The organism is Marinobacter sp. L-13 (assembly GCF_056857715.1).
This window is the reverse complement of record NZ_JBSXNQ010000063.1, coordinates 1-57,671: the sequence shown is the minus strand read 5'-3', so window position 1 is coordinate 57,671 and position 57,671 is coordinate 1. Positions and strand designations below refer to the sequence as shown.

Below are 57,671 nucleotides of genomic sequence, written 5' to 3'. Positions count from 1 at the left end.
TAAGCATGGCGTTACTCAGGCGATTTTTGAAAACTGGCGCTTTGACTTTTCTGGCAGTTTACGGTTGGCTGCGAATCAGGCTTTTAAGCCAGCCGACACTTCTTATCCTGACCTATCACAGAGTCCTTCCCGCCGGCTCAGCGGAGAGGGCTTCGGAACAACCAGGGATGATAATCACGCCTGAGGCGCTAGAAAAACATATCCAACTAGTTCGAAAGCTAGGAGCAAAGCCAGTTCATCTGACGGATTGGATTGAAAATGACAAACAGGGCCAACGGCTCCCCAAGCTATGCGTTGCATTCACATTTGACGATGGCTGGCGAGACAACTATCAACACGCCTTCCCTGTGCTTAAAGAACAGAAGATACCGGCTACGATTTTTCTGGTAACAAAGATGATTGGTTCTCAGGGAATCTTCTGGCCCGAGCAAGTGCTCAGGCTACTCACCTCAATGGCGATCCCCGCTGAAAGCTCCTCATTTGACTGGCTTCGGCCGCACCTTCCTGCCTCCTGTCGCACTGGAGATCGTCCCTTATCAGTTCTTGAAGCAGATGCGGTAATCGTTAGTCTCAAAAAGCTCGATGATGAGACGATCATCACTGCGCTGAATAATCTCTACTTAAACCATCCCGAATTTGCACCGGCCAAAAATAGCAGATCCATTTTGAATCAGAAGGAACTATCAGAGATGTCAAAGGATGGCTTGGTCGCGTACGGCGCGCACACCCGCCGCCACTTCCGTCTTAACCGGCTAAAAAGTAAAGAGGATCTTCACGAGGAAATCGTCGTCTGCCTCGAAGATCTTCAATCGCTTACCTCCGCTTGCGTTCCTGTGTTCTGTTACCCAAATGGTGACATCACAAACAATGGAGAATCGCTGGTTTCAGATCATTACGACGCTGCATGCACTACGAAAACTGGCTGGAACACCCGCGGTTGCAACCCTCTTGACCTACACCGGTTCAATTTGCACGACGGTAACAGCGGGAGCAACCTGGCGTTACTGGCAACCATTGGGCGCGGGCTGTTATGAACTCCAAGAATTCAAAACTGGTCGTCACTCATGTGGTGTCTGGTGATTTATGGGCCGGCGCTGAAAGCCAGGTTTATAACCTATGCCGGGCACTAGCGACGTCAAAAGAAATCTTTGTCACAGCTATCGTGTTCAATCCTGGGATTCTATACGACAAGTTGCGAGAACTTGGCATTCCGGTGACACTCGCGGACGAGAGCAAACTAGGCCCCATCGCCATTTGCCGCACAATTGCAGCACACTGCAAAGTGCATGGGAGCAAGATCGTCCACACCCACGGCTTCAAAGAGAACGTACTTGGTATTCTTGGAAAAGAACTCGCGCAGGTCCCATTCTCTGTGCGCACGGTCCATGGCAACCCAGAAACTCAATTCAAATTCACGCACCCCCAAAAGTGGTTAGTACATAAACTAGATGTCCTACTGGGGCGCTTCCGCCAACAGGCAGTGATTGCCGTTTCTAGTCAACTCGAAGAAAAGCTACACAGCATGTTTCCGGGCAAGGTGTACAAAATTTTCAATTTTATTGATGTAGAGAGTGTTCGACACCAATGGCCAAAATCCCCAGGAAAAGACAGGATCGAGCCTCAAATCGGCATTGTTGGCAGGCTCGTTCCAGTTAAACGTGTGGATCTATTTATAAAAACCGTTGCATTGCTGCGGGAACAAGACATCCCCTGTAGAGGGCTGATAATTGGCGATGGTCCGTTGTTGGGAGATCTAAGGCGACTTTCAGACTCTCTAGAAGTATCACATAGTGTTGAATTCAAGGGTTTTATAAATCCAGCTGTCTCAGAAATCAGGAATCTGGATCTCCTTGTAATGCCATCTGATCATGAAGGCCTCCCTATGACTCTTTTAGAATCTATGACCATTGGAGTGCCAATCGTGGCACACAATACCGGTGGGATACCGGATATTCTCAACGGTAACAGTTGCGGCTGGCTTGTTGATAACCATTCACCTGAGGGTTACGCAGCGGCTATAAAAAATGCACTTGAGTTGAGGGACCATAGCGTACGAAAAGCGGAGACGGCATATATTAAGGTCAAGCAAGACTTCGACACTGTGGTGAATAAGCGGCATTACCAAAATCTCTATTTTAAGTTGGCTGCACGCCGCCCCCAGATTATCGCCAACCATAATTGACTGCGACTTGACAAGATGCAGTACTCGTCTAGAAGTTGCTCGACCAAAGCCCGAAAATCACTGCAGAAAATAAGAGTCCGACCTCCAAATTCATTTTACAACTAAGTCTTATGTGGTACATACTCGACAGCAGGTCAACCCGAAGGCCTTTGAAATGGACTCAGTTGGAGGCGGGCCACCGATCTGAGTGTGTCGGGGCCAGCACCTGATTTGGTGTTCGAGTTCAGGGAATAATCCTTAATTGACTGTTATTTTTTGAGGGGGACTGGGTTGCGCCTTTGACTCCGAGCCTTCATCAGTATTTAAGAGTGTGGACTCAGAAATTGTGAAATCATCTAACAACCAATCCGTTCTACTTGAGTATTCACCGTTCGCCCACCCCATCAAATATCCGTGAGCCCAGCCGTTAGGGCCACCACTCGGGATTGGCAGATTTGCACTGCGATCTTCATGGTACTTGGTAAATTCCCTTTCATCTTCCCACCTACGCCAGAGCTCGATTACACCATCGGATGTTTCCTGTTGGGAAGAGGCCTTAACATGAATCACAATCTTCATCCACCTGCCCTGGTCCTCCGGCACTTCAATAAATTGCTTATCGTCCCACTGGGGACCTGCAATTTGATATGATCCTTCACTGTAACTGTAGGCTATTACACTTCCACCTTTGCCGTTTGAAAGGATGTTCCAGAAAACTGATGGGCCATCACCTTTAGACGAATACGCGTCCATCCACAAGGCAAAAAACTTGTTATTAGTTGGAAGGGACGTGGGGTGGTTAAAGTTTTTTGGTACTCTCAGCCAGTAACTAAACCATAGCTCAGGGTAACTATCCCCGAGAGAGAATCTCTGTTCCGACCACGGTTCGCCTGCCGGATAATAAAACAGAAGGCTGTGCGCACCCGTTTTTGCGGTCCACTGAGAATCATCGGGGGCGGGGGTAAATGTCTCGCCATTGTTAAAGACTTCGCGATCTTGGGTAACAACTGCAGTCCGGTTGTTCCCTAACCATTGGAACCCAAGCCCATTAGTAGTAGACATGTCGCCGCTTTCGAACGAGTCGTGCAAAAGTGGCTCTGCGTGCACGGCGGCAGGCCCCATACTAATGGTTACGATTGCTAGAATTTTGGCCGCGCAGAACGAAAATTTAACCATAACCCTGACCTCAAGTAACGTCGTCTACAGAGAGCATAACGTATTTCACAAAAACTTTCATTCCCCAAGGCGGCCGATTTTTTCAATCCAGTCGTCCCCGGTATGACGATTACCTGGCACGGACATTCCTTGTTCTCGACACTGTTTTAACCAACTATACAGAGTCACATCGGAGATGCCTTCCTCTGCGGCCACCGACACCACACTTCGGTTCTGCGGAGGCAACAGCTTTTTCAACACTGCGGCTTTACGTTCTTCGGAATACCGTGGCATGAATGCTCCCATGCCGCCCCCGATTGGTTAAATTCAGGCGCATTCGCAAACTGGACAGCTACGCTGACACATAGGCGGGCTATCGTTCGTAGTATAGTCTAAATATCGATGCAAACCTTCCAAAAAGGTAAAAGTAGGATGCAACCAACTTATAAAAAAAGTCTTTAGCACCCAAAAACCCAAACTTCTTCAGAACAACCGCAGCAAGAAAAGAAAATAAAAACAAAAAAGAAAAAAACAAAAAACAAAAACTATAAGTAAAAAAGAAGTAAATAATAAAAATATGAAAAATAATAAAAACAAAAGACGAAATTGCAACCTTAGATTTAAAAAACCTATCAAGTCCCTCAACGTCCGAGATTCCATGCCAAGATTCTCGTCGAACAAAATCGAGTACACTGTCCGGGTATCCAAGATGATATACTTTCAGCTTAGGGTCTGACTTTAATGTTGCACCGTGCGCCATAGCGCGTTGGCAAAAATCATAATCCTCACCCGAGATTAACTCCTCGTCAAAGCCTCCGACTTTATTAAAAAGCATCCTAGTCAGTATCATATGCCCCGAACCGAGATGGGTGTTCCTAGTATCACCTTCAATCCCCTTATACCAAGACAGAAAGGGTTGCGGCAAATCCGGAGGCACGCAGCAATGTGATCCTGTAATCAAGATCTTTTCCTCGAGCAAAAATTTAATTCTTGTTGCTAGCTGCTCACCCCAATCATCACCCAAAATAACGTCTGCATCTATAAATACTAATAGTTTTCCTTCAGAATAGAACGCACCCTCATTACGAACACCACCAACAGTATTCGCACTGCTTTGATGCAATCGAACATCTAATTTTTTCAGAATTTCGAAACTAGAGTCCGTCGACATGTTGTCGACTACAATTATCTCATAGGAAAAACAACCAATTACAGCCTGTTCTTTTATTTTTTCGATTACAATAGATATAAACTTTTCCTCATTAAAACAAGGAACAACAAACGATACCAAAACGTCACCATTCATACCTCACCCATAAATACGAAATTATCCAAAAATCAAAAACAAGTAAAATAAAAATAAACCATAAAATAAATTTAAATAACGATTATTTTTTTGCAGCATTAAATAAAGCTACAACCATAGCAACATGGATCCATAGAAATGGGTAGTATCCAACCGTTACAAACTGCCCAGCCACTATAAAACCAATCAAGGAATAATTGAACCCCGACGCAAGCGAAACCTCCGTTGACAGCTTCTCGTCTTTTTCTTTTGACAAGGCTCTCATTATGGAAAAAGCGTATATCATTATGGCAACATAGAGACCCAGCCCCATAAATCCTGAGTCAGTTCCAACCTGTATAAAAATGTTGTGCGGAAGCTGTGCACTTCCATAGAGCATGTCACCTGGATAATGCAGCTCATAATATGGAATAAAATTAAAATACCCCACACCCAGAACTGGATGATCAAGCATCATCTGCCAACCATTTTTCCAGTATAAAAGCCGCTGCTCGGATGTTTTGTCCTCTCCTGCCACAGCGAACCGCAGTTTTTGCTCTTCGGGAAGAAAGGTCCAAAAAAGCCACACAAAGAGAGCAATAGTGATAATAGTTTTAGGTCGAAATATCTTTTTGGAGTATCTAATTGTGAGTTGAATAGCAAGTGCAAGCTGACTGCCCCGGGAGCTCGCACCCAAGATTACAGCCCAAGCTGTTACAGGCATCGCCAGACACACTAAGTAGATCCATTTGGAAAGATATGGCTTCAGAAATAGTGATAGCGCCATGGCAATAGGCCAATACACCACCATCTGGATGGCCAGTTCGCCAGAATTTTGAAAGAAGCCGGGCGGCCCCATCAATCCCCAATCAGTGAAGCTGAACCCCCTCTTGGCCCACGTAATGGCTAACGAAAGGGATATCTTGAAAGACGCGACAAGAAATATACCTAAAAATATTAAGAACCGCTCCCTGGTATTTACAATAAAAATAATTAAGAAATATATTATAACCCATGTATAAATATTACTGAGCTTTCCATATGACACAGAAGGCCAGTATGCGGATACCGAAGAGATAACAGTAACCAAAAGAAATAGGACTATTAACTTATTAGCCGGTGAGCGTACCCACTTTACACTTTTATCAAAAAAAGCCCCAACCATCGCACCCAAAATACTAAGCTGTGTCCATGGCAGTATATCCAACTCAGGCATGATGGATTGGGGTCGCACATACTCAAAAAACAGGTACGCACAGATCATCCAAAAGGCAAAGCTCTCGGATTTAAAGTATCCCCACAATTTACTGGGTTTTAGAGAAAAAAGGTCTTCATCGGTGAACTGTTTAGTTTTTGGCACACAACCCCCGCACCGACGAAATCACAAACGCTTCACACCGCTCAAAGTACTGAGGACTGCAATTGTAAGGGTCGTGAAGATATGGAAAAGGTTCCGGGCAACAAAGACCGGCCAACACAATCTTATGTTCCGCCCCAATCTGCTGTTGAAACTTCTTTACATGCTTGGGCTCCATAACCACGATGAGATCGTCAGGCCTGAAGGGGAATTCATCCACTCGCTTCGTCTGGTGAGAATCCAGATCAAGATTCATTTGCCTGCCATACTGAACCGCTCTTGGATCAGCCGGGAACCCAACGCCGCAATCAAGACCGCAGGAATCCGCGTCTAAGCCTAGCCTTCGGGCATAATATTCGGCAAGCGGACTGCGACAGATATTGCCACTGCAAATAAACACTACTCGCTGGCCCACCCCCGGTGTCACGCCCTGGTAACGCCGGTAGGCTCCCAGTGTTGCGAGAAGCCAATACCAAAGATACCGCAGCAACCCCTTTTTGGATCCGTAACGGTCATATATTATGCTTTTCAGTTTTAACTTACTGTTTTTTAGCACGCGAAAGCTACCAGAGCGAATCGTTCCTTAATGCCCCACACCCGTTACAATGAACTACGGCAAGTGGCCAACAACTTATAAGGCATAGATATCATGGAAGAAAGGGTTCTAGTTCTCGACGGAAACCAGCGTGCCGCGCTTGCAGCGGTCCGGTCATTGGGATCTCGAGGACTCTGGGTTAGTGTGGGCGAAAGCACCGATACCTCCTTGTCTGGCTGTTCCAGATACTGCCGGGCTAATGAATACTACCATGACCCCTACGACTCACCCAGGCAGTTTTTCGACGACGTTTGCCGCCTGATACTCAAAAACAAAATAACATTTCTACTTCCGATAACCGAGGCGACGACCTATGCCGTGCTCCGTTACAAATCGGAGTTGCCGGAATCGGTCACGTTACCTTTTCCTGAATCAGATCAGGTTGAGATGATCGCCAACAAAAACCGACTCTTTGAGCTTGCCCTCAGAAAAGGGGTTCCGGTGCCCGAGAGTGTTTTCTGCAAAACTCGCGAGGCAGGGATAGAAGCGCTTGAGTCCGTTGCCCGCTATCCAGTCGTGCTGAAACCATCCAAGTCACGCATTTTACATGATAATTGCATCGAACCAACCAGTGTGATGGTCGTCTACTCTCAGGATGAGGCATTGAGCGCCCTGGAGAGCCATTCATTCTTCGAGCACCCGTTTACGATACAAAGTTTCGTCGAAGGCAAAGGACGGGGAATATTTGCCCTATACGACCGAGGCAAGCCGATCTGCTTTTTTGCCCACCGACGACTACGAGAGAAGCCCCCGGAGGGTGGGGTCAGCGTACTATGCGAGTCCGCTCCCGTCCCTGACAACCTGAAGGAATATGCCCAAATCCTCCTTGATGCGGCCTGCTGGCACGGAGTTGCCATGGTAGAGTTCCGTGTTACACCCGATGGTACGCCTTACCTGATGGAGATCAACCCGAGATTCTGGGGCTCTCTACAGCTAGCCATCGACTCTGGTGTCGATTTCCCCTACTGGCTCTATCAGGTTACCACTGGTAAAGTGCTAAACCACCTCCCCCCCCAAAGGCTCCGGCGTGTACGCTGGGTGCTTGGTGATCTGGATAGACTATATCTAGTGCTCAAATCTCCCCTAAATAATTACTCCTTGTGGAGAAAGCTCATAGAAATCATTAGGTTCATTAAACCAAATACAAAAACCAGACACGAGGTAAATCGAGTGAATGATTTTCGCCCATTCATCCACGAGATAAAACAATACATAAAATCCCTTGGCTCCGGGGGTTAACTACTGATCTACTAAAAAATTCAGTTCGACTCACCTGATTCACATTGAGTGCGTGAAAAGCCCAATGCGAAGGGGTTTTAATATTTCTTTAAAAACCCTTAGATATTACATTTAACCAATCTTAGTTTTCCTGATTTCTCTCTCGTGATTTCGTTCACAACCTTAACGTCAAATATTATGTCACCCGAGATATCCCTCTTGAGGTTAGCTATCAATAACTCCCTAACCTCGTCATTCCATTTAGAATTCGGGATAATGCGAACGATAATTCTATTCTGAGCTTCCTGGACTACTTGAAACTGACTAAATGCATTTGTCTTCGATTGGATACCCTCAAAAACGTAAATTACTGCTTCCGGATGCACCCTTTTTCCAGAAGGCAACTCGATAACGTCGTAGGCACGACCATGAATTGAGTCAATAACCGGGAAGCATCGGCCACACACACAGGCATCATTAGATAATGTTGCATAGTCGCCGAGCCGATAACGAATTAAAGGCGTTGAATAATTGAAGAAATCAGTGACCAGGATCTCACCCGCGCCCGACCCATCGTCTTCAATCTCGAGATAGAGATTATCTGACATGACATGCATGGCACCATGCTCACACTCGTGAGCAATAGAACCAACCTCGCCACAACCGTATTCATTGAATACCGGCACCCCAAATGCCCGAGAGATTACTTCCCTTGAACCAGGTGTCAATATCTCTGAAGTTGTTATAACAGATTTCAATGATCGAATAGCTGGAAGATTATTTTCAATTAAAAATCGCGCAAAAATTTCAATTACACTAACATATCCATAAATATACCCCGGCTTAAATTCATTTGCTTGGTTGTAGTATTCCAGCAATGAATCATCCGTTAGATCAAATGCAGACACTCGTTTTCGGTTCGCAACCAGGTCAGTCAGCCCAGCCTTAAATTTACCTAGCCTCGAGTGTGGAACACCCCAAAACCGCAGCTGCGGTTCGCCAATTTTTATATTAGCCCATTCATACGCTCTGGCTGTAGCACAACGTTCACGGGCTAAAGCCAATGGATTCTTATAGAGCTTTACGGGTTGACCGGTCGAGCCACCAGTAGTTTTACTGGATCTGAAGTACTTACCCCGACTGCCTGACATATCCTGAAGGCTATTTATTAAATCAGACTTAGTTACGGTAGGGAGTTTCTCAAACGCCTCAAAGCTTCGCACTTCCTCTGGATCTATTCCTGCTTTTGAGTAAAGCTCTCTGTAAAATTTTGAGGATCTGAATGCATAATTCACCAATGCCGTAAGCTTTTCGAGCTGATAGCTTCGTAAGCTCTCGACACTCATCCACTGGTTGACCCTGTACCGCCCCACCATCAAAGCTATGGGCTCTCCCTTCATCAACGTGACTGGATAAAAAATCAGATTTTTTGAGAGGTTCCTATCCACGACGTTTCCCTTCCCGCAACGTAAAGCCTTTAAGGATGCTCGATATTAAAGCTAATAGTGTTCGAAGTTCGCCAAGTGTCCACCTGTGGATCACGGCTGATCTCCGAGAATCATACTCGAAGAGCCTTTATTCCCTGAATCTACCCTTCAGGTATTCGACCCAGGAGCAGTACTGGTAGACATCCGCTCTTTTATCTGGAAACGTAAAGCGCGGTAACGAATATCGCATCTTCACGAGCATCAAAGGTGTAACATACCCAGGAACAGCAGAAACAGCAGCCCTGAAGCCCGCCTCCGAAGCCACTTTGGCATCACGCTCACTGAAATCACCGGCTCGCCCCACCGGATAACAAAATACATCACTGGGATTACTCAGTTCATGACGAATCTTTTCCCTGGACATAACAATCTCTTCCCTCGCCTCCTCTGCGCCAAGCTGGGACAGAATGTGATGGGTAAGGCCATGGGCACCAAAACTCACACCCTTCCGTTCAAGCTCTCTTGCCCGTTCCCACCCCAGTGCGAGGTATGGCGAAGGCGGTGCAACAGGTAGTTCAAGCCCGAGTTTTTCTGCAAGGTCGCTCAGGAAGGCGCTGGTTTCGGCCTTGTGTCGCGATGAACTGGACTTCATCAGCTCGCGGATGTCGTGGCCGGCGCGTTGTTTCTCTGCGGAGGACCTCAGAGGCAGATGGCCCGTGCCGTTCTGGGTATCCAGAACCAGAGTCTCATTATCGGATTGTTCCAGCAGGTAGGATACCTGCGCATCCCAGGGCCAGCTTTTGCCGTCCATGAAGTCTGTAATCAGAAAACAGGTAAACGGGCACTGGTGAGCAGAGAAAACCTCATGGGCGGTTTCTACCTGGTGCAGGAAACCATCATCCAGGGTGAACGAGACTACCTTGTGCCGTTTCACTGAGGACTGATTGAACTGGTCCAGGGCCTCATCCAGATCCACAAAGGCGTAGCCCTGCTTCCTCAGCCGGGCCAGGCAATCACTGACCATCTGCGGATCATGCCCGGGCCTGGCATTCCCGGGGTTTTTGAACTGGTGCAGCATAAAAACCGGCAACAGGGGCGGAAGAAATGGGCGCACCATTCCTTCGACCAGACGGCTGGTCATTGTTCTTACCAGCAGGTCCTTGAGTACCGGGGTACCGGAGCGACTACTCATACTAACTCCTGGTAAAGCGTTTGATAGCCATGCAGCATGGCCTTCACGGAAAACGTTTGCTCGGCTTTGTTTCTTGCCTTGGTGGTCATATCCGCTTGAAGTTCTCCCTGCATCACATGGAGCACGGCATCACCGATTGCCTCGCTATCGGCGGTTGGGATCAGGATGCCGGTTTCCTCATGATCCAGGATTTCCTCCGGCCCACCACTTCGGGTGGCGATGACCGGCACGCCGGCCATCATGGCTTCAACCGTAGAGATGGAGAATCCTTCGGATGTGGACGGCAGAAGGAACGCATCCGCCTGGCACAACAGGTCCTGCACGTCGCTGCGAAAGCCCAGAAAATGAATATTGGATCCTGCTCCTCCGTCCTTAACCCTGGCTTCCAGCTCCGCGAACAGGTCCTTGCGCTGATGACCTACCACGATGAAGTGGACCTGCGGATTACGGGCGACCACACCGGGAACGGCATCGACCAGGTAGGGGTATCCTTTCGCCGGGCGAATGTTGCCAATAGAGATCACCAGTTTGGAATCGGCTGGCAATCCCAGCTCAGCTTTCAGGGCGTCGCTCTTTTGAGGGCGGAATTTATCGGGGTCGACACCATTGTAGATCAGCCTTAGCTTTTTAGTTGCCAGCGGGCTGCGGGATCCAAGTTCTTCCTGTAACCGGCGAGACACACACACTATGGCTTTGGCCCCTAGGTTAATGAGTCGGAACTTGGTGGCCAGGAAACGCTCGTTGGACGCTACGTCCACACCGCCGTGGAAGGTGGCAATCATGGGCACGCGGCAAACCAACGCGGCCAGGGCACCGTACACGTTGGAACCCAGGAGATGGGCGTGAACCAGGGAGATGCGATGCCTGCGGATCAGTCGCACGAGGGTGGCAATATAACCGAGATTGAAGCTTCCCTTGGAGTCGATTATCAATGGCTCGATGCCAATGCTTCTTACCGTATCCGCAACCCAGCCTTCTCCTCGCAACACCACGGTATGCTGGTAACGGTCTGAATCCAGACTTCGCAACAGCGTTGTGAATACCGTCTCTGCCCCGCCTGGTCCGGTGGTGTCAATCAGGTGGAGGATGTGGATGGGCGCGGCTGGCATTGGTTGTGTCACTTTCCCTGGTTAACCTTTGAAACGATAGATCAGCCGGAATAACCAGCTGCGCACGATCATAACGGTGGCCATTGGTTCTTCGTCTGTGGCTATGCGGGCCTTGTAGTTTTCGTTCTTGCCTGTGCCCGCCAGCATATCAAATACCTGAATATTGCTGTCCTCAAAGCACTGCTCAATGACATAGCCGAAGTGCAGTGTGCCAGGTGCCAGTTTTTTATGGACATTGTCCTCAAAGCCGCCCTGGATATTGTATATGCGCCCCTGGTACTCAACGTTGTATAAAACAGAGATCAGCCGATCGTCGATCCTGAGCTCGGAAAGACGGGCACGGCCTCCCTCCGCTGGCAGGCGCTCCAGGAACTTGCGCTGGAATAACATGCCCTTGTCACCCCCGAAACAGGGAGAGCCCCAACGCTGTTGGTGGAACTGGTCGAGATTGTCAAAGAAGCTGTCCTGTTCTTCGGCTGGCACATCCCGAACGGTCACGGCTCCGAGCGAGTTCAATACCTTGCGCCGGTTATAGAGCCTCAGCCGGGTATTGCTCCCCAGGGAAGCGAGGTATGCCTCGAACGACCCTGTGGTGTTGACGCTATAGGCGGTATCTTCCTCCAGCAGGCGCCATAGCCAGCGCTTGTCCCGGCATAGCTTCTGCAACAGCTGGTACTCCGTGCTGTTGACGCGGAAATCGCTGAATACGGCTTCGGTCCACTTTGTGGAGGACAGCAGTTCCAGAAGGCGGTCATAGGCATCGGAGCCCGGGGTGTCGCCAAGCAACGTATTGTACTCGGTCCTGGGGGTAGCGATGCAGCGATGGCTAGTGCCAACGCATTCCAGAGCGTGGATTGCGAAACCCTTAAAGCGGTAATGGGAAAGGTACACGCCGTTGGCACCGACAGCGCCCTCGGTGACCGATTCGAAACCTGGAGTATCACCCCAGGTCTCCCACCAGCTTTTTTGCCACGCGTCGGTCTGAAATACACTCACGGCAGGTTCCTCACAATCATCGGGCCCATGATACGGGTAAGCCAAACCGGCAACCGCTTCCAAACTGCAATCAGAAGGCGGAATTTCGGGTTATCCGGGTTCAGGCCCGGCAGCTCGCCTCCCTCTGGAAGGCAGTAATGCCAGTACAGGGGCACCGGAAAGGCACCCCACTGCTGTTTGAACCTGGCGGTACCAGCATCCCGGCTGCAGCGGCCGAAATCGAACAGTTCAAAGCCCTGCTCTACTGCCAGCTGCAGCGTTTTCCAATACATGGCCATGTTGATCCCAGTATGGTTATGCTCCCGCAGCGTCGATGCCCAAGGGATTTCCATGCGTTTACCAAAACCGGTTAAAAAGGCGCAGCCTGCGGGCTTTCCGTGAATCCGTGCCACAACCAGGGTTGCGTTGTTGCCCAGTTTTTTAAGCAGGTTGGCAAAGAAGCCCTTCCCGTACACGGGCGTACCAAGATCGCGCATGTTTCTGGCAAATACCCTGTAAAAATCGTCCAGCAATTCCACGCCGCCCACATCAATGCCGGAAACTTCCCGCTCTCCCCTACGCACTTGGGCACGGACTTTGGGTTGAAAGCTGTTCCACAAGTCGGTTGCGTCTTTCGGCAGAGGCAGCCACCAGGTTATTTTCTCCGTGCGCTTGGGCAATTCGCTGAATTCATCAGAGGTGTGGCGCAGTTCGATGTGAGCCGCGCCGCACTCCTTACGCCACTGCTCGGCCCTGTCTATTAACGCCTGTGCAAATGCCCGGTTGTCCGCCAGAACTCCGCCATAGTTGAAGTAAGGTAACGACACCATGAAATTGCCGAAGAGCCGGCTTTTTTGCTGCACCACTGGCAATGCGCCGCGGATCTGCCCTTCATGATCCAGGGCATAGAAATACTGGCAGCGATGGCGGCAGGTTTCGGTAATAAACTCCGGAATTTCCGGCGTATGCCACAGGGAGGCTGCTGGATGTCTGTGCACGTATTCCTGCACAATCCCTCGGGCATTCGGATGCTCGGATAATACCGCGATCTGGAACGGGCTTTCAGGCCGGTCCAGAACAGCCCCGGGAATAAAAGGTTGTTCCGGTTGCCAGGTTTGCGAAATAGCCGCTGTTTCGTTGAGCTGCTTTTTCAGGGCCTTCTGGAGATTCTTTAGCTCGGCGGAAATGACCTGGAGTTCGGAAATCAGTGGAGCGCAGTCCTCATCGATTTTTCTGGCTTCGCCAACCCTGCGACTCAATCGGCCTTTGGCGGCCTTGAGGGCATCGACACGATCCCTGAGCTCCGTCTGTGTTGGAGTTGCTTCCTGCATTTCCATTATCCCGCCTCTCAGACTGCAACAGCTTCAGACGGCACATCCACGTCGGAGAACACATCCGATACCGTACCGAACCGGAAGTCTCCCAACAGCCGTTCGAGCCGGCCCTTGCATTTGTCGAGGTTATTGTAGTGCCGAAATCGTGAGAAAGCGCTAACGTCGACTCGAGGCTGCCCCGGATCGATTTCCCAGGGGTGCAGATAGAATATAAAAGGCTGCCCTGCCTGATTGATCCGGCCCAGCCCCCACCGGCTTAACCAGTAAGGGTAGAGCCGGAAATAACCGCCGCCCGCAACCGGCATCCGATAGTTGCCCACCGGGCAGGTTGAGAGCGGAAACTCAAGCAAAGTGCCGCCGTTGGGGGCCTGTAACCGGTATGGCTCGTGAGGCGTACCCGGCATGCCGTAGCGATCGTGGTGCACCGGGAATATGGATGAGTCCCAGGTGAAGCCTTCCTCGCAGAGAATATCCAGTGCCCAGCGAGACTTCGCGGTTATCGAATAGCTCGCCGCGCGATAGCCAAAGACCCGCTCACCCGTTATGTCTTCCAGTATCGCTTTTGATTTTCTGGTTTCTTCACGAAAAACGTCGGGGCTCTGGTTGTAAACCAACTGATGACTGTATCCATGGCTTGCGATTTCGTGCCCCCCTTGCTGAATACGGCGGACAAGTTCCGGGGATCGCTCCGCAATCCAGCCGAGGGTGAAAAACGTGGCCCGAAGGTCTTTCTGTTCAAGTAACTCCAGAAGCTCATCCGTATTTTTCTCGGCGCGGTATTCCATCGATGGCCAGTCCTTGCGATCAATAGATTCCGCAAGTGCCGCTACCTGGAAATAATCTTCTACATCTATGGTCAGGGCGTTTCTGATCACGTCCATGTAACTCCGGAGTGTTCGAATGTGTGAATCGTCGGCTAATTTCGGGAGCGCTATTTCATCTCTACAGGAATCGATAACTCAGGCCAACCTGGATCCAATTCTCTTCGTATTCCGCAGATGGAAGATCGCTGTCACGCCTGGAATGCCCGAGGCTTGCCGTGCAGTCGAGATCCGGTGACAGGTTGTAGGTAAGCCCGACACTGGCGGACAGTAACTGGTCATCCCGCGAGTCTTCCTCGTAGCGGAGGTACTCAAAAAACCCATTGCCATTGATACTAAGCCTTGGGCGAATACTCCGGCTCACGTTAAACCTCAGCCCCAGTGCATCCTCCTGCTCAATTGTCTGAAGGTAATCGGACCGGTTGGCAAACGCTTGTAAACTCATCTGAGTGCCATCACTGAATACCTTGTTCAACCCGGCATCAATTGCCGTCACCTCAACCCCACTCTCTTCCGTTAAATCAAACGCGACATCTTCAAAACGAACCGTGAAATCCGAGGCCTGGTCCGTCAATTCTCTGGACGCCGCAATAAAAAATGATGCTGTAGGGTTAATTTCTCTGGTAAAACGCAAATTACCAATCACAGCGTCGTTGGTTTGGTCAACGCTGCCAAACGAAACCGCCTGCTCGCTGAGCCCGATGCTGCCGTTCAGTGAGGAAGTGGCCCAGATTTTGTTAAAGTTCAGATTAATGGAATCAGAGTCGGTTTCTGCTCCATTGTCCAACTCCTGTCGGTTGGATGTGGCTGACAAGCCTCCGGACAGCGTTCGGTCGAATTGGTGATTCCAGCCAAGACTGCCAATGTAACGTTCGCTGTCTTGGGTTTCCGGGTCTTCATACTCCGTGTTTTCATATTGCAAAGATGTGCTGAGCTGATCAACAGGGCCAAGGGGTAAGGTAAGAACGGGCCCGGTGCGAAAGATGTTTTTTCTGGTGCGGTTATCGGGCGTGTCATTCTCCCGGGAACTCTGTAACACTTCGCTCAGATTATCGCTTAGCTGCCAGTTCAGCCCGGGCGTAATTTCACAGTTCCCGTTAAAACCCGCTTTGGCCCTCGTTTCCGGGTCGTAAAAATCGTTCAGCCAGTAGGAATATCCGAGAGACCCGTCCAGATCAGACCGGCATCGCCCGCTTTCCCGGCTGTAGGTTACCCGAACCCGGGTTGTGGCTTCGGTTCCAGACTCTTCACGCTGGTCTTTCCCGGCGTTATCCGTCGAACGCGCAGATAGGGTGCCGGTTACACCCAGTGGTTCCGAATAAACAGAAGGGGGAAGTGCCACCAGCAGAGCTGCTGCACAAAAACCAAGCTTTTTACGCATCGTCCATGACACCGCCGAGTTATCCATTCAGAACCGCCCCCACGTATTTTTCCGAACTGAATGCCTGTGCCGCGTTTTCAACACCGGCCGCGGTCAGCTTGCCATGAGGAACAACCAGCATGGCGTAATCACAGAGATCCGTCAGTATTCGCGCGTCCGGCGACTGAGAAACAGGCGCTGTATCGATAATGATGAACCGGTCCGGATACCGCCGCCTTACTGCCTGCAGAAACTGCTTCATTCTGAAAGATGTGAAAAACTCCGATGGCGTTTCCCGGCGACTCCCGGCAGGAATCAGTCTCAACCGGGGAATACCGGTGGGGTAGAGAATCCTGCCAATTTCGTAATCAGGATCATCCAGAAAATCGGTCAAACCGGCATCTGGCATAATGTCCAATGCTGTATGCAGTGCCGGCTCGCGCAGATTGCAGTCGATTACAACCGCGGTTTTGGCCTGATCAAATGCAAATGCTGCGGCGAGATTCAGGGCAATAAACGAGGAACCAGCCCCTTCGCATGCTCCGGTGACCACCAGCGTGAAGTTGTTGCCACCTGATTTTTCAAGGAGTTTGGTCCGCAAGTTTCGAAAGTGGTTGATGAGTTTTCTGTTAGGCGATTCCGGGTAGATGATACGGCGCTCGTCCATATCATCCGTGGTCAACCTTCGGGGCTCCTGCATTCGGGAGATCTGTTTGCTGATGACGTACTTGTCGACAGCCCCTGCGCCCAATTCAAGAGAACTGGGAACCAGCATTTGGGAGTCCGAATAGTCATCAGACCAGGAGCGCCCCTGAACTGACGTTTCTGAAACCGACGTATTTGCTTCGTCGTTCTCGGGTGATCTGGATCTGCGACTACGCTCGGTATCATTCATCAGATAACTCCAAGATATCTGGCCACTGCAACACCGATATATGCACCAGCAACAATAACCGCCAATACGATCAGGGTTATGGTCGAACGCCTGTCTCTGCGCTTTTCATAGGGCGTACGTACTTGAGGAATCTGTTCAAGAACAAGCATATCAAGCTCTTCTTCGAGCTGTTCCCGGCAACGTATTCTTGGATCAACCTGCGCCCATCCAACGGCCGCGCCGAACGGAGCGGCAATACCAAGTAGCAGTCCTGCCAAAGCAAACATCTCAAATTTGGGCCCGGTAGGCGCACGAGGGTATTGCGCCGCCTCATTAATGTGGTAATTGAGCCCCTGCCCTTCGATGTCCAGATGCATGGAGACCCGGGCTTTTTCTCGACGTTTGAGCAGATCGTTGTATATTTCTTTGTTCACCGCCATGTCGCGAGTGAGGTCAGAATACTCCGCTTTGTTGGCCTGAATGCGCTCCATTCGTTTTTCTTGCTCTGCCATCAAACGGTTCAACGAACGAATCCGTGTCTCGACGCTTTCAATATCAGTGCGAGTTTGGACGAGTTGGGAACGGACATCTTGATAGATCGGGTTAGAAATGGTTTCGCCGGTATTGTTTCCGCGAACCGGCTCTTCCTGGCTTTGCGCTCTGTCTCGCTGGTTACGGAGCTCTGCCAGTTGTTCCTTGAGAATGACGATATCCGGATAGCTGTCATGATACTGGAGCCTCAGCGAGTCCAGCCGCTCTTCAAGCGCCATAATACGTTGCTGATATACGTCTTCCCCCCTGCCTTGAAGCGTGGGGCTGATACCTGCCAGCTGCTCTTCAAGAGAACCGGCTCTTGATTGCAACTCTTCAAGCTCCAGCTCAGCCAGTTCAATCTCGCTTCTTAGCCTCGCCATGCGCGAGTTGGCTTCTTCTTCGGTACCGTCGACATTCTGCGAGAGAAAGTTTTGGAGACGCTGCTCAACCTGAGCGATCTGCTGCTCATAGCTTTTTACTTGTTTATCAATGAAATCGTAGGCCGAACGGCTTTCACTACGCCGACGCTGATTGTTTTCTTCGATGAAAGCCTGGCCTAATCGCTGCGCCAACTTGAAGGACCTGAGGGGAGACTGTGACGAAAACCCAATGCTGAAGAAGTTATCCCGCCTGGGACGAACCTCCATGTTCGAGCGCAACATGGCAATCCGGCTTTCCATCTGCTCTTCCGAGAGGCTGCTAGCCTCTTGGCCAAATATGCTCGTATCTTCAGCTACTTGGACAAGAACTCGTCTGGTGCTAAGCAGTTCCTGAGCCGCGGAAGCTCGATCGCTGATTCGTGTGGCAACGGCACTTCCTTCCATTAATGGCCGGATGATATTGCTGTCGTCTACAAATATTACAACTTCCGAGTAGTATTTATAGGGCCACAGAAAGCCAGCAGCCAGGACAACGGCGCTCACGCCCAAAAACAGGAGAAAAGCGAGGCCTTTCCTGGACCTGACTTCCCTTACAGCTTCTCTTGGTAGTTGACTAAGCGGCAACGCCATAACAAGTACTCAATTAATCCATGTATCGTTGTTCTGACTTCAGCGTTTTTCCACTTCTGATCAGAAATTTCGTTCCGGAATAGTCAGTATGTCTCCTGGGCGGAGTGCGTAGTTTGTGGAGATATCCCCCCGCTCGAGGATGTCATCCAGTCTTACGGGAATAGCCACCACTTCACCATTGAGTGACCGATAAAGCATGGCGTTGTTGCCTGAAGCAAACGGTGTCAGCCCGCCCGAACCCAGAACAATATCGAGAACGGTCATGCCATCGCGGTGGGGTGTGGATGTTGGCTGCCCCACAGCGCCAGTCACTCGAACCCGGTCTGTAAATTCATGACTTCCCATCGAAGTGACAACCACGCTGACCTGAGGTTCCCGGATATACGAGGCCAGCCGCCGCTCTACCGAATCTGCCAAATGCTCAGGTGTTTCCCCACTTGCCTGAACATCACCAATGAGTGGAACTGAAATCTTTCCATCAGGCCTTACGGGGACAGAGACACTGAGATCCTGATTCCGCCAAACGGATACGTTCACAACGTCTGTTGCTCCGATTATGTACTCCTGAACACTTTGCTCCTGGGAGAGCGCAAGCGCTTCACGGATTTTTTCAGGTGAAGACGGAGACTGGGTAGCACAACCGCTAAGCAAAACAGCGGCAAGGAGGGCAGCAATCCAACTGACAGGCATATACTTCCGTGACATTTTAATTCCTCTTCTTACTGGGAGCCTTTCTTGAACAATACCACTTCTACTGTCTGAATTATTACCAAGAGATCAAGCAATAGACTCTGATTCTTTATATAGTAGAGGTCGTACCGCAGTTTCTCCCGGGTGTCCTCTTCGTTGTCTGCATAAGCAAAGCATAGTTGCGCCCAGCCAGTAAGACCGGGTTTTACCCGGTGCCGTTCGCTATAGAACGGAATCTTGGCAGATAACTGCTCCACAAACACCGGGCGCTCTGGTCTGGGGCCTACGAATGCCATGGACCCATTTAGTACGTTGAAGATCTGTGGCAATTCATCAATTCTGACTTTCCTGATGAATGCACCAACTTTGGTAACCCGGGCATCGTTTTTCGTCGCCCAGACAGCGCCGTTTTTCTCGGCATCGGTAATCATGGACCGGAATTTGTGAACTTTGAAAATACTATTGTTCAGGCCGACCCGTTCCTGGCTGTAGAGAACAGGTGCTTTCCAGCCGTCCTCAATTTTAATCGCAATAGCTGTGAAAATCATGAAAGGCAAACTGACGATCAACAGCGTTATTGCGGCTAAAAGATCGAGGGAACGCTTACCCACTCCGTAAACGGAGGAAACAGTAAAGCCATCGGAAAACACCAACCAGCCCCGGGTAATCATCTCCAGAGCCACCTTCCGGGATTCGCGCTCATAAAAGTTGGCACCGTCAATAATTTTGACGCCTTCAATTTTGCATTCCAGCAGGTCATCCATCGGAAGGCCTTTGCGACGATCGTCCACGGCAACCACTATTTCCCGTACAGGATGCTTCAGGATGTACTGTTGCATTGTTCCCGATAATTGGATCAGATGCTCGTCGTTCACCTCGACAGGTTCATCCGGCAACGGAACGAATCCATCAAACACGAACCCCTTCCGATTCAAGGGGCTTTCCAGATCCTCTAGTAATTGCCGGGCTCGATAGCCGGCACCCAGAACCAACACGCGGCGCCGGAAAGTATCCTTTCCAACCAGGGCGAAAAACACCACTCGAGCAATACCAAGAAGAAAGAATCCGAAAACTGAAGCCGTGCTCAAGACATTGAATGTCCCGAGATACCAGAACCAGTCGCTGACAAGAAAATACGCAAATCCACACAAAGGAATGCTGATGATAAGCCCCATTATGGTCCGCAACATCATGCCGGACATTCCTTCTTCCAGGCGTGACTGGTGAACCCCCAAAGACAGCATGACGATGAGATTGATCAGTGCAAATGCAACAGCGGACGGAAGAACAAATAAAAAGCTATCGAGGAAAAACTGCAAGTCGCCGTAAAAACGGAAAAATACGGTAGATGACAGAGCGAAACCCAGAACAATAAAGTCGATCAGGCCAAGAATGACGAAGGGAAGATGAAGGTAATGCCTAAACAATCTGACGTGGGCCACGTCGACTCCTTTTGCTGCTCACAACCATAAAACCGCATCCTTTGCGTTCTATACAGCGATTTCAGAGCAACAGTGTACTTCAATTTGGGTTTACTTCAATCGAGGGGACGTAACCTTTTCGATGCATTTCGTAATTTGTAAACAAAACTGACAGGCCGGACTTCTCCGACCTGTCAGTTGGATAACCCCTGTTTACGATTTCGCCTGCTTTCGCCTCCGCGACAGCGCGAGCCCGGTAATACCAAGGCCGAGGAGCGCCAGGGTGCCAGGCTCAGGGACAGCCACACTGCCAACGGTAACATTGTCTATACCGATGCCATCACTGGTGTTATTCATATTGAAGGAAAGCTTTTCAATAGAGCCGCTCAGCGAGAAAAAGCTCAGGTAATAAGCGTTTTCGGACAATATGTTGCCATCGGTTCCAAGAATATTTTGAATGGATTCGGTAAAAACGTCATCAATCCCGCTAACTTTGATGTCCAGGGTGCCCCACTGGTCGTTAGGGTCCGTCAGGAAAAAGCCAATGGCATTCACGCCTTCTATTGGCTTGAAGTCGAAGACTTGATGGTCAAGGCTATCCAGATATTGTTTGTTGTCAGTGTCAGTTGGCATCGGAAAGCGCCCGTAAAGGTTACCTTCCACAACCCCCAACCCTCCACCGCACGTAAAGCCTCCTTGGCTACAGGATTGGCCATACTTATCGAGGTCATTTTTGATGGTCGAGAAGTCGCCCACACTGGTATTGACTACCAGGTTTTGATAGCCGCTTTCGAGCTCCTCAAAACCTTCCGTTTGTCGACTGGAGAGCTGGTCCCAAAAGGCCTGCTCGTCACTCTGAGTGGCTCCGGGCCCGCTAACGTAATGGATGACATTGGCTTGTGCGATGGATGAAAAAGCAAATGCTGACGCAACCGAGATTCCGGCTGCCAATCGAAGGAATGAAGACATAACCATGATACTGCTCCCTGGTACTTCTTTTTTAGCGTCTTCTCCCTTTAAGCAAATTCGGGGCCGAAATTTTTAGCCCCGTAATTTCAACTAGTTAAAACACAAACAAGCCAATGAGCTTAACGTTGTGTAAAAACTCCTGACAGTTGGCCTGTCCACCCTCACTAAATTGTAAAAAGTGAAACAAAATTCTGTACTGCAGTTGCTTCCAGGCCTTGCTGATCCTTGCATAGGGCACTTATCTGGTCGCATCGCTGAGACGGGAAACGGGTAGTGAGGTTGTGGCGAAATTTATCTAACAGCAATGGCATTCCCTCGTTTCTGCGCCTGCGATGGCCAATCGGATACTCAACGGCCACTTTTTCGGTGCTGCTGCCATCGCTAAAAAATACCTGAACCGCATTGGCTATCGAACGCTTATCATCCTCCAGGTATTCCCGGGTATAGCGCTCATCTTCCACGATCTCCATTTTGTCCCGTAGGGTATCGATGATCGGGTGCGCCTCGTGAAAAGAGTCTTCATAGTGTTCTGCGATGAGAGTACCGAAAATCAGAGGAATGGCTGTCATGTACTGGAGGCAATGATCCCGGTCAGCCGCGTTTGCCAGTTTTCCGACCTTGGAGATTATGCGGATCGCGGATTCGTGGGTAGTGATGACAATTTTGTCGATTTCATCGAGCCGTTCTTTCACCTCGGGGTGAAGCGTTACTGCAGCCTCAGCAGCCGTCTGTGCGTGGAATTCGGCGGGGAAGGAAATCTTGAACAGGATGTTTTCCATGACGTAGGAGCCAAATTCCTGTGGTAAAGAAAACTGACGCTTGCCCTCAGGCTTCAGCTTTTGATCCTTGTTGGTCTTGCTGAACAGTACGTCATAGAAGCCCCACTGCGGCGCCGTTAACGCGCTGGGGATACCCATCTCTCCACGCATAGCGATATCAGCAAGCCTCACCGCCCGCGATGTGGCGTCGCCGGCAGCCCAGGATTTTCTGGAGCCTGCGTTGGGGGCATGGCGGTATGTCCTGAGCGACTGTCCGTCCACCCAGGCGTGGGACAATGCAGAGAGCATCTGCTCGCGGTTGGCCCCCATCAGTTTTGCCGAAACCGCCGCAGACGCGACTTTTACCAGTACCACGTGATCAAGCCCTACCCGGTTGAACGAGTTCTCGAGTGCCACAACGCCCTGGATTTCGTGGGCCATGATCATGGCTTCCAGAACGCTACGCATGGTTAGAGGCTCTTTGCCTTCGGCAACCTGTTTTTGCGAGAGATGGTCTGCAACGGCCAGTATGGCGCCAAGGTTGTCTGATGGGTGTCCCCACTCAGCCGCTAGCCAGGTATCGTTGTAGTCCAGCCAGCGGACGATACAGCCAATATCCCAAGCTGCCTTTACCGGATCCAGCCGGAAGGAAGTCCCTGGTACGCGGGCGCCATGGGGGACGGTTGTTCCCTCAACAATTGGGCCGAGATGTTTTATACACTCGGGGAAACGCAGCGCCAGAAGGCCGCACCCGAGAGTATCCATCAAGCAGTAGCGGGCTGTGTTCCAGGCTTCCTCGCTGGTGATCTGGTAGTTCAGAGTGTAATCCGCAATCTGCTGGATGACATTGTCGTATTCGGGGCGCTGATTCTGGTCGACATTGGTGCTCATGGTTCTGCTCCTGAAATGCTTTCCTATAAGACTAGTCTATTGTGCAAAGCCGCAATTCTTTAGAGCGTTTACAAAACAAAATCCAAACCAGGAGAATAAACCCCTAAATATTGGAGATTTAAATTCACAATTCATGTGGATGTTCAGACGCACACGGTTAGATAGTTAAGGAATGATGCACGGACACGCAAACTGTCCAAATAATTTACAGAACCCTCTCCAAACCCTAACCTCTTCTCCCTAACACACTGAAATAGCGGCACCGTCTATTTCTGGCACGAAACTCGCGTTATTTCTTTTGGAAGTGCGAATCGATCACTTCGTGCAATTCACATGGAGAATTCGAATGAACAAAACAACAGGTATTTTTGCACTACTCATAGGTATGGGATTTTCCGCTTCGACCCTTGCCTTGCCAATTCTTTCCGGTGGTGGCACCGCAAGTTGCGCTCTGGGCGATGCCTTTGGTGCTAACGCTGGCGACTCCTGCTCGCTTCAGGAAGTCGACCCCCATCCGCAATGGGCTCCAGAAAACTCACCTTATGAAGGCTCGGTTTGGGTATCTTATGCGGACACTGGATATGGTGGAGATGTTCTTGCTCCCAGAGCAGGCAGCGCCGAGAATCCCGATGGTAAACAATCAATCATGACCGTCACTGAAACATTTACCCTTGGGACCAGCGGACTTCTGGATTTCTGGATCTGGACTGACGACACTTCTGATCTGTTGCTGAATGGCGAAATGGTGAAAGCTGCCAACTTCACCCAGTCCACTTGCGCCGATGGACCCATTGGATGCGAAGTTGACGAGGGCTTTAATTTCGCTACTTCTTTGGCCGCCGGAACTTACACTCTGTCAATGGTTTCCTACCAGGTAGGCTCGGGTACCGACACAAAGTCGAACCCATTCGGCCTTTTGTATTCAGGTGAGGTCACCGAAGTGCCAGAGCCAAGCACACTCGCACTGCTAGGTTTGGGTTTGCTCGGACTTGGCGTGAAACGCCGCAAGGCCTGAATTCTCGGGTAGTTATAGAGAACCGGGGCCCGAATGCCCCGGTTTTTTTTTTACCTAAGGCACCCTAACCCAACCTCCCCTCAATACCCGCACACTGCGGGTCATAAAGGTCTTAGTTGCAGGCCTGCCCTTCGTATGGTCGACTCTATAACCAAAATCACTCCAACAAATCGTCGAGATCAACTTGAAGGGCTTTCGCAATTGCTCCAAGTACTTTTGTCGACACCGTTTTAGATCCCGCCTCGATTTGAGACACGTACGATTTTCCTATCCCAGCTTCTTTGGCAATTGATTCTTGGGTGTAGCCGCGATACTCCCTCCAGACCTTCAGCGGATGTTCATCACCTGCCAGTAGGCGCGCCACGACCGATGCGGGAATAGCCTCATCCTCTCCGGTTGAAAGGGCCGCGAGAGCTGCATCGGCGTCTTGAATGTCGCGTGCATCCTGAACCATCTCAAGCAATTCCCGATACTTCACCGTAAACCTCAAATGGAAGACTTAGCACTGATCACGAAATTATCGTTAAGTTCTTTAGAAAAACAAAACCGGAGCTTTCGAACTCCGGCTTCGAGACTTTTTAACTCATGCCCTGGCTCTTAAAAGCTATCCCCAGGCACCCTAACCCAACCCTCCATCACAACCCGCGCACTGCGGCTCATAATGGCTTTGGTTGCGGTCCACTGACCATCCACTTCCTTCGCTTCCGCCCCCACACGCAAAGTACCTGAGGGGTGACCAAAGGTCACATGGGTTCGGTCGCCACCACCTGCAGCCAGATTCACCAGGGTTCCGGGAACCGCCGATGCCGTGGCAATCGCCACTGCAGCCGTGCCCATCATAGCGTGGTGGAGCTTGCCCATGGACAGAGCACGAACCAGGACATCCACATCCCCTGCCCCGATGTTTTTGCCGCTTGATGACACGTAATCCGAAGGCTTCGCTACGAAGGCCACTTTCGGGGTGTGCTGGCGATTGGCCGCTTCTTCGATGTTCTGGATCAACCCCATCTTCACCGCGCCATGGGCCCGGATGGTTTCAAACATTGCCAGGGCTTTCGGATCGGAGTTGATGTCGTCCTGCAGCTCCGTGCCTTTGTAACCAATGTCTTCGGCGTTCACGAAGATCGTGGGGATGCCAGCATTGATCATGGTGGCTTTCAGGGTGCCTACGCCCGGCACTTCAAGGTCGTCCACCAGGTTGCCGGTGGGGAACATGGAGCCTTCGCCGTCAGCCGGGTCCATGAATTCCACCTGCACTTCGGCGGCCGGGAAGGTGACGCCGTCGAGCTCGAAATCACCGGTTTCCTGGACTTCACCGTTGGTGATGGGCACGTGGGCGACGATGGTTTTCTTGATGTTGGCCTGCCAGATGCGGACGGTGCAGGTGCCGTTCTCCGGAATCCGCTCTTTGGCAACGAAGCCGCTGTTGATGGCGAAAGCGCCTACGGCGGCGGTGAGGTTGCCGCAGTTACCGCTCCAGTCCACAAACGGCTTGTCGATGGAAACCTGGCCGAACAGGTAATCGACATCGTGATCCGGCTGAGTGGGCTCTGCCAGGATCACGGTTTTGCTGGTGCTGGAGGTGGCGCCGCCCATACCGTCGATTTGCTTCTGGTAGGGGTCGGGGCTGCCGATCACCCGCAATAACAGTTTGTCCCGGGCTTCGCCCGGGCTCTGGCAGGCTTCCGGCAAATCCTTCAGCCGGAAGAACACGCCTTTGCTGGTGCCGCCACGCATGTACGTGGCGGGGATTTTTATTTGTGGCTTGTGTGTCATGCCGCACCTTCCGATTGCAGGAAATCCTCAGCAAACCGCTGCAACACCCCACCAGCGCTGTAGATAGACACTTCTTCAGCGGTGTCCAGGCGGCAGACGACCGGAATGCGCTCGGTGCTGCCGTTCTTCCGATGAATGACCAGCGTGAGCTCTGCGCGAGGCGCAGGGGTGCCCTCCACGTCGTAGGTTTCGGTGCCGTCGATGCCAAGGGTCTTGCGAGTGGTGCCTTCCTCGAACTGCAGGGGCATCACGCCCATTCCGATCAGGTTGGTGCGGTGAATCCGCTCGAAGCCTTCGGCCACGATGGCTTCTACGCCTGCCAGTGCTACGCCCTTGGCGGCCCAGTCACGGGAGGAGCCCTGCCCGTAGTCGGCACCGGCGATGATGATCAGCGGCTGCTTGCGCTCCATGTAGGTTTCGATGGCTTCCCACATGCGGACCACTTTGCCCTCCGGCTCGATGCGGGCCAGGGAGCCCTGCTTCACGTTGCCGTTTTCATCCCGGACCATTTCGTTGAACAGTTTGGGGTTGGCAAACGTAGCGCGCTGGGCTGTCAGGTGATCACCACGGTGGGTGGCGTAGGAGTTAAAGTCTTCCTCCGGCACGCCCATCTTATGCAGGTACTCACCAGCGGCACTGTTCATCATGATCGCGTTTGAGGGCGACAGGTGGTCGGTGGTGATGTTGTCCGGCAACACCGCCAGCGGACGCATGCCCTTGAGGGTTTTCTCACCGACCATGCCACCTTCCCAGTAAGGCGGGCGACGGATGTAGGTGCTCTGGGGGCGCCACTCATACAGCGGGTTCGTGTTGGCCTGGGCATCGCGGGTGATGTCGAACATTGGGATGTAGGTGCTGCGGAACTGTTCCGGCTTCACGCTGGATTTCACGATGGCATCGATTTCAGCATCGTCCGGCCAGATGTCCTTCAGGGTGACGGGATTGCCGTCTTGATCGTAGCCCAGGGCATCTTTTTCGATGTCAAAACGGATGGTGCCTGCAATCGCATAGGCTACCACCAGCGGCGGCGACGCCAGGAATGCCTGCTTGGCGTATGGGTGAATCCGGCCGTCGAAATTCCGGTTACCGGAGAGCACGGCAGTGGAGAACAGGTCACGATCCATGATTTCCTGCGCGATCTTCGGATCCAGGGCGCCACTCATGCCGTTACAGGTGGTGCAGGCGAAGGCCACCACGCCAAAGCCGAGTTGTTCCAGCTCCGGCAGCAGTTTGGCTTCTTCCAGGTACATCTTCACGGTCTTGGAACCCGGCGCCAGGGAGGTCTTCACCCAGGGCTTGCGGGTCAGACCCAGCTTGTTGGCGTTGCGGGCGATCAGGCCGGCAGCCACCATATTGCGGGGGTTACTGGTATTAGTGCAGCTAGTGATGGCGGCGATGATGCAGGCACCATCCGGCATCTTGCCCTCTTCCTGCTCCCACTCACCGGCAATGCCGCGCTCTGCCAGTTCGGATGTGGGCAAATGCGCATGGGGGTTGGAGGGGCCAGCCAGGGTACGGGCCACTTTGGACAGGTCGAACTTCAGCACACGCTCGTATTCGGCGTTCTTCATGCTGTCGGCCCAGAGACCTGTCTCTTTGGCGTATTTCTCCACCAGGGCAACCTGATCGTCTTCACGACCGGTCAGTTTCAGGTAGTCGATCGTTTGGCCGTCAATGTAGAACATCGCTGCGGTGGCACCATACTCCGGAGTCATGTTGGAGATGGTGGCACGGTCACCCACGCTAAGGCTGTCTGCGCCCTCGCCATAGAACTCCAGGTAAGCGCCTACCACTTTTTCCTTACGCAGGAATTCGGTGATGGCCAGGACCATATCGGTACTGGTGATACCCGGCTGCAGCTTGCCTGTCAGTTCAACACCAACAATATCCGGCAGGCGCATCATGGAGGCACGGCCCAACATAACGCTCTCAGCTTCCAGGCCACCTACACCCACGGAGATTACACCCAGGGCATCCACCATCGGTGTGTGGCTGTCAGTGCCAACACAGGTATCCGGGAAAGCCACTCCATCGCGGTTCTGAACCACCGGGGACATCTTTTCCAGGTTGATCTGGTGCATGATGCCGTTGCCGGGGGGAATCACGTCCACGTTCTTGAACGCGGTCTTGGTCCAGTTGATGAAGTGGAACCGGTCGTCGTTGCGGCGGTCTTCAATTTGACGGTTCTTCTCGAACGCGTCCTTCTCAAAACCGGCGTGCTCAACGGCCAGGGAATGATCCACGATCAGCTGGGTCGGGACCACGGGGTTAACCTTGGCCGGATCACCGCCCTTCTCGGCAATGGCGTCACGCAAACCTGCGAGATCCACCAGAGCGGTCTGGCCAAGAATGTCGTGGCATACCACGCGGGCCGGATACCAGGGGAAATCCAGGTCGCGCTTGCGTTCGATCAGCTGTTTCAGGGAATCCGTCAGCACCTCAGGATCGCACCGGCGAACCAGTTGCTCAGCCAGGATCTTGGAGGTGTACGGGAGCTTGTCGTACGCGCCGGCCTGGATGTCTTCCACGGCCTGGCGAGTATCGAAATAGTCCAGGTCGGTACCTGGCAGACTCTTGCGGTATTCAGTGTTCATGGCCGCTCCTCAATCGGAACCCACTTGGCATCCGCCGGGCCGGTGTAATCGGCGCTTGGGCGAATGATGCGGTTGTTCTCACGCTGTTCTTTCACGTGGGCGGTCCAGCCGGATACCCGGGACATCACAAAGATCGGGGTGAACAGTTCGGTCGGAATGCCCATGAAGTGATAGGCAGAGGCGTGGAAGAAATCGGCGTTACAGAACAGCTTCTTCTCGCGCCACATAACGGCTTCACAGCGCTCTGATACCGGGTACAGCACGGTATCGCCCACTTCTTCCGCCAGCTTCTTCGACCACTGCTTGATTATGGCGTTGCGCGGGTCGGATTCTTTGTAGATCGCATGGCCGAAGCCCATGATTTTCTCTTTCCGCTCAAGCATGCCCATCAGACCTTCTTCGGCCTCTTCCGGGGTCTTGAACTTCTGGATCAGGGCCATGGCTGCCTCGTTGGCACCACCGTGCAGAGGACCGCGCAGAGAACCGATGGCGCCGGTCACACAGCTGTGGATGTCAGACAAGGTGGAGGCACAAACGCGGGCGGTAAAAGTGGAGGCGTTGAATTCGTGCTCTGCGTACAGGATCAGAGACACGTTCATCACGCGCTCGTGGAGTTCGCTGGGCTTCTTGCCGTGCAGCAGCTCCAGGAAATGGCCGCCGATGGAGTCCACGTCGCTGTCGGTCTCAATCCGAACGCCTTCGTGGGCGAAGCGGTACCAGTAGGTGATGATGGACGGGAACACCGCCAGCATGCGGTCGATCTTGTCGTCCTGCTCGCTGAAATCTTCTTCGGTTTCCAGGTTGCCCAGCATGGAGCAGCCGGTGCGCATCACGTCCATCGGGTGCGCGTCTTTGGGGACCTGCTCAAGCACGGTTTTCAGGGCAGCAGGCAGGCCACGGAGGCTCTGGAGCTTTTTCTTGTAGGCATCCAGTTCCTGACGGTTTGGCAGTTTGCCGCGCAGCAGCAGGTACGCGATTTCTTCAAACTGGGCTTTCTCAGCCAGATCGGCAATGTCGTAGCCGCGGTAGGTCAGGCCTGCGCCGCTCTGGCCAACGGTACACAAGGCGGTTTCACCAGCTACCTGGCCACGGAGGCCTGCGCCGCTTAGTTTTTTTGCTTCAGCCATTGTTGTCTCCCATCGTTATCTTGTTTGGGGTGTCGGATTACCCCTTGGGCCAATCCTGAATATTTGTGACTCCCCTCTCCCCGTGCGGGAGAGGGGCCGGGGGAGAGGGGAAGCTTCCGATTCTGCGGAGTGCTTCTCTACCCCCTCTCCCTGGCCCTCTCCCGCTAGGGGAGAGGGGATAAATGCTGTTAGCCTTTGCTCTGCTGGAACAGCTGGTCCAGCTTCTGCTCGAAATCGTGATAGTTCAGGAAATCGTAAAGTTCCATCCGGGTCTGCATCAGATCAACCACGTCTTTCTGGTCGCCCTTCTCCAGAATGTTCTGGTAAACAGTCAGGGCGGCCTTGTTCATGGCGCGGAAGGCGCTGAGTGGGTACAGAACCATGTCGGCGCCGGCTTCGGCCAGTTCCTTGCGGTTGTATAGCGGTGTGGCACCAAATTCGGTGATGTTGGCCAGGATGGGTACGTCCAGAGCTTCGGAGAAGGCCTTGTAGTGCTCAAGTTCCGTAACCGCTTCGGCAAAGATGCCGTCGGCGCCGGCTTCAATGCAGGCCTTGGCGCGCTCGATAGCGGCTTCGAGGCCCTCTTTTTGGAACGCGTCGGTACGGGCCATGATAAAGAAGTCTTTGTCTTCCCGGGCATCCACGGCGGCCTTGATGCGGTCGACCATCTCCTCCTGGGACACGATTTCCTTGTTCGGGCGGTGACCACAGCGTTTCTGGGCAACCTGGTCTTCGATGTGGACAGCGGCTGCACCGGCACGCTCCATCTCGCGGATGGTGCGGCCGATGTTGAAAGCACCACCCCAGCCGGTATCAATATCAACCAGCAAAGGTACGTCGGTAGCTGCGGTAATTCGGCGAACGTCCTCGACCACATCGTTCATGGAGGTCATGCCCAGATCCGGCAAACCGTAGGAGGCGTTAGCGACGCCGCCACCGGAAAGATAAATGGCCTGATGACCCACTTTCTCGGCCATCATAGCGGCGTAGGCGTTGATGGTTCCGACAATCTGAAGGGGCTGGTTGTCTTTGAGCGCTTTGCGGAAGCGGGCGCCGGGGCTGAGTTTGTTGGACATGGTGTTGGCCTCTCTTGGTTATTCGTAAATTTGTGCATGAAATCGGGGTCTGCCCCCCTTGTTCAAATTGTGAGCTCGCCTTCCTCGATCTTTCTCTCGATGTTCTGTCTTGCTGCGTTGATATGGCGTTTCATCAGAAATTCGGCGAGTTCCCCATCGCGCTGGGCGATGGCCTCGACGATACGGCGGTGTTCACCCAGTGCCCGCTGGGGGCGCCCGGTGGAGGTGCTGAGACGGTAACGGTACATCCGTACCATGTAATAAAGATCACCCAACAGCATCTGGGCAAGTTTGGTATTGCGGCTACCGGTGGCGATTCTGTGGTGGAAGTCGTAATCCCCTTCGGCCTGGTAATAGGCCTGGCCCTGGGCTTCATCGATCATGCGTTCGTGGGTGTCGAGGGTGGCCTGAAGGTCGGCAATTTCCTGGTCGGTCATGCGCTCGGCGGCCTGTCGAGCGGCCAGCCCCTCCATGACTTCGCGTATGCGGTAGAGCTCCATTAACTCGGATGCGCTGACTGAAACCACCTTGACGCCGGCGTGGGGACGCCGCACCAGCAATCCACGGGATTCAAGTCGGCCAAGTGCTTCTCGAAGCGGGCCGCGGGTGAGGTTAAAACGGGAACAAAGCTCCAGTTCGCCGATCTTCTCGCCGGGCGCCAGTTCCCCTTTGACGATTGCCGTTTGCAGACAATCAAACGCCTCATCGGCGCGGGTGTAGGTGGTAGACAGTAACTCAGCCATAGTTTGTCAACAAAACCGGGTTGATTTTGAGCAAAGCTACGCTTGAGCGATCATATTGTCAACAATATTGGCTAAATTGAGCTGCAGATTGTTTACAATAGGTAGAGCCAATCAGTAGATCTGGCGTTCGGCGACCGGTGGCGGAGTGTACTGATATAGCCAGGTCTCCGTCAGCGGCTCGCCGCCCAGCCTGAGGTACAGGCGGATATTGATGGGTTCAATCGAGTCATCCGGCACCAGGTCGAACATGGCCCGGTAGCCGTCGATTGCAGACAATGGTCTTGCGGAAGTGATTTCAATGTCTCCGCGGCTCACGGTTATGACCGGCTCTACCTCAGCATCCTTGGCGAGCATTTCAAGCGCGCCGCCGGCGAAATCAACGGCAAAGCGCCAAGAGAAATAGGTGCGCTCCTGGCCCACGACACCGCCCAGCCCGGTCCTGGTTGCCTGCACCGTGGCTAATTCATAAGGTTGCAACGGAGCCTGCTCGCCCCAGTGCAGGCGGTAGCTGTAGAGGTATTCCCGGCCTGGCAACAGAGGTTCCTGCGGATGCCAGAAGGCGACGATGTTGTCGAAAGTTTCATCCACGGTAGGGATTTCCACCAAATCAACACTGCCCCGCCCCCAGTCTCCCCGGGGCTCCACCCAGAGGCTGGGCCGGCGATCGTAAAACACGCCATCATCCTGGTAGTGGTCGAAATCCCTGTCCCGCTGCAGCAGGCCAAAGCCAACGGGATTGTTATCCTGAAAAGTGTTGAACCGGAGATTGACGGGATTCACCAGTGGCCGCCACAACCACTCGCCGTTGCCGTTGCGAATGGCGAGGCCGTCAGAATCGTGTATTTCCGGACGCCAGTCGTAGCCCATGCGATCATCATTTTCGCCCACCTGGTACATGCTGGTCAGCGGCGCAATACCTGCACTCGTGATTTCCGTTCTCGGGTAAAGCGCTACATCCACATCCATGACCATGTTGCGCCCCGGGTCGAGCACAAACGCGTAGGCGCCGGTGATACTGGGGGAATCCAACAGAGCCCATAACCTGAGTAGCTGGCTGCCCGGTGCCGGCTTCTCCAACCAGAATTCGGAAAACCGGGGAAACTCTTCTTCGCCGGCAGTGCCGGTATCAATGGCCAGCCCTCTGGCCGACAAACCGTATTGCATCTCGGAGCCCACCGCCCGGAAATAGCTCGCGCCCAGGAAGGCGGCCAGGTCCAGGGCGAAATTGTTGTGGTAGTGAATCCGAAAACCGGCGTAGCCCAGGTCTTCTGGCAAATCGCCCAGGGGCTGATCGCCGTTGTACCGGAACAGATCCTGTCGATAGCCCAGTTCCGTTGCCTCGCCATCAATGACTTCATGGATTTTTACGGGTTGTTGGAAATACAGCCCAAGGTGGAAGAGCTGAATCTGGAAAGCAGTGTCGTCGTCGCGCCAGAGCGCCCGGTCGGGCCTGAAGGCGATGCCCTGGTAGTCATCCCAGGAAATGGATTTCAGGGATTGGGGCAATTCATCTTTATGGGAGACATACGCCTCAGCTGCCAGTGCCCGGGCCCGACCTTTGAGCCAGGCGTAGCTGAAGGCACGGGGACTGCTACCAGCTACTGGTTTAAGGCCGGCACCTTTCACAAGGGGCGACAGTGGTAACGCCCCGGCACTTACCAGTGCTACCAGCCGCTTGATCAGCGTTCGTCTGTCCATTGGTCTCGCCCCTCCTGTACCGGGCTATAGATTGCCATAGAGAAGATCACGTGGACTATGTACGAACAATAAAAGGTAGAGAGCCTATTCGGGTAAGGAACCCACGCTGCCGAAAGCGCACCAAATGAGTGCAGGCAGGCAAGGAGGGTCGAACTGAAAGACCTATGGTCAGAGAAATTTTTGGTAATGGTAAACCTGAAGAACCCTCCTCTAAGGGGCCATAGCTCTTTGCTAGAACGTACAATTTCCAAAACCGCCCTGCATTTGTCGTTACAACTTGGGTAAACTCGGCACACTTTGTGATAGAACAATTGTTGATAGGCTTACGCAGAGGCGTTGAGCAGCCCACAGGGCGTGAAACCGACCATCAAAGGACGAACGATATGATCAAAAAATGCCTGTTTCCCGTCGCCGGCTACGGCACCCGCTTTCTTCCGGCCACCAAGGCGATGCCCAAGGAAATCCTGCCGGTGGTAAACAAACCCCTGGTTCAGTACGGCGTTGAGGAAGCCGCCGAAGCAGGTATTCACGAATTCGGCTTCGTGACCGGTCGCGGCAAGCGGGCCATCGAGGATCATTTCGACATCAGCTACGAGCTCGAACAACAGATTGCCGGCTCGGGTAAGGAAGAGCTGCTGACCTCCATCCGCGAGCTGATCGACCACAACAGTTTTGCCTTCACCCGGCAGAATGAAATGAAGGGCCTCGGCCACGCCATACTGACTGGTCGCAACCTGGTGGGTGACAACCCGTTTGCGGTCGTGCTGGCGGATGACTTCTGCATTGGCCCCGATGGTGAAGATGGCGTCCTGGCGCAGATGGTGAAGCTCTACAACCAGTTCCGCTGCTCTATTGTGGCCATCGAAGAAGTGCCGGCTGATGAAACCCACAAGTACGGGGTGATCGCCGGTGAATCCATGAAAGATGGCCTCTACCGGATCACAGACATGGTAGAAAAGCCGGCTCCGGAAGATGCGCCCAGCAACCTCGCCATTATCGGCCGCTATATTCTCACGCCGGATATCTTCGAAATTATTGAGAAGACCCCGGCAGGCAAGAACGGTGAAGTCCAGATCACCGATGCCCTTCTCGAGCAGGCGAAAAATGGTTGCGTGCTGGCTTATCAGTTCAAAGGTCGCCGGTTCGATTGCGGCAGCATTGATGGCTTTGTGGAAGCCACCAACTACGTTTACGAGAATATCTACAAGAAAGGCAAATAAGAAACCCGGGGCGGGATCAGTTGCCCAGAATTTGCAGAATCATTCGCCGGTTTTCCGCACTTGTCCTACGGAACCGGCGAAGAAGCTCCGCTTCTTCCGTGGTCAACTGGACCTTCTCGAGGACTTGTTCCAGCTCGTCCAGCGACTCCAGAAGTTCGTCGCTCTTATCCAGGGCAATACCGGGCAGCTCAAGTTGCCCATGGTCCTCAGGCTTTTCTGGCTCCCAGTGCTGAATGGGTTGCGCATGCTGCATGGCCACTTACCTCGTCATTCAAGCCGGGATACTCGTCCCGATAATGCCCTGCGAAGTGAATCAATCCGGAAATGTAACGTACATATAGCTTTGCACACAATCTGCCTATACTGAAGATGGCAACAACCAAACAGGCTATTTATGGCGGCAAGAACTCTGGATATCGACTCGGCATGGGAGTTGGTGCTTAGCGCAGTTAACCGCAGCAATGTGACACTGCCATTGCCGGGAACCGACAAAGAAGCGGTAAAACTTAACGGCCACGGAGCCTGGCACCTGATGCAGCCGGCCACGGGTGAGGCAAAGGATCTGCTCTCGGTATTCCTACCCCTTTGCCGGCCAGTGCCAGATAACGGCAGCCCCAAAGTTATTGGTCAGTTGGGCCAGAGCCTGGACGGACGCATTGCCACGGTTACCGGTCGCTCCCGTTTCATCAACGGCGACGATGGAATTACCCATCTGCACCGGATCCGCGCAGTGTCGGATGCGGTTGTTGTCGGAGCCGGAACCGCCACTACAGACAATCCCCGTTTGACCGTTCGCCGCACCAGTGGCCGCAACCCCGTGCGCGTGGTCATTGACCGTCACCATCGCGTACCGGACAGCCATCACCTGTTCACCGATGGCGAAGCTCCCACCCTGCGGTTGGTGGCAGGTACTTACGAGAAAGCGAAGAATCCATCGATCGGTTCCGGGGTTACTGAGATTCCCTGTCTCGGGGATGCCGAATCCGAAGATGCCGTCGATCCGAGAGTGATCCTCGAGGTTCTCGCAGACCTGGGGCTGAAAAAAGTCTTTGTGGAAGGGGGTGGTGTTACCGTTTCGTGCTTCCTGAACGCTGGATTGCTGGACCGCCTTCACGTGATGGTCGCACCCATGATCATCGGCAGCGGCAGACCAGCCTTCTCGCTTCCTGAGATCGACTTTCTGGATGATGCCTTGCGGCCGCGCGCCCAGCTTATAAACCTCGGCAGCGATATGCTGTTCGACCTCGATTTTACCCGTGATGTGTAGGTCGAAAAAAAGCAGCCCCTGGCAAACTGGACACCAAAACCAACGCCCCGTACCCAACGCTCAGTGCCACGCCCTGCTCCGCGGGCAATCCCGCCATCGGCCACAGCAAGGCTGCCGCGCCCTCGCGGATGCCCCAACCGGCAACCGTCAGCGGTACCACCATGCTGAGCAACAGGATACTGCCCAGACTGACAATAATGGCCGCCGACTCTGTGCTTTCGATGTAGCCTGCGCCCCAGGCCAGGCAGAGAAAAACCCCAAGATAGCTTGCCAACACCAGTAAAGATGAGCCAATCTGAACCGGCAACACCGTTCGGTTTAGCAAAGACTCGTAAAGATCCCGCCTGAGCCGCTGAAGATAAGCCGCCAGCCCGGTTTTGAGGGCCAGCCAGAGTGCAAGAAACACCCCAATAACGCCGGCGCCCAGCCAGAGGCCGCCGTTCAAGTGATCAGCCGTTACCCGTCCGGAACCGAGCAGCCAGCTGCCCGATATGACAACCACGAGCGCCAACACCAGTTGGCCCGAAAGTCGCTCGATGGCCACCCCGTGCACAGCGGAGAGGCGCTCTCCGGCGCCGCTGCCATGTCGCCAGGCCCGGTTTACGTCGCCGAGCACACCTCCCGGCAACACCTGGTTCAGAAACGTCGCCAGATAGTACTCCCGCACCGCTACTCCATAGGCCAGGGGCAGCCCGAGCCGTTCCACGGTGTAACGCCATCGCCAGGCAGACAACGCCACCTGAAAGACCGTAAGTGCCAGTGCGGGAACCAGGACATAGGGAGAAAAGCGGGCAAGCTCCTGCCAGAGCTCACCCGAATCAATCGAGCGGATCACGAATCCGATAACCAGAACCGTGAATAACCAACGGGCCGCCAGCTTCACCTGCCTTTGACGCAGTTCGGTCAAGGCAATGCCTCGGGTGGCAGTGCCAGCAGATCCAGATGTCTCACAACAATCTTCAGATCCCCTTTGGATAACTGCTGATTGCGTGTCTCCAGCCAGCGTGACAATCGGTCCGCCTCGTAAGTTGACTGCTCAATGGCCGCGTCGATCCAGCCCTGCATCAGCATTTTGGCCAAGGCGTGATCCGCGCCATCCAGTATCCAGGGGGATTCCGCCAGTTCAACCCGGTAACCTTCGGCAACCAGCAGGCCTTGCAAGACAGTGCTGGCCTCCGGCCCGAGCGCGGCACCAATTCCCTTGTCGCCGTGCTGGTGCCGATTTACCAATGTCTTCACCAGCTCATCATCAGGATGCTCGGGAGACAGCTCAAAGTGACCGGCGTAGCTCAACACAATGAGCATCGCGGACTTCCTTCCTGCGGCTGCGAGGGCTAACGTATCCAGCCATGGCTCGGAAACCAGATCAATAAGTGCTGACGCTGTTATCAGGTCCGCCTCCCGGGGCAGTTGTTGCTCCATGTTTTCCGACGTCAGCTGAACCGGGTGGGTTTCGAACGGCACATCCAGGCAGTCCACACGCTGTCCGGCCTCCCGCAATAATGCAGAATCCTGATCCAGTGCCAGCCAGGTTTGAGGCACCTGCAGCGCAGGCACTAGGAAAACCGCGTTTGAGCCACGACCGGTTCCAATGTCGACAATTTGCATTGGGTAGTGGCTCTCGGGCGACAAGCCATCATAACGATTCAACAACCAGTGATTGAGCTGATCGGTCAGCCCTTGTGAGCGAGCCCGGTGATCCGCTGCTTCCCGGGCTGCCAGCCATGTGCTCTCGAATTCCGAATGCTGGTGCAGATGCGTGGAAAGGCCACTGAAGTAGTGCAGCGCTTCTGAGACATCTTTGCCGGTCTCCGCCCATGAGCGGATTCGGCGGGATTCCCTTGCGGCAAGTTTACGGGCGTGCTCAAGCTGTTCCGGATGTTCCAGCCAGTTCCTGAGGCGCGCCTCAAGGGCCCTGACATCGCCGGCACAATACTGAGCCACTCCCGGCCTCGCAGAGGTTTTGGCAAGGGCGCCGCCATCGGAGGAAATAACGGGTAGCGCTTCCGCCAGCGCCTCATCAATCACCATGCCATAGCCCTCGTACAGGGAGGGCAGTACAAAGAGATCCGCCTTGCGGTAGAGCTCGGCCAGCCCGGCTTCTTCGACTTCCCCTGCCAGCGCAATCCTGTCTTCAAGGCCCGCTTCTGCAATCGCCCGGCGAACCTGCTGGCTATATTCCGGATCACGACTGTCAGACCCTGCCAACGTGCATTGCCACGACACGCCCTTCAGGTTTTCCAGCGCCTCCACCAATTGATGCTGGGCCTTTCGGGGTGACAGATGAGCAACGCACAGAATGTGCGGGGTACCGGTTTGCGACGACTGATCACAGCCTCTGGGGTTCGCGGCTCCGGTGACACCCGGCTCGGCAACCCTGACCCTCTCAGCCGGCACCTCGTAATCCGCCAGGCGAGCGGCGGTATATTGGCTGGTGGTGATCACCCCGTTTACAAATCCGAGCGCGCGCGTTTCTGAATCAAAAAACCACTGTCTATTGGCTTCGCTGATCCCCGTTTCATCAGCCAGGGGGTGGTGTACCAGCGCGATCAGATTGAGGCGTGGAGAATGCTTTTCAACAATGTCCGGCAGCCCCCCCATGGCAAGACCATCGAGTACCACAGAGGCGCCATCAGGCAGACTCGCGAGCTTCTTATCCATTCCACTACGGGCAACCCTGTCCGGGCGTGGAAACTGCCCGGGCAAACCACTGACCCGGGTTCTGCAACCGGCGTCGCCCAGGGCTTCCACGAGCTTGCGGACATACCGGTAGCCGCCCGTGTTCTGTTCCGGATCACCCGGAACAATAAACTCTAGGAAGCCCGGTTTTTCAGATTCCGGCATGGTAGCTCGCCCAGGCAATGTGGGATTCCGAGAGGGTGACTTTCAGGCTGACAATCCCTTCTCCTGTCTCGCCAAGACGGCCACCGTGAATGGCTGCCGCCATACGATCGAAAACCAGTTTGGCCATGAATTCGGTGGTGGTATTCCGGCCACGCAGTTCCGGCAAGTCGTCCAGGTTCTGCATATTGAATTCGGAGAGAATGCTTTTGAGAAGCTCGGAAGCCATGCCTATGTCGACGACCAGGTCGTCCTTATCCAGTTGGTGACGCTCAAAGGTCACGTCGACCACATAGGTGGCACCATGAACCTTCTGCGCAGGACCAAAGATCTCTCCGTTGAAGCTGTGGGCAATCATCATGTGGTCCCGGACCGTCAAACCGAACATAGTCTCTCCTTAGCAGGCAATTTTGGATTTTCAGTAAACAACGCGATGGCACAGAGTATCCCGGCCATCAATCAGAATTCGCGCCATGGATTTTGGTAGATCATCAAACTTGCATTCGCCGGTAATCAGCACATCCAGCGCATCGTCCTGGAGCAATTCCAATGCGAGCGCCAGGCGTTTGCGATAGTCCCACCGTGGAACTCGAGATGGCACTATCTGGCCCACCTGGCTGGATTTCAGGGTCAGACGCCGCGGATGGAATGCGGCCCCCAACGGTGCAGATACCAGCTGATCCCCGTACCAGCTCATTTCCACAATGGTCGCCTCCTGCCCTGCCAGCCCAAGAGCGGTCTCCAGGCCCGAGGGGTGGCCACTGGCATGGATAACAAGGTCGTGATCATCAGGGGCCGACTCACTGCTGAAGGTCAAACCGAGCTGTTCGGCAACGGCCTGTCTCTCTGGATTCGTATCGATCGCGGTGACTCGGGCTCCCGGGATACGACTCGCCAGCCAGGCGACGAGCAGGCCAACAACACCAAGACCAACCACGGCAATGCGGTCACCGACTGCTGGCGCTCCATCCCAGAGGCCGTTTACAGCGGTTTCCATGTTGGCGGCAAGTATTGCTCGCTCGGCGGGCAGGTCTTTGGGCAGAGGCGTCAACGCCGACGCCGGCACCCGGTAGCAATTCTGATGCGGATAAAGGCAGAACACCGTTTGGCCCACTAACTCGGCAGGCCCTTCCACTACTTTGCCGACGCTGGCGTAGCCGTACTTTACCGGCCAGGGAAAATCTCCCTCCTGAAACGGCGCCCGCATGGCTGCGTATTCGCTCTTTGGTACCCGGCCATGGAAAACCAGTGATTCCGTGCCCCGACTGATACCCGAATACAGCGCCTGAACCGTGACCAATTCGTCCTTCTGCTCGTCATCAGAGGTAACCAGTGGCGTTTCCAGAATCTCGCCCTTGCCGGCGCCGGTTACCCACCAGGCCCGTGCCATCGATTCGGTTTTCGGCTCATCAGGGTCGCGATGCAAAAGGATCTCCTTTTTGGCAGTTTTTCAAACGTGCCGGTCGTCGCCCTGCCAGGGCTGAACCTTCAGGTCTGAACACGGTCTATGATCGTAAGCATGATCAGTTATACCAACTATAGTCAGTGTACAGCGCATCCGGGGTATTTGATGCCTGCAAACCTATACGCTGGAGTTCATTGATGGATTCTAACGGCCATTCAGCGTCGCAAAGGATGCCACTTTCCCTGGATCTCGTCTGGGGCTCGGGGCTTGTCGCCCTGTTCTGTGCAGTCACCGGCTGGTTAACCCAGCCCCCCGTCCTTTTCTACTTGCTGTCAGCGGTGCTTTACCTGGCGCTTTGTGCCCTGATCATCCGGTTCTGGCCCGAGGCCCGGGATTTCGGGTGGGCAAACCGGGCGACGCTGCTCAGAGGCAGTCTGGTGATAGTTTTAGTGGCGCTGGCCCCCTTTGCCGACCACCTTACAGATAGTCTCTGGCTCTATGGCTGGATGGCATTGCTGGCGCTGATTCTGGATGGCGTAGATGGCAAAGTCGCCAGGGCTACCGGCTCCCAGAGCGACTTTGGCGCCCGCTTCGACATGGAACTGGATGCTCTGTTTATTCTCGGTCTCAGCGTGGCTGTCCTGGCGCTCGGCAAGGCGGGTCCCTGGGTTCTGGCCCTGGGCCTTATCCGCTATGCCTTCGTTGTTGCCAGTCATTTCCTGGACTGGCTGAATGCCCCGCTGCCGGAGAGCTTCAGACGCAAGACGGTTTGCGTTTGGCAGATCGTTACCCTGCTGGTGGCCGTGTTGCCGCCGGTCAATGCGCTATTCGCCAGTATCACGCTTGCCACTGCTCTCGCACTGCTTGTGTGGTCGTTTTTCCTGGATATTCACTGGCTTTATCAGAGGAGACATCACCATGATGTTCATTAACCGGAAAACCCTTACCCGCTCCGCCATTGCCCTGCCTGCGGCCCTCGCATTGAGCCCGGTAGCCATGGCCGAGCCCCGAAACTTTGTCGTCGACGATGAACACTTCTCGATGTTCTTCGAAATCATGCACATCGGCTACGCCCCGGTGATGGGGATGTTCCGCGAAGTCGAGGGACAATTTGTTTACGACGAGGAAGCCAGGGAGCTCGAATCTGGTCAGCTGGTGTTCCAGAGCGACAGTGTGTACACCAACCACAAGAAGCGAGACGAACACGTTCGCAACGAGGATTTCCTCGACGCCGACGAGTATCCTGAAATTACCTTTACTATTACCGACTTCGAAACGACTGGCGAAAACACGGGCAAAGTAACCGGCGATCTGGAGTTACTCGGCCAGACACGGCCCGTGGTGCTGGATGTGACCCTCAACAAGGCAGACGTTTACCCCTTTGGTCATGAGGAATACACACTGGGCATCAGCGCATCCACCACCCTGAAACGCAGTGAATGGGGCATGACATACGGCCTTGATGGCGCGATGGTCGGTGATGAAGTGAAATTGCACTTTGGCTTCGAGGCCATTCGGGAATCCGGCATGTTCTGATCACCGGCTGATCGGAATGTGAACCGCCGCACAACGCGGACACATTCTGTTACACATAGAGTCCGGATTTTTGGGGTGCGGCGGAAATCCCGTTATCTTTAGAGCTACAACAAGAATCAAGGGAACTGCCGCATGCCGGGCAAGGTCGCTCTTCCTCTGACACTGGTAACTGCTGGCGTGGTTGGCGCGGGGTATCTGCTCTCCGCTGACAACCACACAGATTTCAGCTGGTTTTCGAAGGTGGTCGACTCGGCCGAGACGGCGCCTGTCCAAAACGCAGGGCTGGCAAGGCAGTCTTCTACCGATCCCTCGGCTGAGCCGGAACCACCCTCGGATAATGCCCTCGGGTTCATGCTGGCCAGCGTTGCCGATCAATACGCTGAAACTACCCGATACCCTCCGTGGTCCATACCTCTCTCCCCGGAACAGGCGAACGCCTACCGTGGCAATCACTACGAGCCGGTCAGTCTGCCCCTCGAAGGTGACGGGCAGTTCACCGTAACGATGGAGAAATACCGGTTTACTGCAGGGGAAAAAATTCTTGTTGCAGCGGCTATCCGGGGCTCTCAGGTGGTCGGTCGCTCGCTGTCTGCAACGCTGGAGAGGCCGGAAGGCCGGGATGCCATCGCTGGCACCACCTTGGAAGAGGCGGGTTCCCCGGGTTACTTCGAGGGCGTTCTGTCCGCCGACGAATCACCGGGTGAATATCGGCTAATCGTCGAGGCCCGGCTTGATGGCAAACCAGTCCGCCATGTCTCAACACTGGCCATTGAACCTTACCTGGGCGAATTCGAGGGGCTTGGCGATGCCCGTATCCAGGGTAACAATCTGATAATTCCCGTTCGTTTCTCGCCGGAAGATTCCGGCTACTACGCGCTTTCGGCCCAGCTGTTTGTTGGTCAACGCCCGGTTGCTCAATTGCAGATGGAGAAAAGGCTGGACAGCACCTCGAACACGATCAATCTCAAGGCACACGGCACGGTATTGGCCAATCAGGCGGTGGACGGCCAGCTACAGCTGAAAAACCTGCAGATTCGCCAACTTCCCGCCAGGCCAGGTGACAGAACCAACTACGCGTTCGGCCCCGACGAGGGCTACGCATTCACACCGCCGGACCTAGACAGTCTTACCGATACGCCGGCGGTGAACCCCGAATCGGAACAACGGGCGGCGCTGCTGCGGCAGCTTGCCGACAAGTTCTGATCGCAGAGCGTAGGCTCTGCGCCGGCTGACGCCGGGCTGTACCGCCAGAAATGGCGGAGAAACGTCTTTTGACAACAATAACTCAGCAAAGACGGAGCAACTATGAAAACAACAAAGATCGGAAGTGCCTGTAAGACCGCTCTGGCGGTCGCTATCACCGGCAGCCTCTTTGCCGGCACCGCCCAGGCCCAGCTGGCCGGGCACAATGTGATCCTGGTGCACGGTTTCCAGCAGGAAGACCTGGCCAACCCTCCCGCCAACCTTCAGGAAGTGAAGAGCGCCGGTGAGGACTACTGGCGCACCTTCTGGCTCTCCCGTGCCGAAGCCCGTATCGACTGGGGCAGTGACGGACGTGTTGAGGGTGGCATTGCCCAGCAGGCCTATGAACAGATGCGGCAGATCAGTCAGCAAGGGCTGTGCAATGACTACTGCATCGTCGTCTCCCACTCCACCGGTGATCTGGTTACCCGCTATCTGCTGGAAAACCAGGCTCGGTGGCTTCAGTCTGAGGGCCTTCAACCGCTGAAGATCCTGGCAGCCCTGGATTACTCCGGCGCAGGCGGTGGCACGGAACTGGCCAACCTGGCCCTGAGTCTCGCCTACAACGACAGCTGGTACAACTGGCCCCTCAGGGCGGCAGTCGAAGCCTTCACCGGCATAGAGCCGGAGCCCGGCAAGCTGGGCGTGGTAAATGACCTGCAGACCAACGCAGCGCGCAACCTGGCGGTTAGCCCGAATTCAATCCCCAGGCTTCGCTTCGTGGCCGGCGGCTCCTCCTATGGCGGTATCACCAAACCGTTCATCGCCGGCACCGACGATGGCGTGGTACCCACTCATTCGGCTTGCGGTGCAACCTCCGCCGCCGGGATTGATTCCTGCTCCTCCAGCATCAGCCTGGCGGGCAAGGTAACGAGCCAGAATGGACCGGGCGCTCTGTACTACAACCACTACCCGGTGCTGATGAACGAGGGCGTCACCCACAGCGGTGTGCTGGGCTCCGAGACGGGCAACATCTCCGTACCGGTGGTCAACAACACCACTCTGAACGGTCTGCAGGTGGATTTCGCCAGCCGCACCTACAACAAGCGCGCCTGGTGGCAGTGGTGGGGTTCCGGTGACCGGTACATTGAGGTTCCCGGCTCGGACCAGACGGATATGTCCAATCTGGTTTACACCACCCTGAATAACTAACCGCACCTGGAGAGGCAAACCAAAGGCTCAGGGAAGAGCCACTTCTCACCTCGGTAGTTCTACCCATCTTTTCTTTTTAGTTCGCAAACTATACATTGGTTCGCTTTCCCGTTTGATTAACCCACTGCCGGCAAGCGATATCCGATGTCTGACACTCACAAATCCGATCTTTTACTGGTTGTTGTCACCCTGTTTGCGGCCATCAGCTGGATGTTCTCAAAAGAAGCGGTGCTGCTGATGCCTCCGCTGATGTTCATGGCTGCCCGGTTTCTGATTGCCGGCACGGTGCTCGCCTTTTTCGCCCGCCGCTCGCTAATGAAACTGAGCGTTGATCAACTACGTCGAAGCGTGGGTGTCGGCCTGGTGTTCGGCACGGCCATGACCTGCTGGGTGATGGGGCTGGTTCATATAACGAGCCTCGGCGAGGGAGCCTTCCTGACTAGCCTGGGCGTTGTGATTGTTCCCATTATTGCCCGGTTGGTATTCAAGGAAGCCCAACCGGCGAGCACATGGCTGGCCATTCCGATTGCCGTTGCCGGGCTCGCTCTGCTATCCCTTGAAAACGGATTTCGCCCTGAAGCAGGCCAGATTTTCTTTGTTATGGCAGCGACGATCTTCGCCCTGTATTTCAATCTCAATACCCGGGCGGCCAACCAGAGAACGGTGATTAACCGGCTGGGCAAGACCGTGGAAAAGCATCGGGTACCCGCCCTGCCCCTGACAGCCATTGCTCTGCTCACGGTCGGCATGCTGACCCTGATCGAGTCCATGATCATGGAGCCCTGGCTGCCGACTCTGAATAACCTTTCACCAATACTGGTCTGGTGGGTAGTGGCCAGCGCCGTCATTGGTACGGCCGGCCGCTTCCTGCTTCAGACCCTGGCCCAGAGCCTGTCTGCAAACAGCCATGGCGTCGTGATTCTGGTACTGGAGCCGGTTTGGGTCGCCCTGTTCGCTGCAGGCTGGTTTGGCGAGACAATGACCAGCATTCAGCTGGCCGGCTGCGGTCTCATCTTCGCGGCCTTGATCGTCAACCGCTGGGCGGTTCTGAGCAAAGTCATCAAGGAAAAACTCCGGAGCCGGAAAACCGCATAAAAGTGGTTGACCGGCATCGGCTGAATCAGTATATTTCTTCCCCGTTGCAGGATACAGGACCATAGCTCAGTTGGTTAGAGCGCTACCTTGACATGGTAGAGGTCCCCAGTTCGAATCTGGGTGGTCCTACCAATTCTGCGACAAAAAGAGTCACTTAGAGCGCAAGCCAAGTGGCTTTTTTTGTGTCTGCCCACATAGAACGGCTTGGGGAAAGCCTGGCAACTACCCCACCTTGCGCCAAACCAAACCACCTTTCGCAGTAAGTACCTCTCTTTAAAACCGGCTCCTGACATTCATGTCTTTAGCTTCTCCGGCGTGATCAGGCACCGACCGTCGGTTAAGACTGCTCTCCATATCATCTTCATTCGACTAATAGGTGTCACTGTTTCGTAACAACCGAAAGAAGTTTAATTATTCGGTTTTGCACACATCTTTGACTTTCTTAAGACTCAAGTTACGCTTCCTTCAGAGCCTTAGCGTACAAATGTACGCTGAATGAAAATAAGCTGTTAAGGCTCTCTGTCAGCACAACTAAAACAAGAATGAACGACGTGGAGACTCCTATGCGTGTCTGTATAGCTCGAATGCCGAGGGCTTTGCGCCTTCTGATCGTATCAATTTTCGTTATTTCTCTGCCTGCCTGTAACAACGACTCGAACGACTCGTCTGCGATTTCAACTGATCCGACGGAGGTTACAACGTCGGAAGGTGTAATCACTGGTGTGCTTGTCAGCGACGGTAACGGCACCGAGATGAAACAATGGTTAGGCGTTCCATATGGCCAATCGACCGAGGGAGCAAACCGTTTTCGTGCACCCCAAAGCCCGGAGCCCAGGTCGGATGTCTTGCAGGCAACAGAATTTGGTGATGCGTGCCCACAAACGCCAGCGCAATCTCCGTTTGCCATCCAAAGTTCGAATCCGGGGTCGAGTACCTCAGAGGATTGCCTGAACCTCAATATCTACGCGCCTGGTGAGTGTGAGAATCACCCGGTGGTTGTCTGGATTCACGGCGGCAGTCTGGATACCGGCGCCGGTTTTCAGTCCAGCGCGAAACCTGACAGGTTGGTGAAAGAAGGCATTGTTGTAGTGGCCATCAATTATCGCCTGGGTGTGCTTGGCTACCTGGCGCATCCGGCACTTACTGCGACCTCACAAACCTCTGAAAAGGGATCGGGAAATTACGGGCTGATGGATCAGATTAAAGCCCTGGAATGGCTGCAGGCTAACGTTGCTGCATTTGGGGGTAACCCGAATAACGTAACTCTGGTCGGTGAGTCTGCAGGCGGCTTCAGCATCAAGGGGTTAATGGCTGCAAATGATCGAACGGACGGTTTGTTCCAACGTGTCATCGTTCAAAGTGGTCCATCCTTCTTTCAGGAAACGCCCACTGAAGCGGAGCAACGGGGCGCAGGCTTTATGGCCAGCCTTTGCGCGGGAGATTCGTCGCCTGAAGCAGCGGAGTGCCTGCGTAATCTGACACTAGAGCAACTCCTTGCTTTGCAGGCCGGCGATCCTGAATTCGGTTCGGAGATTGTTCAGCGACCGGGTGTTCTTGAGCAGACTGTGGCAGCCGCCTTAGCAAGTGGGCAGTTCACCGCAGACCAGGTGTTGGAGGGCTCCAACCGAGATGAATGGCGATTGTTTGTTGCCGCTGAACAGCTGGTGAGTGGTCGCGATTCACTTGAGGATCGGCTTGCAGGGAGTTCGACGGACTATCGGCAAGAACTGATCCGGCGATATGGTTCAGTCACGGAGGCCAATGCAGACGCAGTGGTAGATCGCTATCCCCTGAATGATTTTGACAATGCCGACATCGCGGTCTCTGCCGTAGGCACCGATGCTATCTTTGCGTGCCCAGGCTTTGGCAACATCGCAGCTGCCGCGAAACATGTCCCGGTCTACGCTTATGAATTTGCAGACCGAAATGCCCCGCTGCCTTCACCATTATTTACAAGAGTTCAACCCGCGTTAGGTGCTGCGCACGCCACTGAGATTCCTTATGTATTTGCCTCTCAGGCTGAGCTGGAAGCAGAGTTCTCTGAAGACTCGGCAACGCTTGCAGAAACGATGGTCCGCTACTGGGCTGCATTTGCCCGCTCAGGCAATCCAACGCCGAGCGACGGAACTCTGCCTGCATGGCTGTCCTTTGTGAATCAGGGCTATCAATCGTTGCAGGCGCCTGCCGAAAACACTGGTCCTTTTTCGATGCTGTCAGGTGGCCCAACGTTCAACGAGGCTCGAAACTGCAGTTTCTGGTTAGGTAGTTGAAACTGGCACCTTAGAGGCACATCCTCTTGAAAAGCCCGGTGCGCTTCCGGCTCCGGGCTTTACTAATGAGGCCGAGTGAGAGGCATTCTAAGATTCGCGCCAAGCCTTTCTGGCGCTGCTGATAAGAGGCTCCAAAAGGTAGTCTATCGGTCGTCTATCAATGGTGCGAATAACAATATCAGCAGTCATCCCTGGCTGTATTCTCCGGTCTCCTAAACGCAAAATTTCGCTATCCTCAACCTCTATTCGGGCTTTGTAATAGCTCTCTTCAGACTTGCTGTCCTCAAAAATATCCGCAGCCACGTATGTCACGACACCTTGAATTTCGGGAACTTCACGTTGGTTGAAGGCCGTGAATTTGACGCCGGCGGCAAGGCCCGCGCGCACGTTGTCAATATCCTGAGGGCTGACCGCGGCCTCAATAATCAGGCGATCATGGACAGGGACAATTTCCATCAATACAGCACCGGGGGAAACCACGCCACCCACTGTATGCACTCCAGAACCGACCACCACGCCATCAACGGGAGATTTTAACTCCGTCTGGTCCAGTACATGTCTGGCAGCCAGCAAACGCTCGGTATAGTCGTGAACCTCTGCCTGCACTTCCTTGAGCTCATTAGACACCGACTCCTTGAATGATTTCATCAGCTGGAACTTTTCCAGCTCCTTCTCCCCGATATTCGAATTCGCGGCGGCGATCTGGGAAATCAATTCACCGCGTTCCCCGGCCAGTTCAGCCCCATCCCTCTCCAGTGCAAGCACCCTGGTTTTATCAATCATTCCCCTGGCGAGCAAACCCCGCAGCCCCTCCAGCTCGCCCTCGATTGAATCAATCTGAGAGGCCTTGGCGTTCTGCTGGGCATTGAGCCCCTGTATCTGTTCGCGCAGATGCAGGATCTGCTGGTCAAGTATCTGGATCTGCCCCTTTAGTGAAGTTCGGCGAGCCTCAAATAACAGGCGCTGGGATTTCATGATCTCCAGAGCCTTCGGATCGGAGGTACGTTGAGCCAGAGGCTCCGGAAACTCTATTTCCTCAGCATCTTCCTGTTCCGCCAGGAGTCGGGCCTTGGATGCCTGGGCGGTTTCCAGCCCCTGGCGGATCAGTTCCATCGAGGTGCCTGCCCGGGTTTTGTCCAGGAGCACGAGCGGCTGTCCAGCTTCGGCCATATCCCCGTCCCGCACCAGGATCTCTGCCACAATACCGCCTTCCAGGTGCTGTATCTGTTTGCGGCTTGTGTCTACCCGAACCGATCCGGCTGCCAGAACACCACTGGCCAGTACTGTCAGCAGCGACCAGAGTAGGAAACCTCCGATAAAGACCAGAATAATAACAACACCGGTATAAATGGGAGCGTTTGGGGAAGTAACGATTGGAGGCACGCTGTCTTCAACTGGAGTCATCACTGCTTTCCTTGATTCTCGTTGGCGCTGACCCTTGTTTCAGCAGCAGTCAGCTTCACACGACCGTTCTTGACAGGGATCCGTGCCTCGACATTGCTTCCGACGATACCGGAACCGGCTGCTCCATAGGCAGGCACAGTGGTTTTCTCCGCCGGTACCTGACGAGTGATCCCCGGAAGAACCTCGTCTAAAGGACCGAACTGGCTAAGGACTCCTTTTTGAATAACCATCAGTTTATCGACTCCACCGATAACCGTCGGTTTATGGGCGATCACCACGCAGGTAATCTTCTGCTTTTTTAGCCAGCCAATCAGTGTGCGTACCGAAGATTCACCCTCTGCATCAAGATTCGAGGTGGGTTCATCCAGCACAATCAATTTGGGAAGATCGTAAAGTGCTCGGGCCAGACCGATACGCTGGCGCTGCCCGCCGGAAAGGTTGGCTCCTCCGGGTCCAATCAGCGTGTCGTATGCCTTAGGCAGATCCAAAATCATACTATGGCCACCGACCAGCTTGGCGGCAGTGACTACTTTCTCCGGGTCTGCTTCGCCGAAGCGGGCAATGTTGTCCGCAACCGTACCCGGAAAGAGCTCAATATCCTGCGGCAGATACCCGATATAGCGACCCAGCTGGGCACGGTTCCAATTGAGGAATTCAGCACCGTCCAAACGGACACTTCCGGACTCAGGAAGCCAGATACCGGTCATCAGCTTGACCAGAGATGATTTACCAGCACCGCTGGGACCCGTTATACCTACCGAATCCCCTGCTTCTATGGCAAAGCTGAAGGCCTTGATGATGGGCGCCTCTAAACCGGGAGGGCGGGCATAGACATTTTCAAAGCCAATCTGCCCATTGGGTTCGGGTAATGACATTGGCGTACCGGCTTCATAATGCTCGAAGGCTTCCTGCAACCGCGCATAAGCACGCTTTGCACCCTGGAGTCCCTGCCAACTAGAGATGGAGGATTCCACCGGTGCCAGCGCACGGGACATGACGATAGAGGCCGCAATCATAGCGCCGGGACTGATAATGTCCTGGATCGCCAACCAGGCACCAGTGCCCAAGATCGCCACCTGAAGGGTAAAGCGAACGAATTTGGCGGCAGAAACAAGGGTTCCGGCACGGTCACTGGCGATCGCCTGAAACGCCAGTGCTGCACGCTGGTCTCCCAACCAGCGTTGCTGCAGATTGTCCAGCATACCCATTGCATTGATCGCTTCGGAGTTGCGCGCACTGACTTCGGTAAAATCCGTTGCCTTACGCTGATACTCCCCAGCTTTCGCCAGCAACCCGCGGGTACGTTTTTCATTCCAGACAGCCAGGCCAAAAAGCACAACCGCCCCGATGAGTGCCACATGACCAAGATAAGGATGCAATATATAGACAAAACCCAGAAACAAGGGCGCCCAAGGCACATCGAAGAGAGTCACCATGGAGGAGCCGGTAAGAAAGGTGCGTACGGTTTCCAGATCACGTAATCCGTTCGCTGTTCTCGCTCTACCCAGAATCAGGCGAAACAATTCGGGAGTAACCGTCTGACTGAAGTTGTTGCTCAATCTCACCAGAATGCGTGAACGCACCACATCCAGCGCCGCCAGAACAAGCAAAGCCGCGACTGCCAGCAGAGTAAGATAAACCAGTGTCGGTTCATTGCGTGACACCAAAACCCGGTCGTATACCTGAAGCATGTACAGCGGACCGGTCAGTATCAGCAGGTTAAGGAAGCAGCTAAACCCGAGCAGTACCGTTAGGTGCCGCTTGAGCCCTGCTACCGCATGAGTCAGAGGGCTGTCGTTGTCGGCCCCCGAAGGAACACCTGTCTTATCAGCCATGACACGCAGCGGATATCGAACGAGTGCCCCGCCTTCTTTGACGGAAAAGCAGGCCAGACAGACCGAGCAGCATTAAAACCAAAGACTCAGGTTCAGGGACGTCTATGACAGCCGGTTCGCCACTCAACACAAAGGCCAGATCGTAATACTCATCGGTCCATGTGTCCAGCGCATCAACCCGGAACCAGTTGGTCAAATCACCGGAAGCCGCGTCGGCCCAGAACCACTCATCATCCGCATCATTCATGACCGTAAGGTAAAAATCGCCGGGCCCCAGCATCAGGCTGAGAGAAACGTCGTAGCGGTAAACCTGTTGACCAAAGGCATCCGTCACGCCAGTTTCGACAGTTCGACTGACAGACAAAGAATTGCTATCAAGGATATCGGCGTTTGCTGCAGGCTGCCCATCATCATCGCTGAGCAATCGGACGGTAAATGAGTCTCCTGTGTCAACTTCATAATAGGAGCCCCACCAAGCCAGGCCGGTGATCGAATACTCCTGATCGAATGAAAAATTATCGGCAACCTGATTCCCACCTCTCAGCGAACTAAAGGTTCCGAAACTGGTGCTGTCGTCCAATAGGGATTGTGAATAAATTGGGCCCGCCTCGGCCATGGGCATTGATAGAGCCAGCACCAGACCCGTCAATAACTGCTTTGAGTTCATGAGAAACACTCCATTTTTTTGCTTTATTACCCCGCGTGTTGCCGGGCTCCTTCTTGGCTTTATTACCCGGAGCATGGCTACGCTCCGGGTAACCTGGGTCAGACGAACTGATCCGGGCCCTCGGGCTCCTGAATACCAATCAGTGGCATATCAATCTCCAGAGGATCGACATCCGTAGTGCTGCCCTCACCGCCTGCTGACTGCGCCACCGCCTGCAAGGGTTCTGGCTCTGTCGCAACAGCGCCAAAGACAAACTCAACGCTATCAAGCAAGTAGTCGCTACCCTGACTGAGCGCTCCATTGGCAGGCGCCGCATAATCACCCTGATCATCTGCCAGCGCGCCATACACAAAAGTAGAGCCATCATAGGTGCCAGCAGTCAGTACCAATTGCGTGAAGCCCTGGCTCGCGGAGATTTGGACTGGCTGATCGCCGGCGAGATCATCGGCGTTGAACAGGACTTCTGCGACTACATTGCCCTGGTCGTCCAGCGCCTGCACCCTGCCCGACTCCCGGAAAACGCCTTCGGTATCGAGCCGGGATATCTCCAGCGTTGCTTCGGTAGCAACGCCATCCAGCTCAAAGCGAAGGGCTTCGGTTCCTTCAATCTCCTGGCGTGCCTGCCCGGTCTCAATGGCCTGTCCGCTGACACCGAGATCCCCGGCATAGATATCGCCTCCAGATAGCACATGGGAGCCGGCAGCAGAGAGGGAGGCATTGCTCCAGACTTCGCCGCTGTCAGTGATATCGGCTTTGTGAGTAATGGTCACGGACGCATCGGTCCAGGCATTACTCCAGGCATCCCGGTCAGACCTTGGCAGTCGGGTCGGAGCATCGCCCAGGGAGATGGTTTCAACTTCGCTTGGCAGCACATCGATGGTCACCGTGCCGGTGCTGTTGGTGGTACCGTCACTGACCGTGTAGGTCAGCTCCTCGGTACCGACAAAGCCCGGATCCGGCGTGTAGGTGAAGGAGCCATCCGTCGCTATATTGAGAGTCCCGTTGGCCGGGGCCTCAATGGACTGCACGTTAAGCGAATCGCCATCCGCATCGGTGTCGTTGGCCAACAACCCGTCCAGCGCAGCGACCGTCAGTACCTGGCCGGCGTGTACCGTATAGCTGTCGTCCCCAACCACCGGGGCCTCGTTCTGCACCTCGATGGTGACCGTCCCTGTACTGGTGGTGGTGCCGTCACTGACCGTATAAGTCAGCTCCTCGGTACCGACAAAGCCCGGATCCGGCGTGTAGGTGAAGGAGCCATCCGTCGCTATATTGAGAGTCCCGTTGGCCGGGGCCTCGATGGACTGCACGTTAAGCGAATCGCCATCCGCATCGGTGTCGTTGGCCAGAAGACCGGCCGCTGCAGCAACCGTGAGCACTTCACCAGCATGAACGCTGTAGTTTTCATCCACGACATCCGGTGCCACATTGCCAGCCTGATCAGTCACCCCGTTGATGGCAATATTGACGGTTGCCGTGTCGGTTCCCCCATTGCCATCGCTGACGGTATAGCTGAAGGAATCGCTATCCGTATCGCCATTGTTCAATGACTCGAACTGACCGTTCGGGTCATAGGTGAATGTGCCGTCGGCGTTCAGTGTGACCTGTCCGCCTTTGGCCGTAACAAAGCTGCCCGCAGTGACCGTCAGGGTGTCCCCGTCCACATCACTGTCGGCGCCGTTGCCGTTATCCACCAGAACATTGCCTGTAACCGGGCTATCCTCGTCGGTCACCACGTTATCGTCTGCTGCAACGGGCGCATCGTTGACCCCGTTTATAGTCAGGGTCACTGTGGCCGTGTCGGTGCCACCGTTGCCGTCATCAAGGGTGTAAGTGAAGCTGTCGGTATCAGACTGGCCAACACCCAGTGACTCGAACTGACCGCTCGGGTCATAGGTGAAGGTGCCATCGGCGTTCAGCGTCACCTGTCCGCCCTTGGCGGTGGTAAAGCTGTCCGCAATGACCGTCAGGGTATCTCCGTCCACATCACTGTCGGCGCCGCTTCCGTTGTCAGCCAGCACGTTGCCATTCACCGGGTTGTCCTCATCGGTCACCACGGCATCGTCCGCCGCCACCGGTACGTCATTCACCCCATCGATGGTGATAGTCGCGGTGGCCGTATCGGTGCCGCCGTTACCGTCGCTGATCGTGTAGGTGAAGCTGTCGGTGGTGCTGGCGCCCACGGCCAGGTCTTCAAACTGACCGTTGGGATCGTAGTCGAAACTGCCATTGGCATTCAGTGTCAGCAGTGCGCCGCTGGCCAGGGTGACCTGGGCGCCAACACTCAGCGCGTTGCCGTTGACCTCGGTAACAACCAGCGTATCGCCTTCTATATCGGAATCGGATCCGGCGCCGTTATCAACCAAAACATTGCCCGAGAAGGCAGTGTCTTCATCGGTCGCAAGGGCATCGTTAACCGCATCGGGCGCATCGTTGACCCCATTGATTGTCAGGGTCACTGTGGCCGTGTCGGTGCCGCCGTTACCATCATCAATGGTGTAAGTGAAGGTGTCGGTATCGGACTGACCAACACCCAGTGACTCAAACTGAGCATTCGGGTCATAGTCGAAGGTTCCGTCGCCATTGACGGTGACTAAGGCACCGCTCGCCAGAGTGACCTGTTCCCCCACATCAAGGACATTACCGTTAATGGCTGAGACAACAAAAGTATCGCCCTCGATATCCGAGTCCGCCGCCACACCGTTAATGGCAAACACACTGCCGGAAAGCGGCGTATCCTCATCCGTGCTGAGCAGGTCGTTAACCGCATCCGGCGCATCGTTAAGGCCATTAATCATCAGGTTAATGGTTGCAGTGTCCGTTCCGCCATTGCCATCGCTGAGCGTGTAGGTGAAGGAATCCGCATCACTTTCACCGCTAGCAAGTGACTCAAATGCCGCATTGGGGGAGTAATTGAATGAGCCGTCGGCGTTGATGTTGATGAGGCCGCCACCAGTCGTTGCAAAGCTGCCCACTGTCGTGACGGTTAGCGTGTCACCGTCGGCGTCGGTGTCCGCTCCATTGCCGTTGTCGCTGAGCGCGTTACCAGCGATCGCCGTGTCTTCATCTGTGGTAAAGCTGTCATCCTGAGCAACGGGTGGGGTGTTGGTGGTACCGACACCACTGACCGTTACATTTACTGTTGCGGTGTCCTGTGCCCCACCTTCATCTTCAATGGTGTAGGTGAAGGAGTCGGTGCCGCTTTCGCCGGAGTCCAGTGCGTCAAACTGACCGTTGGGGTCATAGCTGAAAGTGCCGTTCGCATTGAGTGTCAGTAGTGCGCCGCTGGCCAGTGTAACCGCGGCACCGACATCTACCGGTGAGCCATTAACCGCCACCACCGTCAGTCCACCCACACCACCGTCAATGTCCTCATCCGCACCGTTGCCGTTATTCATCAGAACATTGCCGCTAAGCACGGCATCTTCATTGGTGCCAACGTCGTCGTCTTGAGCAACCGGATCGTCATTCAGTCCATTGATCGTCAGGTTCACAGTCGCCGTATCGGTTCCACCATCGCCGTCAGACAGGGTATACGTGAAACTGTCAGCGCCATTCTCCGTACCCGAGAGGCTGTCAAACACACCGTTCGTGTCGTAAGCAAAGGTTCCATCGGCGTTCAGCGTCAGCAGTGCTCCGCTGGAAAGCGTAATGGTACTGCCAATGTCCGCCGGAACACCGTTGACCGCAGAGATCGAAAGCGTGTCACCGCCGGTATCCGAGTCCGCGCCAGTGCCATTGTTGAGCAGCACATTACCGTTAACGCTGTCGTCCTCATCAACCGTAAAGAAATCGTCCCGTGCTATCGGATTGCCGTTCTCCACCGTAACCTCGAAAGTATCCGTTTCTTCGGCATTGGCCGCAGCGGAGTTGTCATTGACGGTCACCGTTACCGTGTAGGTGCCTTCCAGGGCAAAAGTGTGATTGATGTTAGGGCTCTTGTTGGCACTGTTGAACACCAAAGGCTCCGAACCATCTCCCCAGTCAACTGTGATGGTGTAGGTGTCCGGATCCGGATCGGACAGCGTCAGGTTCTGACTGAAATTCTGCCCTTCCGTACTGGTGCCATCGGCACCCGCTTCAAGCCCGGGCGCATCATTGACCGGTGCCAGTGTGATATTGGTCTGGGCAACCTCCGTCGACAACACCAGCCCATCGCTGCCCCGCCAGCCGAAAGTGTCCGCACCGAAATAATCCGGATCACCCAGGTAAGCCAGATCCCCGTCGGCGAGCTCGGCAAGCGTAACCTGATCTCCTACACTGACCGAGGCACCGCTCAGCAACAGCTCGCCGTTATCCGGCAGTACAGCGATTTCGATGAAGGCCAGGCCCTGACCGTCAGGATCATCAAAGTTATCAACAAACAGCTGGTCGCTGAGTACCAGGAGTTGATCCTCGAAACCGTCCACGCTGCCATCGGTGACCTGAGGAGGCGTATTGCCATAGAGCTGGTAGAAGACCCCGTAGCCACTTCCGTCACCACTGTCGCCGCTGGTGAAGGCACTCCAGGATACAACAAACCCTCCTCCAGGAAGTGCCGAGAGTGCAGGCTCATGCTGAGTAGAGCTGAACTCCGTGTTGACCTGGAACTCACTGTCAAGACGGTTACCACTGGCATCGTACTGTTGGCCGAAGACCCCAATACCACTGCCATCACGCCCGCTATTGTCAGACCAGGTGATCACATATCCGCCGGTATCCAGTGCTATCAAGGCGGGGTTCTGCTGACTTGAGCTGCGCTCATCGTTTACCCGGAACTCATTACCTACCGGAAGGCCGTTGTCCGCAAACTGGCGAGCATATATACCTTCACCGCTACCATCCTGACCATTGGATTCCCAGGTCAGGATGAAACCACCTCCGGCCAGACCCGCAACATCCGGTGCATCCTGGGTACCTTCCACGGTCACATTGACCTGGAACTCACTGGTTTCTCCCGCACCCAGAGCCGTTCCATCACGGTCTACTGCATTGCCAACAGCATCATAACGCTGGGCAAAAATGCCCGAACTGTCACCGTCTCCAGCGGCGCCACTGGTCACGGATGTCCAGGCCACCAGAAAACCACCGTCGGAGAGGGCTGTAACTTTTGGCTGATACTGGGATGAAGCCGTCTCCGTATTGACCACGAATTCACCACCGACTGCTGCTCCAGAGGCATCGTAGATCTGGCCGATGATACCCACTCCACTGCCATCGCCAGCTGACCCCGAAGTCTGGGATTCCCAAACCACGACGAAGCCGCCATCGGGCAAGGCAACCACATCTGGCTCATCCTGCGCAGAAGAGGTATTGGTATTGACCACGACCTCTGCGGACGAAGCCGTAGGCGTACCGTCTCCGGCAAAACCATCGAACTGACGGGCTATTACAGCGTTGCTGCTGCCGTCACCGGCGGAGCCACTGGAAGCCGACTGCCAGACCACCACAAACCCGCCATCGTTGGTGGCCGTTACCTGTGGATTATTCTGGTTACTGTCGGTTTCCGTATTGATCTGGAACTCCACCCCGAGTGGATTACCCAAAGCATCAAAGTGTTGCCCAAAAACGCCATCGCCGCTGCCGTCACCGGCAGCCCCGGACGACTGAGATGTCCACACAATAACGAAGCTGCCATCGCTGAGCGTGGCCACGGCAGACTCATCCTGATACCCGTCGGTTTCGGAATTGGCCTGGCGTTCGCCGAAGATCGGCACTGCGGCATCCGGGGTCGGCGTGATGTTGACCGTCACCAACTGAGGCTGACTGGTACCGCCGTCTCCGTCACTGATCTGTACCCGAAACTGACGACTGGGTATCGGATCGTCCGAGGTATTGGCGTAGGTCAGATTTTCTACCACGGCTTCCACCGCCTCGGCGCTGGCATTAGCATTCAGTGAAATTTCAAGGATGCTGCCGTTCTGCCCACTGGATACGATGGTACCGACGATGGTTCCTTCGTAGGTCACAGAAGCACCACTGATGCCTACCTCGGCTGGGCCGGTGCCCTGATTACGAACGCCCAGTTGGTCCTGAGTGCCATCGTCCGGAACGTTGAACTGGTCCAGCATGGCTTCCGGAATATTGAGACGGGATACCAGTATGTTGCCGCCATCGAAGTCGCCGGAATCCGCATCACTGACGGCGACTGCGGCGTTGGCATCGAGCAACTGCGGCCCTGCATTGACCGCCGATTCTGCAAATGTGACCTCGCTATTGAATGCCTCCAGCACTGGTGCGGCCTGGCTGGAGAAATCCCCAACATCGCCGAACAGCTGATGGCTGATTCCGTAACTGCTGCCATCACCGGCAGAGCCACTTGTGAACGACTGCCAGGCCACCACAAAATTGCCGCCCGGCAGGCCTGCAATGGATGGTGACGCCTGAGTGCTTGCGGTTTCGGTATTGACCCTGAACTCGCCATCAATACGATTACCGGCCGCGTCATACTTTTGCGCGAAAATATCGTCTGCACTGTTGCCATCGCGCCAGGCAACCGCAAAGCCTCCGTTGTCCAAAGCGGCAATAGCCGGTTCAGTCTGTAAATTGGACGTGGTCTCATTGACCCGGAATTCCCCGCCGACCGGGGCACC

General features: G+C 54.2%; 45 protein-coding genes, 1 tRNA gene and 1 pseudogene. 13 read left to right on the top strand and 34 right to left on the bottom strand.

The genetic code is table 11. From position 1 onward, the window contains the following. The first annotated feature begins 5 nt into the window (after nucleotides 1-5). The gene (locus AC13DD_RS16020) at nucleotides 6-1,034 is read left to right on the top strand and encodes a polysaccharide deacetylase family protein (protein WP_482931458.1); all 1,029 of its coding nucleotides are present in this window, start codon (nucleotides 6-8) and stop codon (nucleotides 1,032-1,034) included. After that, the gene (locus AC13DD_RS16015; protein ID WP_482931457.1) at nucleotides 1,031-2,182 is read left to right on the top strand and encodes a glycosyltransferase family 4 protein; all 1,152 of its coding nucleotides are present in this window, start codon (nucleotides 1,031-1,033) and stop codon (nucleotides 2,180-2,182) included. Before AC13DD_RS16020 ends, AC13DD_RS16015 begins: the two co-directional genes overlap by 4 nt. A 237-nt stretch (nucleotides 2,183-2,419) precedes the next feature. On the opposite strand, the gene AC13DD_RS16010 is transcribed toward AC13DD_RS16015, so the two are convergent. The 5 genes and pseudogenes from AC13DD_RS16010 to AC13DD_RS15990 all read right to left on the bottom strand — a co-directional run bounded on the left by AC13DD_RS16010 (nucleotide 2,420) and on the right by AC13DD_RS15990 (nucleotide 6,358). Beyond that, complete coding sequence (locus tag AC13DD_RS16010) at nucleotides 2,420-3,337, bottom strand: polysaccharide lyase family protein (RefSeq protein ID WP_482931456.1); 918 nt, start codon at nucleotides 3,335-3,337, stop codon at nucleotides 2,420-2,422. Between the two features lie 87 nt (nucleotides 3,338-3,424). Beyond that, nucleotides 3,425-3,610: pseudogene (locus tag AC13DD_RS16005) on the bottom strand (transposase); the annotation flags it as partial. 79 nt (nucleotides 3,611-3,689) lie between these two features. Continuing rightward, a complete protein-coding gene (locus tag AC13DD_RS16000; protein ID WP_482931455.1) occupies nucleotides 3,690-4,622 on the bottom strand; it encodes a glycosyltransferase in 933 nt (310 codons plus the stop codon). A gap of 82 nt (nucleotides 4,623-4,704) precedes the next feature. After that, nucleotides 4,705-5,961 carry an O-antigen ligase family protein gene (locus AC13DD_RS15995; RefSeq protein WP_482931454.1) on the bottom strand — a complete coding sequence of 419 codons (1,257 nt, stop codon included), beginning with the start codon at nucleotides 5,959-5,961 and terminating at the stop codon, nucleotides 4,705-4,707. Further along, entirely contained in the window at nucleotides 5,948-6,358 is a 411-nt protein-coding gene (locus tag AC13DD_RS15990; RefSeq protein WP_482931500.1) for an arsenate-mycothiol transferase ArsC, read from the bottom strand. The genes AC13DD_RS15995 and AC13DD_RS15990 overlap by 14 nt, the downstream gene beginning before the upstream one ends. A gap of 249 nt (nucleotides 6,359-6,607) precedes the next feature. Here AC13DD_RS15990 and AC13DD_RS15985 point away from each other — a divergent pair, with 249 nt between their 5' ends. Further along, on the top strand, nucleotides 6,608-7,792 hold the full coding sequence (locus tag AC13DD_RS15985) for a carboxylate--amine ligase (RefSeq protein WP_482931453.1): 1,185 nt from the start codon (nucleotides 6,608-6,610) through the stop codon (nucleotides 7,790-7,792). A gap of 98 nt (nucleotides 7,793-7,890) precedes the next feature. Here AC13DD_RS15985 and AC13DD_RS15980 read toward each other — a convergent pair whose 3' ends face one another. The 13 genes from AC13DD_RS15980 to prpD form a co-directional block, all read right to left on the bottom strand. Then, the gene (locus tag AC13DD_RS15980; RefSeq protein WP_482931452.1) at nucleotides 7,891-9,219 is read right to left on the bottom strand and encodes a phenylacetate--CoA ligase family protein; all 1,329 of its coding nucleotides are present in this window, start codon (nucleotides 9,217-9,219) and stop codon (nucleotides 7,891-7,893) included. 127 nt (nucleotides 9,220-9,346) lie between these two features. After that, on the bottom strand, nucleotides 9,347-10,390 hold the full coding sequence (locus AC13DD_RS15975) for a polysaccharide deacetylase family protein (RefSeq protein ID WP_482931451.1): 1,044 nt from the start codon (nucleotides 10,388-10,390) through the stop codon (nucleotides 9,347-9,349). After that, on the bottom strand, nucleotides 10,387-11,499 hold the full coding sequence (locus AC13DD_RS15970) for a glycosyltransferase family 4 protein (RefSeq protein WP_482931450.1): 1,113 nt from the start codon (nucleotides 11,497-11,499) through the stop codon (nucleotides 10,387-10,389). Before AC13DD_RS15970 ends, AC13DD_RS15975 begins: the two co-directional genes overlap by 4 nt. Nucleotides 11,500-11,520: 21 nt before the next feature. Then, nucleotides 11,521-12,495 carry a GNAT family N-acetyltransferase gene (locus tag AC13DD_RS15965; protein WP_482931449.1) on the bottom strand — a complete coding sequence of 325 codons (975 nt, stop codon included), beginning with the start codon at nucleotides 12,493-12,495 and terminating at the stop codon, nucleotides 11,521-11,523. Further along, nucleotides 12,492-13,805: a FemAB family XrtA/PEP-CTERM system-associated protein gene (locus tag AC13DD_RS15960; protein ID WP_482931448.1), complete on the bottom strand. Its 1,314-nt coding sequence runs from the start codon at nucleotides 13,803-13,805 to the stop codon at nucleotides 12,492-12,494. The genes AC13DD_RS15965 and AC13DD_RS15960 overlap by 4 nt, the downstream gene beginning before the upstream one ends. Before the next feature lie 17 nt (nucleotides 13,806-13,822). Continuing rightward, on the bottom strand, nucleotides 13,823-14,689 hold the full coding sequence (locus tag AC13DD_RS15955; protein WP_482931447.1) for an XrtA system polysaccharide deacetylase: 867 nt from the start codon (nucleotides 14,687-14,689) through the stop codon (nucleotides 13,823-13,825). 61 nt (nucleotides 14,690-14,750) lie between these two features. Further along, entirely contained in the window at nucleotides 14,751-16,010 is a 1,260-nt protein-coding gene (locus AC13DD_RS15950) for an outer membrane beta-barrel protein (RefSeq protein ID WP_482931446.1), read from the bottom strand. A gap of 19 nt (nucleotides 16,011-16,029) precedes the next feature. After that, nucleotides 16,030-16,884, bottom strand: a complete 855-nt coding sequence (locus AC13DD_RS15945; RefSeq protein ID WP_482931445.1) for a P-loop NTPase family protein — start codon at nucleotides 16,882-16,884, stop codon at nucleotides 16,030-16,032. Next, nucleotides 16,884-18,407: an XrtA system polysaccharide chain length determinant gene (locus AC13DD_RS15940; RefSeq protein WP_482931444.1), complete on the bottom strand. Its 1,524-nt coding sequence runs from the start codon at nucleotides 18,405-18,407 to the stop codon at nucleotides 16,884-16,886. The genes AC13DD_RS15945 and AC13DD_RS15940 overlap by 1 nt, the downstream gene beginning before the upstream one ends. Before the next feature lie 60 nt (nucleotides 18,408-18,467). Further along, the gene (locus AC13DD_RS15935; RefSeq protein WP_482931443.1) at nucleotides 18,468-19,112 is read right to left on the bottom strand and encodes an XrtA/PEP-CTERM system exopolysaccharide export protein; all 645 of its coding nucleotides are present in this window, start codon (nucleotides 19,110-19,112) and stop codon (nucleotides 18,468-18,470) included. Nucleotides 19,113-19,126: 14 nt separating this feature from the next. After that, nucleotides 19,127-20,539, bottom strand: a complete 1,413-nt coding sequence (locus AC13DD_RS15930) for a TIGR03013 family XrtA/PEP-CTERM system glycosyltransferase (protein WP_482931442.1) — start codon at nucleotides 20,537-20,539, stop codon at nucleotides 19,127-19,129. A gap of 192 nt (nucleotides 20,540-20,731) precedes the next feature. Next, a complete protein-coding gene (locus AC13DD_RS15925; protein ID WP_482931441.1) occupies nucleotides 20,732-21,493 on the bottom strand; it encodes a PEP-CTERM sorting domain-containing protein in 762 nt (253 codons plus the stop codon). Nucleotides 21,494-21,651: 158 nt separating this feature from the next. Then, nucleotides 21,652-23,136, bottom strand: coding sequence for a 2-methylcitrate dehydratase (prpD, locus tag AC13DD_RS15920; RefSeq protein ID WP_482931440.1), 1,485 nt, complete (start codon nucleotides 23,134-23,136; stop codon nucleotides 21,652-21,654). A gap of 346 nt (nucleotides 23,137-23,482) precedes the next feature. On the opposite strand from prpD, the gene AC13DD_RS15915 reads away from it, so the two are divergent. Then, complete coding sequence (locus tag AC13DD_RS15915; RefSeq protein ID WP_482931439.1) at nucleotides 23,483-24,151, top strand: PEP-CTERM sorting domain-containing protein; 669 nt, start codon at nucleotides 23,483-23,485, stop codon at nucleotides 24,149-24,151. A 157-nt stretch (nucleotides 24,152-24,308) separates the two neighbouring features. Here AC13DD_RS15915 and AC13DD_RS15910 read toward each other — a convergent pair whose 3' ends face one another. From AC13DD_RS15910 to AC13DD_RS15880, 7 genes are all read right to left on the bottom strand, one after another. Continuing rightward, the gene (locus AC13DD_RS15910) at nucleotides 24,309-24,605 is read right to left on the bottom strand and encodes a helix-turn-helix domain-containing protein (RefSeq protein WP_482931438.1); all 297 of its coding nucleotides are present in this window, start codon (nucleotides 24,603-24,605) and stop codon (nucleotides 24,309-24,311) included. Between the two features lie 143 nt (nucleotides 24,606-24,748). Next, on the bottom strand, nucleotides 24,749-25,927 hold the full coding sequence (prpF, locus tag AC13DD_RS15905; protein WP_482931437.1) for a 2-methylaconitate cis-trans isomerase PrpF: 1,179 nt from the start codon (nucleotides 25,925-25,927) through the stop codon (nucleotides 24,749-24,751). Further along, nucleotides 25,924-28,521, bottom strand: coding sequence for a Fe/S-dependent 2-methylisocitrate dehydratase AcnD (gene acnD, locus AC13DD_RS15900; RefSeq protein WP_482931436.1), 2,598 nt, complete (start codon nucleotides 28,519-28,521; stop codon nucleotides 25,924-25,926). The genes prpF and acnD overlap by 4 nt, the downstream gene beginning before the upstream one ends. Continuing rightward, nucleotides 28,518-29,648 (bottom strand): bifunctional 2-methylcitrate synthase/citrate synthase, encoded by a 1,131-nt coding sequence (gene prpC, locus AC13DD_RS15895; RefSeq protein ID WP_482931435.1) that lies wholly within the window; start codon nucleotides 29,646-29,648, stop codon nucleotides 28,518-28,520. The genes acnD and prpC overlap by 4 nt, the downstream gene beginning before the upstream one ends. 188 nt (nucleotides 29,649-29,836) lie before the next feature. After that, a complete protein-coding gene (gene prpB, locus AC13DD_RS15890; RefSeq protein ID WP_088557101.1) occupies nucleotides 29,837-30,724 on the bottom strand; it encodes a methylisocitrate lyase in 888 nt (295 codons plus the stop codon). 62 nt (nucleotides 30,725-30,786) lie between these two features. Further along, entirely contained in the window at nucleotides 30,787-31,467 is a 681-nt protein-coding gene (locus tag AC13DD_RS15885) for a GntR family transcriptional regulator (protein ID WP_014577287.1), read from the bottom strand. A 111-nt stretch (nucleotides 31,468-31,578) separates the two neighbouring features. Next, on the bottom strand, nucleotides 31,579-33,165 hold the full coding sequence (locus tag AC13DD_RS15880) for an OpgD/OpgG family glucan biosynthesis protein (protein WP_482931434.1): 1,587 nt from the start codon (nucleotides 33,163-33,165) through the stop codon (nucleotides 31,579-31,581). A gap of 383 nt (nucleotides 33,166-33,548) precedes the next feature. Here AC13DD_RS15880 and galU point away from each other — a divergent pair, with 383 nt between their 5' ends. Further along, nucleotides 33,549-34,385: a UTP--glucose-1-phosphate uridylyltransferase GalU gene (galU, locus tag AC13DD_RS15875; RefSeq protein ID WP_482931433.1), complete on the top strand. Its 837-nt coding sequence runs from the start codon at nucleotides 33,549-33,551 to the stop codon at nucleotides 34,383-34,385. A 16-nt stretch (nucleotides 34,386-34,401) separates the two neighbouring features. Here galU and AC13DD_RS15870 read toward each other — a convergent pair whose 3' ends face one another. Then, complete coding sequence (locus tag AC13DD_RS15870; RefSeq protein WP_041645256.1) at nucleotides 34,402-34,638, bottom strand: hypothetical protein; 237 nt, start codon at nucleotides 34,636-34,638, stop codon at nucleotides 34,402-34,404. Nucleotides 34,639-34,779: 141 nt separating this feature from the next. Here AC13DD_RS15870 and AC13DD_RS15865 point away from each other — a divergent pair, with 141 nt between their 5' ends. Then, nucleotides 34,780-35,652: a RibD family protein gene (locus AC13DD_RS15865; protein WP_014577291.1), complete on the top strand. Its 873-nt coding sequence runs from the start codon at nucleotides 34,780-34,782 to the stop codon at nucleotides 35,650-35,652. Here the strand turns inward: AC13DD_RS15865 and AC13DD_RS15860 are convergent. The 4 genes from AC13DD_RS15860 to AC13DD_RS15845 are packed head-to-tail and all read right to left on the bottom strand — an operon-like array spanning nucleotide 35,636 to nucleotide 39,919. After that, complete coding sequence (locus tag AC13DD_RS15860) at nucleotides 35,636-36,559, bottom strand: lysylphosphatidylglycerol synthase transmembrane domain-containing protein (RefSeq protein WP_219120209.1); 924 nt, start codon at nucleotides 36,557-36,559, stop codon at nucleotides 35,636-35,638. The genes AC13DD_RS15865 and AC13DD_RS15860 overlap by 17 nt on opposite strands. Continuing rightward, the gene (locus tag AC13DD_RS15855) at nucleotides 36,556-38,496 is read right to left on the bottom strand and encodes a glycosyltransferase (protein WP_482931432.1); all 1,941 of its coding nucleotides are present in this window, start codon (nucleotides 38,494-38,496) and stop codon (nucleotides 36,556-36,558) included. The genes AC13DD_RS15860 and AC13DD_RS15855 overlap by 4 nt, the downstream gene beginning before the upstream one ends. After that, nucleotides 38,483-38,881 (bottom strand): 6-pyruvoyl trahydropterin synthase family protein, encoded by a 399-nt coding sequence (locus tag AC13DD_RS15850; protein WP_482931431.1) that lies wholly within the window; start codon nucleotides 38,879-38,881, stop codon nucleotides 38,483-38,485. Before AC13DD_RS15850 ends, AC13DD_RS15855 begins: the two co-directional genes overlap by 14 nt. Before the next feature lie 30 nt (nucleotides 38,882-38,911). Beyond that, nucleotides 38,912-39,919, bottom strand: a complete 1,008-nt coding sequence (locus AC13DD_RS15845) for a zinc-dependent alcohol dehydrogenase (protein WP_482931430.1) — start codon at nucleotides 39,917-39,919, stop codon at nucleotides 38,912-38,914. A 176-nt stretch (nucleotides 39,920-40,095) separates the two neighbouring features. On the opposite strand from AC13DD_RS15845, the gene AC13DD_RS15840 reads away from it, so the two are divergent. From AC13DD_RS15840 to AC13DD_RS15810, 7 genes are all read left to right on the top strand, one after another. Then, nucleotides 40,096-40,830, top strand: a complete 735-nt coding sequence (locus AC13DD_RS15840) for a CDP-alcohol phosphatidyltransferase family protein (protein ID WP_482931429.1) — start codon at nucleotides 40,096-40,098, stop codon at nucleotides 40,828-40,830. Beyond that, nucleotides 40,817-41,434, top strand: a complete 618-nt coding sequence (locus AC13DD_RS15835; RefSeq protein ID WP_482931428.1) for a YceI family protein — start codon at nucleotides 40,817-40,819, stop codon at nucleotides 41,432-41,434. Before AC13DD_RS15840 ends, AC13DD_RS15835 begins: the two co-directional genes overlap by 14 nt. Nucleotides 41,435-41,566: 132 nt before the next feature. After that, complete coding sequence (locus AC13DD_RS15830) at nucleotides 41,567-42,637, top strand: hypothetical protein (protein ID WP_482931427.1); 1,071 nt, start codon at nucleotides 41,567-41,569, stop codon at nucleotides 42,635-42,637. Between the two features lie 102 nt (nucleotides 42,638-42,739). Then, nucleotides 42,740-43,828 (top strand): hypothetical protein, encoded by a 1,089-nt coding sequence (locus tag AC13DD_RS15825; RefSeq protein WP_482931426.1) that lies wholly within the window; start codon nucleotides 42,740-42,742, stop codon nucleotides 43,826-43,828. Nucleotides 43,829-43,972: 144 nt separating this feature from the next. Beyond that, the gene (locus tag AC13DD_RS15820) at nucleotides 43,973-44,923 is read left to right on the top strand and encodes a DMT family transporter (RefSeq protein ID WP_053112164.1); all 951 of its coding nucleotides are present in this window, start codon (nucleotides 43,973-43,975) and stop codon (nucleotides 44,921-44,923) included. Between the two features lie 55 nt (nucleotides 44,924-44,978). Then, nucleotides 44,979-45,055, top strand: a tRNA-Val gene (locus AC13DD_RS15815). Nucleotides 45,056-45,519: 464 nt separating this feature from the next. Next, nucleotides 45,520-47,193: a carboxylesterase/lipase family protein gene (locus tag AC13DD_RS15810; protein ID WP_482931425.1), complete on the top strand. Its 1,674-nt coding sequence runs from the start codon at nucleotides 45,520-45,522 to the stop codon at nucleotides 47,191-47,193. A gap of 87 nt (nucleotides 47,194-47,280) precedes the next feature. On the opposite strand, the gene AC13DD_RS15805 is transcribed toward AC13DD_RS15810, so the two are convergent. The 4 genes from AC13DD_RS15805 to AC13DD_RS15790 all read right to left on the bottom strand — a co-directional run bounded on the left by AC13DD_RS15805 (nucleotide 47,281) and on the right by AC13DD_RS15790 (nucleotide 57,596). Then, entirely contained in the window at nucleotides 47,281-48,597 is a 1,317-nt protein-coding gene (locus AC13DD_RS15805; protein WP_008171966.1) for an HlyD family type I secretion periplasmic adaptor subunit, read from the bottom strand. Beyond that, nucleotides 48,597-50,432, bottom strand: coding sequence for a type I secretion system permease/ATPase (locus AC13DD_RS15800; RefSeq protein WP_482931424.1), 1,836 nt, complete (start codon nucleotides 50,430-50,432; stop codon nucleotides 48,597-48,599). The genes AC13DD_RS15805 and AC13DD_RS15800 overlap by 1 nt, the downstream gene beginning before the upstream one ends. Beyond that, nucleotides 50,425-51,099 (bottom strand): PEP-CTERM sorting domain-containing protein, encoded by a 675-nt coding sequence (locus AC13DD_RS15795; RefSeq protein ID WP_288367371.1) that lies wholly within the window; start codon nucleotides 51,097-51,099, stop codon nucleotides 50,425-50,427. Before AC13DD_RS15795 ends, AC13DD_RS15800 begins: the two co-directional genes overlap by 8 nt. Nucleotides 51,100-51,197: 98 nt before the next feature. After that, nucleotides 51,198-57,596 (bottom strand): beta strand repeat-containing protein, encoded by a 6,399-nt coding sequence (locus tag AC13DD_RS15790; RefSeq protein WP_482931423.1) that lies wholly within the window; start codon nucleotides 57,594-57,596, stop codon nucleotides 51,198-51,200. Nucleotides 57,597-57,671 lie beyond the last annotated feature (75 nt).

Excerpts from the sequence above, each read along its gene's own strand:
- prpC (WP_482931435.1), bottom strand. The coding sequence starts at position 29,648 with ATGGCTGAAGCAAAAAAACTAAGCGGCGCAGGCCTCCGTGGCCAGGTA.
- AC13DD_RS15970 (WP_482931450.1), bottom strand. The coding sequence starts at position 11,499 with ATGCCAGCCGCGCCCATCCACATCCTCCACCTGATTGACACCACCGGA.
- AC13DD_RS16020 (WP_482931458.1), top strand. The coding sequence starts at position 6 with ATGGCGTTACTCAGGCGATTTTTGAAAACTGGCGCTTTGACTTTTCTG.
- AC13DD_RS15805 (WP_008171966.1), bottom strand. The coding sequence starts at position 48,597 with ATGACTCCAGTTGAAGACAGCGTGCCTCCAATCGTTACTTCCCCAAAC.
- AC13DD_RS16010 (WP_482931456.1), bottom strand. The coding sequence starts at position 3,337 with ATGGTTAAATTTTCGTTCTGCGCGGCCAAAATTCTAGCAATCGTAACC.
- AC13DD_RS15840 (WP_482931429.1), top strand. The coding sequence starts at position 40,096 with ATGGATTCTAACGGCCATTCAGCGTCGCAAAGGATGCCACTTTCCCTG.
- AC13DD_RS15985 (WP_482931453.1), top strand. The coding sequence starts at position 6,608 with ATGGAAGAAAGGGTTCTAGTTCTCGACGGAAACCAGCGTGCCGCGCTT.
- AC13DD_RS15795 (WP_288367371.1), bottom strand. The coding sequence starts at position 51,099 with ATGAACTCAAAGCAGTTATTGACGGGTCTGGTGCTGGCTCTATCAATG.
- AC13DD_RS15865 (WP_014577291.1), top strand. The coding sequence starts at position 34,780 with ATGGCGGCAAGAACTCTGGATATCGACTCGGCATGGGAGTTGGTGCTT.
- prpF (WP_482931437.1), bottom strand. The coding sequence starts at position 25,927 with ATGACACACAAGCCACAAATAAAAATCCCCGCCACGTACATGCGTGGC.
- AC13DD_RS15955 (WP_482931447.1), bottom strand. The coding sequence starts at position 14,689 with ATGGACGTGATCAGAAACGCCCTGACCATAGATGTAGAAGATTATTTC.
- AC13DD_RS15950 (WP_482931446.1), bottom strand. The coding sequence starts at position 16,010 with ATGCGTAAAAAGCTTGGTTTTTGTGCAGCAGCTCTGCTGGTGGCACTT.
- AC13DD_RS15850 (WP_482931431.1), bottom strand. The coding sequence starts at position 38,881 with ATGTTCGGTTTGACGGTCCGGGACCACATGATGATTGCCCACAGCTTC.
- acnD (WP_482931436.1), bottom strand. The coding sequence starts at position 28,521 with ATGAACACTGAATACCGCAAGAGTCTGCCAGGTACCGACCTGGACTAT.
- AC13DD_RS15935 (WP_482931443.1), bottom strand. The coding sequence starts at position 19,112 with ATGTCACGGAAGTATATGCCTGTCAGTTGGATTGCTGCCCTCCTTGCC.
- prpD (WP_482931440.1), bottom strand. The coding sequence starts at position 23,136 with ATGAGCACCAATGTCGACCAGAATCAGCGCCCCGAATACGACAATGTC.
- AC13DD_RS15800 (WP_482931424.1), bottom strand. The coding sequence starts at position 50,432 with ATGGCTGATAAGACAGGTGTTCCTTCGGGGGCCGACAACGACAGCCCT.
- AC13DD_RS15825 (WP_482931426.1), top strand. The coding sequence starts at position 42,740 with ATGAAAACAACAAAGATCGGAAGTGCCTGTAAGACCGCTCTGGCGGTC.
- prpB (WP_088557101.1), bottom strand. The coding sequence starts at position 30,724 with ATGTCCAACAAACTCAGCCCCGGCGCCCGCTTCCGCAAAGCGCTCAAA.
- AC13DD_RS15870 (WP_041645256.1), bottom strand. The coding sequence starts at position 34,638 with ATGCAGCATGCGCAACCCATTCAGCACTGGGAGCCAGAAAAGCCTGAG.
- AC13DD_RS15910 (WP_482931438.1), bottom strand. The coding sequence starts at position 24,605 with ATGGTTCAGGATGCACGCGACATTCAAGACGCCGATGCAGCTCTCGCG.
- AC13DD_RS15925 (WP_482931441.1), bottom strand. The coding sequence starts at position 21,493 with ATGGTTATGTCTTCATTCCTTCGATTGGCAGCCGGAATCTCGGTTGCG.
- AC13DD_RS16015 (WP_482931457.1), top strand. The coding sequence starts at position 1,031 with ATGAACTCCAAGAATTCAAAACTGGTCGTCACTCATGTGGTGTCTGGT.
- AC13DD_RS15960 (WP_482931448.1), bottom strand. The coding sequence starts at position 13,805 with ATGCAGGAAGCAACTCCAACACAGACGGAGCTCAGGGATCGTGTCGAT.
- AC13DD_RS15940 (WP_482931444.1), bottom strand. The coding sequence starts at position 18,407 with ATGGCGTTGCCGCTTAGTCAACTACCAAGAGAAGCTGTAAGGGAAGTC.
- AC13DD_RS15855 (WP_482931432.1), bottom strand. The coding sequence starts at position 38,496 with ATGCCGGAATCTGAAAAACCGGGCTTCCTAGAGTTTATTGTTCCGGGT.
- AC13DD_RS15885 (WP_014577287.1), bottom strand. The coding sequence starts at position 31,467 with ATGGCTGAGTTACTGTCTACCACCTACACCCGCGCCGATGAGGCGTTT.
- AC13DD_RS16000 (WP_482931455.1), bottom strand. The coding sequence starts at position 4,622 with ATGAATGGTGACGTTTTGGTATCGTTTGTTGTTCCTTGTTTTAATGAG.
- AC13DD_RS15830 (WP_482931427.1), top strand. The coding sequence starts at position 41,567 with ATGCCGGGCAAGGTCGCTCTTCCTCTGACACTGGTAACTGCTGGCGTG.
- galU (WP_482931433.1), top strand. The coding sequence starts at position 33,549 with ATGATCAAAAAATGCCTGTTTCCCGTCGCCGGCTACGGCACCCGCTTT.
- AC13DD_RS15835 (WP_482931428.1), top strand. The coding sequence starts at position 40,817 with ATGATGTTCATTAACCGGAAAACCCTTACCCGCTCCGCCATTGCCCTG.
- AC13DD_RS15880 (WP_482931434.1), bottom strand. The coding sequence starts at position 33,165 with ATGGACAGACGAACGCTGATCAAGCGGCTGGTAGCACTGGTAAGTGCC.
- AC13DD_RS15820 (WP_053112164.1), top strand. The coding sequence starts at position 43,973 with ATGTCTGACACTCACAAATCCGATCTTTTACTGGTTGTTGTCACCCTG.
- AC13DD_RS15975 (WP_482931451.1), bottom strand. The coding sequence starts at position 10,390 with ATGAGTAGTCGCTCCGGTACCCCGGTACTCAAGGACCTGCTGGTAAGA.
- AC13DD_RS15945 (WP_482931445.1), bottom strand. The coding sequence starts at position 16,884 with ATGAATGATACCGAGCGTAGTCGCAGATCCAGATCACCCGAGAACGAC.
- AC13DD_RS15915 (WP_482931439.1), top strand. The coding sequence starts at position 23,483 with ATGAACAAAACAACAGGTATTTTTGCACTACTCATAGGTATGGGATTT.